This window comes from Methylobacterium indicum (assembly GCF_001043895.1).
Classification (GTDB): domain Bacteria; phylum Pseudomonadota; class Alphaproteobacteria; order Rhizobiales; family Beijerinckiaceae; genus Methylobacterium; species Methylobacterium indicum.
The window spans coordinates 1-54,712 of record NZ_JTHF01000052.1 but is presented as its reverse complement, the minus strand read 5'-3'; the positions used below and the strand labels follow the sequence as shown (position 1 = coordinate 54,712).

The window sequence follows — 54,712 nt, the reverse complement described above, 5'->3', positions numbered from 1 at the left end:
CGGTCAGCCTCATCAACCCGGTGGTCTACCTGATCAGCGGCTTTCGCTGGAGCTTCTACGGCCATTCCGACGTCAACCCGGCGGTGAGCCTCGGCATGGCGGTGGTCTTTCTCGTCGTCTGCCTCGCGGCCGTCGCCCGCATCTTCAAGACGGGATACAGGCTGAAAAGCTGAGAATTCGATCGGATGGTCACACGAGTGCTGAGCCCGGATGGCTTAGAGCTTGCTCAGGCAAGAACGCCTGCAAGAACGCCCGCAAGCAAGCCCGTCAGTGCCAACAGCCCTCATGATGACCCGCCCGCGACTCTCGTCCATCGCCCTCTCGGCCCTCCTCTCCGCCACGGCACCGGCCGCTGCCGAGCCGGTGCTCCGCATCGCCATGACGGCGGCCGACATCCCGACGACGACCGGCCTGCCGAATAACGGCTTCGAGGGAATGCGCTTCCTCGGCTACCCGGTCTTCGAGGGACTGGTGCTGTGGGACATCGCGCGCACCGACCGCGCCTCGGCCCTGCGGCCGGGTCTCGCCGAGCGGTGGGAGCAGGCGCCGGACGACGCGAAGACCTGGATCTTCCACCTGCGCCAGGGCGTGCGCTTCCACGACGGCACCGCCTTCGACGCCGACGCGGTGATCTGGAACCTCGACCGCTTCTTCAGGCCCGACAGCCCGCAATACGAGCCACCGGCCGCCGGAATCAGCCGGGCCCGGGCGCCGCTCCTCGCGAGTTACCGCAAGATCGACCCCCGCACCGTCGCCATCACCAGTCGCGAGCCGGTCGCCTACTTCCCCTACATGGTCGTCTACCTGCTGTTCACCTCGCCGGCGTCGTTCGAGGCGGCCGGGCGGGACTGGGCCCGGGTCGCGACGCTGCCGGCGGCCGGGACCGGGCCGTTCCGCATCGCCCGGGTGCAGCCGCGGGAGATGGTCGAGCTCGCCCGCAACGGGGAATACTGGGACGAGGCGCACCGGGCGCAGGTCGAGAAGGTGCGGCTGATGCCGATCCCGGAGGCCAATGCCCGCATCGCCGCCCTGCGGGCCGGCCAGGTCGACTGGATCGAGGCGCCCGCACCCGACGCGATCCCGTCGCTGCGCCAGGCCGGCTTCACCGTCACCACCGGCTCCTACCCGCATATCTGGCCGTGGCTCTACAACATCGGCGCCACCGGAAGCCCGCTCAAGGACGTGCGGGTGCGCCAGGCGCTGAACTACTGCATCGACCGCGACGCGCTGGTCACCCTGCTCAACGGCACCGCCGAGCCGGCCTTCGGCTGGCTCAAGCGGAGCGACCCGAATTTCGGCTCGCCGCAGAACCGCTACCGCCTCGATCCGGCCAAGGGGCGCGCGCTCCTCGCGGAGGCCGGGTTCGGCGCGGGCAAGCCGCTCACGCTCAGGCTGATGGTCTCGGCCTCGGGCTCGGGCCAGATGCAGCCGCTGCCGATGAACGAGTTCCTGCAAGAGAACCTGAAGCAGACATGCGACGTCGACGTCGCCATCGACGTGGTCGAATGGCAGGTCCTGCTCAACGCGATGCGGGCGACGCCGGACGCGCCGGCCCTGCGCGGCGCCACCGTGCTGAACATCTCCTCGACGACCTCCGACGTCGCCGTGATGGCGCGCTACTTCGGGTCGGCCAACATCGCCCCGAAGGGCTTCAACTTCGCCCAGTGGACGGATGCCGGCTTCGACACCGCGATGGCGGATGCCGCCCGCGCGCCCGATTCCGAGGCCATGGACGCGGCGATGCGGGCCGGCCACGAGCGGCTGGTCGATGACCCGCCATGGCTGTACGTTGTTCATGATCTCAACCCCAGGGCGATGTCGCCGCGGGTGAAGGGCTACGTCTCGCCCGAATCCTGGTTCGTCGACCTGACCCGGATCAGCGTTCCATGAGGCTTGCCGTGACCGATCCCGCCGCGCTGCCCGCCCACGCGCTCGCCCGGGCCATCGCCGCCCGCACGCTCTCGCCGGTCGCGGCGGTGGAGGCCCATCTCGACCGCATCGCGCGGCTCGAGCCGACGCTTCGGGCCTTCGTCGAGGTCTTCGCCGACGACGCGCGGCTCGCCGCCGAGGGCGCCGACCGGATGATCCGCGCCGGCCACGCCGTCGGCCCGCTGCACGGCGTGCCGGTGGTGCTCAAGGACCTGATCGACCTCGAGGGCCGGATCACCACCGGGGGCTCGGCGCATTTCGCCGCGCGGCGCGCGGCCGGGACCGCCACCATCGCCCGGCGGATGCTGGCGCAGGGCATGATCGTGCTCGGCAAGACCCATACGGTCGAGTTCGCCTTCGGCGGCTGGGGCACCAACCGGCGGATGGGCACGCCCCGCAACCCCTGGGATCTCGCGGTCGCCCGCACCCCCGGCGGATCGAGCAGCGGGACCGGCGTCGCCGTGGCGGCCCGGATGGCGCCCTGGGGCATCGGCACCGATACCGGCGGCTCGGTGCGGCTGCCGGCCTCGTATTGCGGGCTCACCGGCCTGAAGGCCACGATCGGGCGGATCAGCACCGCCGGGATCGTCCCGCTCAGCGCCACCCTCGACACGCCGGGGCCGATGGCGCGCTCGGTCGAAGACGTCGCGCTCCTCTACACCCTCCTCTCCGGGCCCGACCCGCTCGACCCGAACACCCGGGGCGTGGTGCCGGAAGACCCGATGCCGGGACTGCATCGCGGGGTGAGGGGCCTGCGGCTCGCCAGGATGCCGGCGGCGGAACGGGTGGGCGTTTCGTCCGAGATGCTCGACGCCTACGATGCCGCCCTCGACACCCTGGCCCGGGGCGGGGCCGAGATCGTCGAGGTGGCGCTGCCGTTCCGCTTCACCGACCTCTTGACGACCTCGGCGATCGTCGAGGCGGAGGCCTACGCGGTCAACGGCGCGGTCGCCGAGGACCGGGCCGCGCTCCTCGACGAGGACGTCCGCGGGCGCATCCTGGCGGGCGCGGGGATCACGGCGCAGGAATATCTGCGCACGCGGCGGATGCAGCGCGAGATGAATGCCGCCTTCGCCCGGGCGATGGACGGGATCGACGCGCTCCTCACCCCGACCACCGAGAGCGCGGCCATCCCCCTCGACGCGGTCGACCAGGCGGTGGCGCCCTCGCGCTTCACCCGCTTCGGCAACCTGCTCGAACTCTGCGCCCTGGCCCTGCCGAACGGCGCTACGGCGGCGGGCCTGCCGCTCTCGCTCCAGATCGTCTGCCGCGGCTACGAGGAAGCGATGGCGCTGCGAATCGGCCAGGCCTTCCAGGCGGCGACGGAGTGGCATAGGCGGGCGCCGGAATTGTAAAAGCCTGTTTGACGTGAGCAGGAGATTTTAACCCACTTTAGACCTCATCCTGAGGTGTCGGTCCATTGAAAATGGCCTGACCCCGAAGGAGGGCTTCAGAGATCACTGCGCCCGCTGGAGGTTTCCTTCGAGGTCAGTCGATTTTTCAATCGACTGACACCTCAGGATGAGGTTGCGTGATGGAGGCAAGATCGTCCGTTGACCTATTGCGTGCGTCGAACAGTCTCCAAGACCCCGAGCGTCGTGAGCGGGACGATGCTATCGATCTGAGCTGAAGAGGGCCGACTGGAACCGGCGAGAAGAAATTTCGGTTCGGCGACCAAACATTGGGTTTCCGACGCATCGATGAACGAGCGACCCGGGAGTCGCCTGTGCGCTCCGCAAGGCGAGGGTTGAAACACGGCCGGCTTGCCTTGCCCGAGCGAGCGACTGTTCGCGTCCCTTTCACCGCGGGCGGCGGACGTTCCGCTCCCCTTGGCAGCCTCTCGATCACGGCACGATGTCGCGCCAACCATGTTCCAGTGTCCAGGTCGCGCCTTCGAAAACGAAGAAGCAGCCGCCCCCTGCGACTGGCTGGCCATGGTTGCGCGAGATGCGATCGCCGAGGAGGTCGCACAGGAGCAGAGTGCCAACCCCTCCATGCGAAACGACGCAGAGGTCGCCGGGTTTATCGCCTTGGGCAGCGATGCAGTCTTGCACAGCGGCCTTGATGCGTGCCTGCGCATCGACCGCCCGCTCCCAACCCAGAACGCTCTTCTCCGGCTCGGCGAAGAAGCGCTCCACGATCTCCCAGAATCGAGGCGGCGCGACGTAGCCGGTAGCCGAGCGGTCATTCTCGCCCAGACGCGCTTCGATCGTGACGGGACACCCGTATCGCTCGTGCAGCATGTCGGCTCCGTCTCGCGCCTTACGCTCGTCGCTGACGAAGACATGGCCGATTCTGGTCGCTTCGGGTCGTGCGCAGAAAGCCGCCATGCGCTCGCGGCCTCGTGGCGATAGGCCCCAGTCAGGCACCGGGACGGCCGGATCGATGGTGACCTCGGGATGGGTGACGAAAAGCACTCTCATTCTGAGACGCCATGCTCCAGAATGGCCGGCTATGTCGGCACGCTCAAATCCCGCCTGAAAACCGAAGGCAGAAAGCAAGCCCGACGGCCTGTCTAAAAGTCACGCAGGCGGGGTTCGATACCCGCCGACCACCCGACAAACAAACTCCGAACGCCATCCATCCGGGAGCCGACCGTGAGATGCGAGGTCAGCCCCGCCGCAGCGACGCCGAATCCGGCAGCTTCTGGCGCTTGGCGCGCGCCACCGCCTGGAGCGGCTCGGGGCGCGGGGTCACCGCGTCGAGGATGTCGCGGCCGAGGGCCTGGGCGAGGCAGGCATAGCCCTGGTCGCCCATGTGGAACCGGTCCGACGACAGCATGCCGGCGAGGAGCGCCGGATCCTGGCGGTTCCAGTCCTTCATCAGGGCGTAGCGGGAGAAGACCGGTACCTCGGCCTCCTGGGCCACCGAGGCGACGAGGCCGACGAAGCGCTCGTAGCGGGCGTGGTCGGGGATCGCCGGATAGTATTGCTGGTCGAGGACGATCAGGTCGCTGCCGGCAGCGCGCACCAGGGCGACGCCCTGCTCGAGCCGGCGGCGGAACGCCGCCTCGTCGCCGCCGGTGATCGCGTCGTTGGTGCCGACCTGCCAGATCACCAGGTCGGGCTTCACCGGGCGGCCCAGGGCCTCGGCGAGGCGGGCGAGGGTCTGGTCGGCGGTCTCGCCGCCGATGCCGGCATTGGTCACCTCGACCGGCGTGCCGCGCCAGGCGCCCCGCAGGGACTGCTCCAGGAGGTGCGGGTAGGTCCGATCCGGGCCCGAGGCGCCGATCCCCTCCGTCGAGGAGGAGCCGATCGCCAGGACGCGCACCGGCTCGCGCCGGGTCACGTGCGCCTCGGTCAGCGCGAGGCTCATCCGCTCCGCCGCCGCCGGCAGGGGGGCCGGGCAAGCCGAGGCCGGACGGGCCGCGACGAGGTGACCGGCGAAGACGGCCGCCGACAGGCAGGCCAGCCGGCCGAAGCTGAACCGGAGGAGCATGGCAGATCCCGACAGGGGGGAGAGGGACCGAATCGGTCCGTATTGGTCGGGTACCACGCGGATTACGGTGGTTCCACTCGAAAATGAAGCTGAGCCAAGTCCAACCCCCAGGCTCTGCTCGGCTGGTCAGCGAAAACCGGGAGGATCACGGCGAAAGCGGCGAATCCGGCTCACTCCGGATTAAGCTTGAGCGTGTGTTGCAGCGCGAAACCTCACGCCGCCTCGGCGCCGAGCTTCTCCTTGCGGGAGGCGTTGGCCTTGTGCAGCGTGCGGACGGGATCGCCGAAATGGCGCTCCATCTCGGCGAGCGCCGGCTCGATGGCGCCGCGCTCGATCAGGTCGACGAGGAGCTGGTGCTCGTCGATCAGGGCGGCGTTCTCGCTGTAGCCGCCCATCAGCATCTGGAGGCAGAGCCGGGTCTCGGCCTGGAGCGTCGCGAAGCTGCGGGTCAGGCGCTCGCTGCCGGCCTCGTCGACGATGCGACGGTGGAACTGCATGTCGAGGTCGGCGACCTGGGCCCAGTCCTTGCGGCGCACCGCCGCCTTCATCTGGCGCACGATGCCCGCGAGGTCGCGCACCACGCCGCCGCGGTCGGGGGTCTCGAGGATGCGCCGCATGGCGACGAGTTCGAGGGAGCGGCGCACGAAGTAGATGTCGATGAGGTCGGAGGGCGCGAGTTCGGGCACGAACACGCCGCGATGCGGCTCGCTGCGCAAGAGGCCTTCCTGGATCAGGCGCTGCATCGCCTCGCGCACCGGGCCGCGGCTGACGCCGAAGGCCGAGGCCAGCTCCATCTCGTTGAGCTGGGCGCCGAGCGGGTAGCTGCCGTCGAGGATCGAGGCGCGGATCTGGCCGGCGATCTGGCCCGACAGGGTCGTGCGAGGCAGGCGCTTGGTGGCCGGCGTCCCGACCGCCGCCTTCTCCCTGTCACTCTGGCTCGCCATGCCGCTCCGCGCCCCGCTGGTCGGATCAGAAGACCGTCGTCCTAGTGCAGGACGTCCTGCAGACGATAATACGCGCCCACGAAGGGAAGGAACCAGGGCGGGCCGAAATGCCCGGGGATGGCCTTCCAGTCCCAGCCCGCGAAGGGGTTGCGCTCGGCGCGCCCCTCCAGCACCTCGGCCATGACCTGCCCCATATGGGTCGCCATCTGGGTGCCGTGGCCGCTATAGCCCATCGAGTAGTACAGCCCGTCGCGGACGCCCGCCCGGGGCAGGCGGTCGGCGGTCATGTCGACGACGCCGCCCCAGCAATAGTCGATCCGGGCGCGGGCGAGTTCCGGAAACACCTGATCGAGGGCGCGGCGCAGCACGCGGCCGCTCTTCTCGTCCGAGAGCGGGTTCGAGACCGCGAACCGGGCCCGGCCGCCGAACAGCAGCCGGTCGTCCGGGGTGACCCGGAAGTAGGTGCCGACGTTCTTGGTGTTGGTCGCCATGCGGCGGGTCGGCATCAGGCGGTCGAGCACGTCGCGCGGCAGCGGCTCGGTGACGATCACGAAGGAGCCGACCGGCACGATGCGACGGCGGAACCAGCCGAGCGGGCCGACCGTCGAGGCGCCGGTGGCCATCAGCACCTGGTTCGCCGTCAGGGTGCCGCGCGGGGTCGTGACCTCGTGGGCGGTGCCGGAGAGCCGGCGCAGGCGGGTGACGGGGGCGTTCTCGAACACCGCCGCGCCATGGCCCGCCGCCGCACGGGCGAGCCCGCGGGCGAACTTGCCGACATGCATGCCGCCGCTCTTGGCGTAGACGAGGCCGCCGTAGAAGGCGTCCGATCCGACCTCGCCGCGGATGGCGGAAGCCGGGACGAGGTGGGTGTCCGGGTCGGCCTTCGGCGACAGCGCCTCGTAGGTGCGCTGGAGCTTGTCGAAATGCTCGGGCTTGGCCGCCAGCTTGATCTTGCCGGTGCGGCGGAAATCGCAGTCGATCCCCTCTTCGCGGACCAGCCGCTCGACGCTGTCCACCGCCGCGTCGTAGGCGTGGTAGAGCGCCGCGGCCCGCTCCTCACCGAACCGGGCCGCGATGGCGCGGTAATCCGACGCGAAGCCGTTGTTGCACTGGCCGCCGTTGCGGCCGGACGCCGCGCCGCCGACGCCCTCGGCCTCCAGCACCGCCACCCGGGCGCCGCGCTTCGACAGCGCGAGCGCCGCCGAGAGCCCGGTGAAGCCCGCCCCCACCACCGCGACGTCGTAGCGTCCCTCCGACGGGCCGGGGCTGCCGGCCGTGAAGGGCGGCGCGGTCTCGAGCCAGTAGGATGCGAGCTTCATCGGTGACGACCCGGTACGGATGGACGACGCCAGGGCATCGGCCTCGGCTTAAGCCATCATCATTCTTATCGTAGGATTGTCAACAATTATGCGATGACCGAGCCGGAATGCGGCCGGCCATCGTCCCGGCCGGTCGTCACGCCTCGTCGGGAATCTCCATGTCGAGGAGCGCCGCGCTCAGGCCCTTGCCGTGGGCGTCGAGCGCCAGCGAGCGGGTGACGCCGCCGCCGAGCGCCTGCGCCATCACGAAGTTGAGGGCGCCGAGAGTCGGCAGGGCGTAGCGGACGACCTCGCCGTGGACGATGCCGGCGAAGTGGGCCCGCACCCGCTCGGGCGTGACGTGGCGCTCCAGGCGCGGGTAGTCGGCCGGGTCGATGGCGATCAGCGAGACGTTGGCGGTGTTGCCCTTGTCGCCGGTGCGAGAATGGGCGAGCGTGCGCAGCTTCATCGGGTGTCTCCTCACGCCTCGATCATCCGCACGCTCGGCCGGGCGAGCTCGGCCGGCACCAGCACCGAGACGACGCCGACGACCTCGCGGGCCGATTTCCAGGCCCCGCCGCCACCGGCCGGCCCGTTGGTGTAGAGGGTCTCGACCTCGTTGCCGATCCGCGCCGCCTCGCCGAGGCTGCCGCAGCGCCCGGCGACCCGGATGCGGACCTCGTAGGGCTCCGGCGCCCCGGCGGCGCGGCCCGGCCCGTGCAGGGAATCGACGCCGATCAGGTCGAAGCGCAGCTCGCTCGCCGTCACGCCGGTCAGGTCCAGGCGCTCGCGGACGATGTCGAGGGCGAGGCGGCCCCGCGCGGCGGCACCCGGCCCCGCATAGGAGATCTGGCCCTCGCCGATATAGGAGTCGATCAGCCCGACCGAGACCTTGAGCAATCCGGTCGCCGGCGTGCCGCGCCCGCCGGTCACCCGCACCCGATCGGGACCGACCGCCTCCATGGTCACGTGCGAAAAGTCCGCCACCACGTCGGGCTGGAGATAGCGGGCGGGGTCGTGGACCTCGTAGAGGAGCTGCTCCTTGCAGGTGGCGAGCGTCACCTGCCCGCCAGAGCCCGCGACCTTGGTGATCTCGATGTCGCCGTCCTGCGTCACGATGCCGATGGGGAAGCCGAGGCGGGAGAGGCCCGCCACGTCCTTCACCCCCGGATCGGCGAAGTAGCCGCCGGTGATCTGGCCGGCGCATTCGAGGAGATGGCCGGCGAGCGTGCCGCGGCCGAGGCGGTCCCAGTCGTCGTCTGCCCAGCCGAAGGCGTGGATGAGCGGCGCGAGGAAGAGCGCCGGATCGCCGACCCGGCCGGTGACGACGACGTCGGCGCCCCGGGCCAGCGCCTCGACGATGGGGCCGGCGCCGAGATAGGCGTTGGCCGAGATCACCCGGTTGCCGAGGTCGCGCACCCGGCCGCCGGTCTCGAGGACCTCGTAGTCGCCGGCGCCCACCGCCTCCAGCACGTCGTCGCCGATCACCGCCGCGATCTTCAGACCGACGAGGCCGAGGTCGCGGGCGATCGCCCGGGTCTTCTCGGCGGCGGCGAGCGGGTTGGCCGCCCCCATGTTGGTGACGATGCGGGTGCCGTTCCGGCGGCACGGCGCCAGCACCGCCCGCATGCGGGCCTCCAGCAGGGGATCGTAGCCGGCGGCGGGATCGCGCAGGCGGGCCTGCTGGGCGAGCGCGATGGTGCGCTCGGCCAGGCACTCGAAGACGAGGTAGTCGAGGGCGCCGTGCTCGGCGAGCTCGACCGCGGGCTCGATCCGGTCGCCGGCATAGCCGGCCCCGGCCCCCAGGCGGATGGACTTCATCGACTCTCTTCCTCGGTTGCCCCCGGCGAGGACGTCCGGCGCATCGGCGCCGACGCCCGTTCGGGCCTGCACGGCGCCCTGCGGGTGCCGCGGACTCATAATGGGAAGACCCCGAAGGCGACGGCCGCGAAGGTCATCACCACGGAGGCCGCGAGCAGGAACGGAAACGTGAACTTCTGGTGGTCGGCGAGGTCGATCCCGCACAACCCGCAGACCAGGAAGGTCGCGGGAGTCAGCGGGCTCACCGGGAATCCGGTGGTCATCTGGCCGAGCAGCGCGCCCTGCGCGACCTGGAGCGGCGGCACACCGAGCTGATGGGCGACCTCGGCCACCACCGGCAGCACGCCGAAATAGAACGAGTCGGGGTCGAACAGCATGCTGAGCGGCATCGAGACGAGGCCGAGCGCGAAGGGGATGTGCGGCGCGAGGCCGGGGGGCACGAAGGCTACCGCCCCCTGCGCCATCGCCTTCAGCATGCCGGTGCCCTGCATGATGCCGGTGAACACGCCGGCGGCCAGCAGGATCGACGCCATCAGGATCGCCGCCTTGGCGTGCGCGTCGATGCGCTGGCGCTGGGCGTCCACGCTCGGGTAGTTGATGATCAGCGCGAGCGCCGTGCCGAGCATGAACATCAGGGCCGGCGGGATCTTCTCCGCCATCAGCACCATCGTGCCGAGCACCGCGAGGGTGAGGACGAGGTTCAGCCAGAACCGGTCCGGGCGCCGCAGGGCCCGCTCGGCATCGCTCAAGACCCGCGTCCCGGCGGCCACGGCCTCGACGGCGCCGGCACGCGCCAGCGTGAGCCGGCGCTCCTCGCGCAGGCCGAGCCAGTACGAGACGGCGAAGATGAAGACGAGACCCACCGCCTGCACCGGCACCAGCGGCGTGAAGATGTCGGGAATCGGCAGCTTCAGCGCCGCCGAGGCGCGGATCATCGGCCCGGTCCAGGGCAGGAAGTTGACGCCCGCCGCGAGCGAGGCCGCGCAGGCGAGGATGCGCCGGTCGATCCCGACCCGGTCGTAGAGCGGCAGCATGGCGGGAATCGTGATGAGGAACGTCACCGCGCCCGAGCCGTCGAGATGGATCAGCAGCGCGAGCAGCGTCGTGCCCGGCACGATCCGGCTCGGCCGCGTACCGACGGTCGCGAGGATCCGGTCGATGATCGGGTCGAGCAGGCCGGCATCGCTGACGATCCCGAAGAACAGGATCGCGAACACGAACATGCCGACGACCGGCGCCAGGTTCTGGATGCCGGTGAGCACGAACTTGCCGGTCCCGAGCCCGAAGCCGCCGACGAGGGCGGCGGCGACCGGGATCACGATCAGCGCCACGAGGGGCGACAGGCGCTTGGTGAGAATGGCCGCGAGCAACAACGCGATGGTGCACAGGCCGAGCAGGGCCAGCATCGCTTCCTCCCAGGGTTCGGCGCTCGGGACGTGGCGCCGTTGAGAACCGCGGGATCACACCTCAAGGGTGACGATCTAACAATTGAAAAGATCGGATCGTCCGGATAGCGTTTCGTTATGGATCTCAACCTGCGCCACGTCCGGGCCTTCGTGTCGGTGGCGCATCTGCGCAGCTTCACCCGGGCGGCCGCGCTCCTGAACCTGTCGCAGCCGGCGCTCACGGTGCAGATCCGCCGCCTGGAGGAGGCGCTGGCGGTGCGCCTCCTCGACCGCACCAGCCGCAGCGTCGCGCCGACCCGGGCCGGACGCGAATTGCTGCCGGTCTTCCAGCGCGTGCTGCGCGAGCTCGACAGCGTGGTGGTCGATACCCGCGACCTTGCCGCGCGCCGCCACGGCATCGTCAGGATCGCGGCGCTGCCCTCGGTGGCGGCGGGCCTCCTGCCGGACGCGATCGCGGGGTTTCGCGCCGCGCATCCGCGAATGGGCTTCGTCGTCAAGGACGTGATCGCCGAGCGGGTGCTCGCCCTGGTGCGCCAGGAGGAGGTCGATCTCGGCGTCACCGGCGGCGAGGTCCGCGATTCCGACGTGACGGTGCTCGCCCGCGCGGCGGATCGGCTGCACGTCGTCTACCCGGCGGGCCACCCGATCGGGGAGGTCGCGGCCGTGACGCTGGAGGCCCTGGCCGAGCACCCGCTGGTGCTGATGGACGCCGCGACCAGCGTGCGCGGCGTGGTCGACGCCGCCTTCGTGGCCGCGGGCCGCCGGCCCGTCACCGCCTGCGAGGCGACCTACATGATGACGGCGGTCGGGATGGTGCGGGCCGGGCTCGGCCTCACCATCCTGCCGGGCTCGGCCCGCGAGATCCGGGCCGAGCCCGGCCTCCTCTCACGCCCGATCTCCGAGGCGAGCTTTTCCCGCCCAGTCTGCCTGATCGCCAAGGCCGGCCGCACGCTGCCGGCCGCCGCCGAGGATTTCTTGGAGGAGGTGATTCCCGCCCTGGAAGCGGAGTTCGCGGGGGGCGGGTGAGAGAGAGCCGCCTCAGGTCCAGTACAGCACCCGCGCCATCGGCAGCCGCTCCGCGAGCGCCCGGGTCAGTGCCCCGCGCATCTCCCGCATCAGCTCGGCGGGATACACGTATTTCACCGAGCCGAACTTGGTGAACTTGCGGCTGCGCTCGGCCTCGCGCATCGGCAGGTCGGAGCCCGGATACCAGCCCTCCAGCACCGTCTTCGAGCCGGGGGTGAAGCGGTGGGTGATCAGTTCCGCGGTGAGGTCGAGGTCGGGCACGCCTTCGAGCGCCCCGGCGGCCTGGGCGAACAGGTCGTCGTAGGCCGTGCGCCAATCCGGCAGGGGCAGGATCGGCGCGACCGTGAGGCCGACCGGGTAGCCCGCCCGGGCGACGGCGCCGAGGGCCGAGAGCCGTTCGCGCAGGGGGGCGGTGCCGCCCTCGAAGCGGCTGGCCGCCGCGGGGTTGACCGAGAAGCGCAGCCGCGTGCGGCGCCGGTGGTCGAGGCCGAGCAGCGGCTCGACCGCGGCGAACTTGGTGGTCGCGCGCAGGCTCACCGGGGCGTCCCAGGCGCCGAAATGCCGGATCGCCGCCGAGAGCGAGCCGGTCAGGTGCTCGATGCCGAGGGGATCGGTGTAGCACGAGGCCTCGAAGCTCGTGCCCTCCTGCGCCCGCTCCGCGCTCGCCGAGGTGACGCCGCCGTGCCCGACATAGGCCGCGAGGTTCGACAGGATCTCCGGCAGGTTGGCGTAGACCCGGGTCACCGGCGGGCCCGCGAGCGAGCCGGCGAGGTAGCAGTACTGGCAATGGGCCGGGCAGCCCTCGGCGAGATCGACCCGCCAGTCGGCGCTCGGCGGGATCGGTTGCAGCTTCAGCTTGGCGGGCGGGGCCACCACCACCGCCAGCGTATTCTTGGCCTCGATATAGGCCCGGCGCGGATCGGGATGGCGCAGGCCGGTGAGGCGGTTGCCGGGCAGGGCCTCGACGGGCAGGCCCAGCGCCTCGGCCCGGGCCAGGATCGCCCGGCCGTGGGCGTGCTCCCGCGCCGCCGCCGTGACGACGACCCGTCGCGGGCGCCAGAGGCGGGCCGCGCGGAGGGAGGCGGGATCGTGGACGCTCATGCTCCACGAACGCGCGGAGCCGGCCCGAAGGTCCCGCCCGTTCGCTGACGGGCGGGTCGCGGTCGTGAACGGCGGTTCCTAATGCCGGGCCTCGGGCCGCACCGTGTAGGTGCCGCCGCGGATGCGCTCGGGAAATCCTTCCGCGTAGCGAGCGGTGGCTTCCTCGCCGTAGGTCTGCACGAGTTCCTGGAAGGCCGCGAACAGGGCGGCCTGGGCCATGCAGTCGCCGTCGAGCCCGTCCAGGCAGCCTTCCGCGAAGGCTTCCGAGACGTAGCTCAGGGCGGCGCGCTTCGCGTCCTGATCGGAGTGGAGCTCGGGCTCGTAGGTTTCGAAATCGGTCATCGACAGCCTTGAGATCGGGTCTCTGGAGGAGAACGGCGGTCTCGAATCCGCAGCGGCCTCAGGTGATGACCCGATTCATAGGATCTCTGCCGGGCGCGAGCCAGCAAGGAATTGCGAAGAGGTTAACGGCGCCGCGAGAATGCCTCTCTCTTCGACACCGCCGCCACAGCTGTGGCGGCCTGGCAACAGGATCGGCGTCAGCCGCCGAACCGGCCGGCGAGGGCGACCGACAGCCGCTCGCCCTCGCCGATGAAGCGGGTCGCCGCCTCGACCGCCGAGGGAGTGCAGACCCGGTAGGTGACCGCGTAGCCGCCGTAGCCGCGGTTGTAGGCCCCGGCCAGGCGGTCGCGCCGGCCCTGGCTGGTCCCCTCGGAATCGAGCAGCGCCTTCATGCGGGCGGGCCATTCCGCGGCGTCGGGATGGCCACACAACTCGCGCAGGAAGCTCAGCGCGCCGATAATCTCCGACAAACGCAGCAGGTCGCGGTCGTAGGGAGCGGGCGCATCGGGTGGCGGAGCTGGGGCGGGAGCTTCCTTCTCGGGCGGCTTGGTCGCCTCCGGTGGCTTGGCGCCCGGTTTCGGCCGGGTCTGGGCGAGGGCGGGCGAGGCCGCGAGCAGGCAGGCGGCGAGCACCGCGGCGCGCGCACCGAGCGACGGGGACCGCCTCATGCGCCGTTCCCCACGGTGGCGAGGGCCAGGGCGATCACGCCGTGCAGCCCCTCGGTGGTCGGCAAGTCATGGGCTTCCTCGGGCGTCACCCAGCGCAGGGCCAGGGCCTCCGGCCCGGTCGTCGGCTCGCCGGAGCGCCAGCGGGCGGCGTGGGGATGGATCACGAAATGGTGCAGCACCGCGCCCTCGGCGTCGCGGCCGATCACCTCGAGGGGAGGCAGGCCGGCGACGATCTCGGCCACCACCCCGACCTCCTCGTGCAATTCGCGCAAGGCCGCCTCGGCCAGGGTCTCGCCGGCCTCCACCTGGCCGCCCGGCAGGGTGTAGACCCCGCGCATCGGCGCCTGGCCCCGGGCGGCGAGCAGCACGCGACCATCGCGCACCACGGCCACCGAGGCGGCGACGAAGGGGCGTAGAGGGTAGCGCCGGCGCCAGGCCGCGTCGTCGGACTCGGCATTCACGGCCGCGCATCCCCGTCCTGCACGCTCGCCAGACGCCCGTCGGCCAGCGCCACCACCACGGCGGCACCGCGCCCAGCGCCCAGCACCGCGAGGCCGGCCCCGACCGGCGCCGGCAGGGCCGCACGGGCCCGCTCGTCCAGCGTATCGGCCGACAGGTAGGCGAGCGCCTTGTGGTCGCCCGTCGTCAGCACCCACTCGCCCTCGCCGAGGGCGGCGCCGGGAGCGGAGAAGCCCGCGCCGCCGCGCGCCTGCCGCACGGGCGTACCGCCGGCCAAGGCCCAGCTCTCGGGCCGGCCGTCGCCGCGCACCAGCAGGGCGGCGGGCTTCGGGCCCGGGCGGGCGGCCGCGAGGGTCGCGGGACCCGGTTCGGGCGGGGTGGCGCCCCGCACCTGCCAGGCGCCGTCCCGGCGCCCGATCAGCGCGAGGCTCGCGCCCTCCGGCCGCTCGCTCACCGCGAGCAGGTTCGTCGCGCCGTCGATCTCGACCGGCCGCAGGGCGTCCGCGGAGAAGACCGCGCCGGGGCCCGGCGACACGGTGCTGGTCGCGACCGGCACCGGCTTCGGGTCGGCGCTCATCGCCACCGGCTGGCGCTCGCGCAGGGTGAGGCTCGCCGCGCCCTTGCGCCCGTCCGGCCCGGTTCCCGGGCCCGACAGGTAGGCGCTCAAGGGACCCGCCAGCACCCGACGCGAACCCGGCACCGCGCCCTTCGGCGTCTCGCCGGCGGTCAGGCCCTCGATCGCGTCGAGGGGCAGGGGGATCACCGTCACTCGGTCGCCCGTCAGGGTGACGACCGCCGCGCCGGTCTCGCCCCAGGCGACCGCCAGCGGCCCGGGCTTGCGGGGCAGCTGCGGCAGGCCGGCGGTGGATACGGCGAGCGCCGCCTCGCTGCCGGCGTCGCGCAGCTGCGTCACCCGGAACGGCAGGTCGAGGAGCGCGACCCGCGGCTCGGCGGCGGCGGGGGAGGCGAGAAGCAGGAGCGCGAGGGCGAACGCCGCCCGCTCAGACATGCTGGCCGCCGTTGATGTGCAGCTCGGCGCCGTTCACGTAGGACGAGGCCTCGGTGCACAGGAAGTAGATCGCCTTGGCGACCTCGTCGGGGGTGCCGAGGCGGCGCTGCGGGATCTGCGCCACCAGCTTGTCGGTGCCGGGCGACAGGATCGAGGTGTCGATCTCGCCCGGCGAGATCGCGTTCACCCGCACGCCGAGCGGGCCGAAATCGGCCGCCATCTCGCGGGTGAGGCCGGCGAGCGCCGCCTTGGAGGTGGCGTAGGCCGCCCCCGCGAAGGGATGGACGCGCGAGCCCGCGATCGACGTCACGTTGACGATCGAGCCGCGGGCCCGGGTCAGCTCGCCGCACAGGCCGCGGGCGAGCAGGATGGGGGCGAAGAAGTTGACCTGAAAAACCCGCTGCCAGTCGGAGAACGGGGTATCGATGGCGCCCAGCCGCGCGCCGCCCGCTCCCTTCGGCGAGATGCCGGCATTGTTGACGAGCGCGTGGAGCAGCCCGCCCTCGGCTTCGAGCCGCCCGGCCACCTCCTCGACGGCGCGCACGGTGTCCGAGGGATCGGCGAGGTCGACCTGCAGGTGATCCTCGGGTCCCATCTCCCAGGGGCAGTTCTCCGGGAAGGGGTGGCGCGAGCAGGTGATGACGCGCCAGCCCGCCGCCGAGAAGCGCTTGACGGTGGCATGGCCGATGCCCCGGCTCGCGCCGGTGAGCAGCATCACGCGGCGGCGTTCGTTCGACGGTTGGGCCACGGCCGTTCCTCGGGATGTCCGGTGCGAGCGCCGCCGGTCGTATGGGGCGCGAAGAGCCTCAGGGTAGGGCCCGGCGACCCGGAAATCCAGGGCTCGCCGCGCCGCAGCAAAGGTTGCGCGTCAGGGACGCGTCGGCCTCGGAGGTGCCGGGGCTCAGGGGTAGAGCCGATTGCCGGCCCAGCCCTCGCCCTCCCGGGTGAAGCGCACCCGGTCGTGCAGGCGGTAGGCGCCGTCCTGCCAGAACTCCATGGTCACCGGGGCGATGCGGTAGCCGGTCCAGTGCGGCGGGCGCGGCACCGCCTCGTCGGGAAAGCGGGCGCGCACCTCGTCCACCGCCCGGATCAGGGCGTCGCGGCTCTCCAGCGGCTGCGACTGGCGGCTCGCCCAGGCGCCGAGACGGCTGTCGCGGGGGCGCGAGGCGTAATAGGCGTCGGCTTCGGCGTCCGAGACCTTCGTCACCGGCCCGCGGGCCCGGACTTGGCGGCGCAGGCTCTTCCAGTGCAGCACCAGGGCGGCCTGCGGGTTGTCGGCGAGCTCCTGCCCCTTCATCGACAGGGTGTTGGTGTAGAACACGAATCCGCGCTCGTCGGCGTCCTTCAGGAGGACGATGCGCACGTCCGGCAGCCTGTCGGCGCCGCTGGTCGCGAGCGCCATGGCGTTGGGATCCTCCGGCTCGGAGGCCTGCGCGTCGGCAAACCATTGCCGGAACAGGCCCCACGGATCCGGGTTCTGCGTGAAATCACCCTTCGTTAACCCGTCCACGGCATCGTCCTTACCCAATTGGCACTCCGTTCGAGTGCCGCTGTGACAACCGAACCGGGGGCGGGTCGGCGTCGCAAGGTGATGCGTCGCGGCGGGCCGTCCGGTCTTGAGATTAGGTGTAATGCGTCGCGGTGCGTGTAAAGTCGGTTCGGTGACGCTCGGGCTCGCCTGCGCGGCGGGCGTGCTCGGCGGCGTCCTGGCGCTCGGCGGCTGCAGCCAGCCGCTCATCATGTTCACCCCGCAGGTGGACGCGGCCCCGCCGGAGCCCGAGAGCACCGGCAGCATCGAGCCGGCGGCGCCGAAGAGTTTCGGCTCCGACCTCTCGGGCGAGGATTGGCGCCGGGCCAAGGCGGCCCTCTCCGTCGCCCTCGACCCGCAGGGCAACGGCCAGCCGGTGAAGTGGGACAACCCGGATTCGGGCATGCGCGGCATGATCAACCCGACCGGGCTGCCCTTCGTGAAGAACGACGAGATCTGCCGCGGCTTCCTCGCCTCGGTGATCGGGCCGGGCAGCAACCGCTTCGTGCGCGGCACCGGTTGCCGTCCGTCCGGCGGCGCCTGGGAGCTCAAGAGCCTCAAGGCCTCGACGAAGCCGGGCTGAGCCGGATCGTTGGCGCTCGCGCGGGAAGTGACGTAACCTCGCGGCGTCCCGCTCCGCCTGCGTTGCAATCCGGCAACAGGGTCGCCAGATAGGGCTCATCTCTTTCAAGCCGCGGCCCCGCTCCCGCCCGTGACGCGCCGGATCGGAGCCGCTCGAATCGCCATCGGATCGCCATGCGCAACCCATACGACGTACTCGGCGTGAGCCGTTCGGCCGACGAGGCGGAGATCAAGAAGGCCTTCCGCAAGCTCGCCAAGGCCTACCACCCCGACCGCAACAAGAACGACGCCAAGGCGCAGGACCGCTTCTCGGAGGTCAACCAAGCCTACGAGATCCTGGGCGACGCCAAGAAGCGCGAGCAGTTCGACCGCGGCGCCATCGACGGCGACGGCAAGCCCCGCTTCACCGGCTTCGAGGGCTTCGGCGGCGGCGCCGGGCGCGGCGGCGGGGCCGGCGGGTTCGACTTCGAATCGATGGCGCGCGGCCGGGGCGGCGCGGGCGGCGGGGCCGCCGGCGGCTTCGGCGAAGAAATCTTCTCGCACCTGTTCGGCGAGGCGTTCCGCTCCGGCGGGGCCGGCCGCGGCGCGCCCCAGAAGGGCGAGGACGTGGCCGCCGAGCTGACGGTCGGCCTCGATCAGGTGGTGGGGGAGGCCAAGCTCCGCCTCAACCTGCCGAGCGGCCGCGAGGTCGACGTGGTGGTGCCCAAGGGCGTGGTCGACGGGCAGGTCATCCGCCTGCGCGGCCTCGGTTATCCGGGTGCCCACGGCGCCGAGCCGGGCGACGCGCTCCTCACCATCCGCTTCGCGCCCGATTCGCGCTTCCAGATCGAGGGCGCGGACCTGCGCACCTCCGCCGAGGTGCCGCTCGAGGATGCGGTGCTCGGCGGGCCGATCCGGATCCAGACCCTGACCGGCGCGGTCGAGATGAAGATCCCGCCCATGACCAGCTCCGGCCGGGTCTTCCGCCTGCGCGGCAAGGGCCTGCCGAAGAAGGACGGCACCCGCGGCGACCTTCTGGCCACCATCGCCGTCACCCTGCCGGCGACCGCCGACGAGGCCCTGACCGAGTTCGCCCGCAAGCGCCGGGCGGCGGCCGCGGCGAGCTGAACCGCGGGTTGCGCGCGGCATTACCGGAGCCGGCGCACTTCCGTCGCCCGCGGGCGTCGGTTAAGGAAGCCGCTGGGGAGCCATGCACGGCCGGGTCCGACCTGCCGCCGCGTGCTCCGCGTGGCGGCTGTTCTTTGGGTGACTCATGGCTGACTCCAACCGGGCACAGGTACAGGATGACGGGCAGCCCCGCACCGGGCTCCTCGCCGGCAAGCGCGGCCTCGTGCTCGGCGTCGCCAACAACCGCTCGATCGCCTGGGGCATCGCCAAGAGCGCCCACCAGCATGGCGCCGAGCTGGCCTTCACCTACCAGGGCGAGGCGCTGAAGAAGCGCGTCGAGCCGCTCGCCCGCGAGCTCGACGCGGCGGTGGTCGGCCATTGCGACGTGACCGATCCGGCCTCGATCGACGCGGCCTTCGAGGCCACCGGCCGGCACTTCCCCGAGGGGATCGACTTCGTCATCCACTGCATCGCCTTCTCGGACAAGGACGAGCTGACCGGCCGCTACATCGAGACCAGCGAGGCGAACTTCTCGAAGTCGCTGCTGATCTCCTGCTACTCGTTCACGGCCGTGGCCCAGCGGGCCGAGAAGCTGATGCGCAACGGCGGCTCGCTCCTCACGCTGACCTATTACGGCGCCGAGAAGTGGATGCCGCACTACAACGTGATGGGCGTCGCCAAGGCCGCGCTCGAGGCCTCGGTGCGCTACCTCGCGGCCGATCTCGGCCCGCAGAAGATCCGCGTCAACGCGATCTCGGCCGGCCCGATCAAGACGCTCGCCGCCTCCGGCATCGGCGATTTCCGCTACATCCTGAAGTGGAACGAGTACAACGCCCCCCTGCGGCGCACCGTGACGATCGACGAGGTCGGCGAGACCGCCGCCTACCTGATCTCCGACATGTCCCGCGGCATGACCGGCGAGATCCTGCACGTCGATGCCGGCTACCACGTCGTCGGCATGAAGAATCCCGAGGCGCCGGACCTCAGCCTCGACAAGGACTGAGCCCGGGGGCTGGACCGGAGGGCCATTCGGCCCACTATGGGCTTCGCGTCGGACATGCGGAGCCCATGATGCCTACCCTGAAGATCGCCATGCTCACCGCGGGCGGCCTCGCCCCGTGCCTGTCGGCGGCGGTCGGCGGGCTGATCGCCCGCTACACCGACCTGGCGCCGGAGGCCGAGATCATCGGCTATCGCAGCGGCTACAAGGGCCTGCTCCTCGGCGACCGCATCCCGGTCACCCCGGAGGTGCGGGCGAAGGCCCATCTCCTGCTGCGCCACGGCGGCTCGCCGCTCGGCAACAGCCGGATCAAGCTCACCAACGTCAAGGATTGCGTGAAGCGCGGTCTGGTCAAGGAGGGGCAGGATCCGCTCAAGGTGGCGGCCGACCAGCTCGCCCGCGACCGGGTGAGCGTGCTGCACACGATCGGCGGCGACGACACCAACACCACGGCGGCCGATCTCGCGGCCTATCTCGAGGCCAACGGCTACCACCTGACCGTCGTCGGTCTGCCCAAGACCATCGACAACGACGTGGTGCCGATCCGCCAGACGCTCGGGGCCTGGACGGCGGCCGAGCAGGGCGCGCTCTTCGCCGAGAACATCGTCAACGAGCAGAGCGCCAACCCGCGCATGCTGATCGTCCACGAGATCATGGGCCGCAAATGCGGCTGGCTCACCGCCGCGACGGCCCGAGCCTATCGCGACCGGCTCGACCGCACCGCGTTCGTGCCGGAATTCGGGCTCGACCGGGCGCACAAGGAGGTGGACGCGGTCTACCTGCCCGAGATGCCCCTCGACATCGCCCGGGAGGCGGCGCGGCTGAAGGCCCGGCTCGACGCCAAGGATTGCGTGACGATCTTCTTGAGCGAAGGGGCCGGCCTCGACGAGATCGTCGCCGAGATCGAGGGGCGCGGCGAGGTGCTGGGCCGCGATCCCTTCGGCCACGTCAAGATCGACACGGTCAATGTCGGCAAGTGGTTTGCCGACCGCTTCGCGCCGATGATCGGGGCGGAGAAGTCGCTCGTGCTGAAATCCGGCCATTTCGGCCGCTCGGCGGCGCCGAACGCGGACGACCTGCGGCTGATCCAGGGCATGGTCGACTACGCGGTGGAGTGCGGCCTCGCCGGCGTCTCCGGCGTGATCGGCCACGACGAGGAGCACGGGGGTCGCCTGCGGGCGATCGAGTTCCCGCGCATCCGCGGCGGCAAGGCGTTCGATCCGAGCGCGCCCTGGTTCACCGGGATGCTGGACGAGATCGGCCAGCCTCACGGTTGACGGGAACCGGCGCCGCCCCGGCGCCGGTTCCGATCGAACGTCAGATGTCGATCGACCGGTTTTTGTCGATCACGACCCCGTCGCGTCGAGCGGCGGGGCGGTCTCGCCCGGGCCGGAGACCGGCCGGCGGATGAAGGGAACCACGTTCCCGGACCACTCGGCCGATGCCGCCCCGGCCGCCCCCTCGCCGACGCCGCCGCGCCGCGACCCGGCACCGAACGCCATCCAGCGCACGATCCGGCCGTCGCCGTGGCGCATCATGTGCCGTTCGACCCGCCTCCGGGCCCATCGGGGCACGCCATCGCCGAACTTCATGGGACTCCTCCCTTGCTCGCCCGCCGCGCGACATTCTGTCGGCTCTCGAACGAAACAGGGGGGCAGCTTGCGTGTCATCACCCATTTGGGTGACACGGCATGAACCTCAGGTTTTCAGGACGATGCAGGCGCCGCCGACGCCGCGGATGCGGTTGCACAGGGTCTCGGCGCTGGCGCGGGTCTCGGAGGGCACGCGGATGCGATAGAACGCCCGGGTACCGCGGTGGCGCAGCCGGGTGCCGATGACCATCGGGCGCACGTCGCCGAGGATCGTCGCGTAGCGGTCGCGGGCCCGGCCGAAGCTTGCCAGCGCGATCGACTTCGAGAAATTGCCGGCGAGCTGGACGCCCCAGGGCGCCAGGGTGGCGGCAGCGCCCGCGAAGAAGGTCTCGGTGCGGCCGCGGATGCGCAGGGCCGCCGTCACCTGCAGGCAGCGGGTGCCCTCCGGCTCGGTCAGGTCGCCCTTCGGCGCCTCCTTGGCGGCGGCCGCCCAGTCCTCGGCGCTGCGCCCGGTGATCGCCGCGACATAGGCGCGGGTCTCCGCCGGCAGGCCGCCGGTCCCGGCGAGCCAGGCCGAGACGCGGCCGGGCCCGCCATTGTAGGCCGCCGCGGCGAGGCCGAGATTGCCGAAGCGGGCGCGCAGGTCGAGGAGGAAGCGGGCCGCGGCGGGAATCGCCTGTTCGGGGTCGAACGGGTCGGTGAGGCCGCGCTCCTGCGCCGTGCCGGGCATGAACTGCGCCACCCCTTGCGCGCCCGCGGGGCTCACCACGCCGGGCCGGAAGCTGCTCTCGCGCCAGATCAGCCGGGTCAGGAAGGCGACCGGCAGCCCCTTCGATTGCGCCGCGCCCTCGATCAGGCGGCACAGGGCCTGCTCGACCGTCTCCTCCTTGCCGCCCGATTCCCGGCCCCCCGATTCCTTGGTTCCTGATTCCTTGCTCTCCGACGCAGGCGCCGGCCGCGCCGGCGCGGCGGCCGCGACGACCGGAAGGGCGCAGGCCGCGAGGAGCCAGGCCGCGAGGAGGAGAGGGGGGCGGGTCACCAGGCCCTCATATCTCGATTCGGTGACCAATTCGGCAAGGGCAGGGGGTCGCAGATCCGTCCCGGACCGGCTTTCCGATCCCGCGGGCATGCCGGCCCTGGCGCAGCGCCCGGTCCCGCGCCATCTAGCGGGCGATGTCTTCGCCGCTCCTGTTCGACACCCCCCTGATCCGCAAGCGGCTCGCCCGCGCCCGCCGCGCCGGCTTCGCCGACTTCCTGGTCGCGCGGGCGGTCGACGACCTGACCGACCGCCTCGGCGCGGTGCTGCGGGAATTTCCCCGCGCCCTCGACCTCGCCACCCCGGTCCCGGCCGCCGCGTCCTGGCTCCGGGCAAGCGGGCGGGCGGGCTCCGTCACCCGCCTCGCTCCCGTGGCGGAGGCGGGCGACCCGGGCCTTGCGGTCGCGGTGGGCGACCCCGAAACCCTGCCGTTCGGCGACGGAAGCTTCGACCTCGCCGTGTCGCTGCTGGCGCTCCAGCACGCCAACGACCTGCCGGGCGCCCTGGTGCAGGTCCGCCGGGCCTTGCGGGCCGACGGGCTGTTCGTCGGCTGCCTTCTCGGCGGCCGCACGCTGACCGAGCTGCGCCAGGTGCTCACCCAGGCCGAGAGCGAGATCGAGGGCGGGGCCAGCCCCCGGGTGGCGCCCTTCGCGGAGGTGCGCGACATCGGCGGCCTGCTCCAGCGCGCCGGCTTCGCCCTGCCGGTCACCGATGTCGAGACCGTGACGGTGCGCTACGGCGATCCGTTCGGGCTGATGCGCGACCTGCGCGCCATGGGGCTCACCAACGCCCTGCGGGAGCGCCGCGGCGCCCTGCGCCGGGAGACCCTGATGCGGGCCGCCACCCTGTACGCCGAACGCTTCGCCGATCCGGACGGGCGCATCCGGGCGACGTTCGAGATGATCTGGCTCTCGGGCTGGGTGCCGCACGAGAGCCAGCAGAAGCCGTTGCGGCCGGGCAGCGCCCAGGCGCGGCTGGCCGACGCCCTCGGCACCGTCGAACGCAAGGAGCCGTCATGACGGACAGGTCCATCACGATCACGCCGAACCCGCACCGGATCCGCGTGATGCTCGGCGGCACGATCGTCGCCGAGACGACCCGGGCGCTGACCCTGCGCGAGGGCGCCATGCCGCCGGTGCTCTACATCCCGCGCGAGGATGCGGAACTGGATCTCTTCGCGCGCACCGCGCACCGCACGCATTGCCCGCACAAGGGCGATGCCAGCTACTTCTCCCTCACCGCCGGCGGGCTGGAGCGGGCGAACGCGGTCTGGAGCTACGAGGACCCGTTTCCGGCGGTGGCGGCGATCAAGGATCACCTCGCCTTCTACCCGGGCAAGGTGGATGCGATCGAGGAATTCGCGGACTGAACGGGCGGCGCTCGCCTCATCCCACCGGCCCACGATCCTAGCGCATCAAGTCGATCTCGGGCTTGCCCGAGATCGACGGGACCGACGAACCATCTCGAACTGTCGATGCCCGGTCAAAGGCTCGGCGACAATTCGAGAACGGAACCAAAGGTCGTATTCAACGACCGTCGGTATCACTCCCCGATCCCGAACAGCCGTTCGAGGAAGTTCTTGTCCTCCCGGGTCGGTCCGCCGCGCTGGGGTGCCGGCTGCGGGCGGGCGGCGGGCTGCTGGCCGCCGAGGAGGTCGTCGATCATGCCGCCGATCGTCGGCGGCTCGGCGGGATTGGCCGATGCGACGGCGTTGCTGGTGCGGCGCCAGCGGGCCGCGCCGGGAAGCGGCGCCGGCTTGTCGCCGCGCAGGCCCGCGACCATCACCCGGTTCCAGACCTCCACCGGCAGGTTGCCGCCCGAGACCCGCTTCGTCGGCTCGCCGTCGTCGTTGCCGAGCCAGACGCCGGTCACCAGCGTGGCGGAGAAGCCGACCACCCAGGCATCGCGAAAATCCTGGCTGGTGCCGGTCTTGCCGGCGAGCTCCCAGCCCGGGATGTCGCCCTTCTTGGCGGTGCCGCTGACGAAGACCTCGTGCATCATCGCGTTCATCATGCCGTCGGCCTGGGGCTCGATCACCCGGCCGAGGCCGCTCGGGGCGCGCTTGTAGACGGTGCGGCCGTCGACGGTCTTCACGCTGGCGATCACGTAGGGAATCACCCCCATGCCGCCATTGGCGAAGGTGGCATAGGCGCCGACGAGTTCGAGCGGCGTCACCTCGGAGGTGCCGAGCGCGATCGAGGCATTGGCCTGGAGCGGCGAGGTGATGCCGAGGCGCTGGGCCGTCTGCACCACCGCCTTGGGGCCGACCTCCATGCCGAGCCGCACCGCCACGGTGTTGAGCGAGTGGGCGAGCGCGTCCCGCAGGGTCACGGGGCCGCTGTAGTTGCGCGAGTAGTTCTCGGGGTTCCACCCCTTGATGTTGATCGGCGCGTCCTCCCGCACCGTGTCGGGGGTCAGGCCGCGCTCGATCGCCGCGAGGTAGACGAAGGGCTTGAAGGCCGAGCCGGGCTGGCGCTTGGCGGTGGTGGCGCGGTTGAACTGGCTCTGCGCATAGTCGCGCCCGCCGATCAGCGCCCGGATCGCCCCGTCGGGCCGCATCGACACGACCGCGCCCTGGCCGACATTGTAGCGCGCGCCCTTCTGGTTGAGCTCGTCGACCAGCGCCCGCTCGGCCACCGCCTGCAGGCCCGGATCGACGGTGGTCTGGACCGAGACGTCGGTCTCGATCTTGCCGACGTAGTCGTCGAGCACGTCCATCACGAGATCGGCGACGTAGTTGGCCGAGCCGCCGCCCTTGGCCCGGGCGGGCTTGGCCGGCTGGGCCAGCGCCACTTTCACGTCCGCGGGCTTGGCGAAGCCCAGCTCCTGCATCGCCGCCAGCACCTGCGCGGCCCGGGCCTGGGCGGCGGGCAGGTTGCGGTTGGGGGCGAGCCGCGAGGGCGCCTGGACGAGGCCGCCCAGCATCGCGGCTTCCGCCAGGGTCACGTCCTTGGCGGGCTTGGCGAAGTAGCGCTGGGCCGCGGCCTCGACGCCGTAGGCGCCGGCACCGAAATAGACCCGGTTGAGGTAGAGTTCGAGGATCTCGTCCTTGGTGTACTTGTGCTCGAGCCAGAGCGCGAGGATCGCCTCCTGGATCTTGCGCGAGGCGGTGCGCTCCTGGGTCAGGAAGAGGTTCTTGGCGAGCTGCTGGGTCAGGGTCGAGCCGCCCTGGGCGACGCCGCGGCGGGTCAGGTTCTGGCCGATGGCGCGGGCGATGCCGACCGGATCGATGCCGAGATGGGAGTAGAAGCGCCGGTCCTCGATCGCCACGAAGGCGCGGGGCAGGTAGGGCGGCAGCTCGCGGATGCTCACCGTGCGCCCGCCGGTCTCGCCGCGATTGGCGAGCAGCGAGCCGTCGGCGGCCAAAATCGCGATGTTGGGCGGGCGCTTCGGCACCGCCAGCTGGTCGATCGGCGGCAGCTGCGAGGCGTGGTAGGCGACGATGCCGGCGACCGCCACGAGGCCCCAGAGGCCGAGGATCACCGTGCCGTAGACGAGGGAGCCGAGGAACGAGCGCCGACGCCGCCGCGGGGCAGGAGCCGCCGCGCGGGCGGCCCGCTTCGGGGCGGCCTTGGTCGACCCCTTGGCCGATCCCTTGGATGTCCCCTTGGCCACGCCGCCTCCCGCCCGATCGCCCCGCGAGAGGCGCAGGTCGAGGGAGGCCGGATCCCCAGGCCCCTCCGCCTCGAAGCGGGGCTCGACCCGACCCGTCCGCTCGCGTCCCTTCGCCATCCTGTCGAGTTCCCCTTCGCCCCCGGACGAGCCGGCCCGCGTGGGGCACTCAAGAGACAATAATTGAGGCGGGTTTAAGGGCCGTTAACCGAAATTTTGTCGAACGATTCCCGCTGCTTAGCAAAGCACTGCAGAGGATGCGGCAAGCTGCGCCGGAACGGCGGATCGCGGGAGGCGTTGCGCAGGCTCGAACAAGGAGCCGACATGCTGCACCTGCTGGTGGCGGATGGGAACGACCGGGACGGCCGCGAGCGGCATGTCGCGGTGTGCGGCCGGACCTCGGCCGAGACCTATGCGGGAATCCTGGAAAAGCTCGCCCCGGACGCGACCTGCCACCTCGTCGCCCCGGCGGATGCGGGAGCGACGCTGCCGCGGGCGCTCGACGCGTGCAATGCCCTGGTGCTCACCGGCTCGACCCTGCATGTCGAGGAGGGCGGCCCCGCGGTGACGCGCCAATGCGACCTCGTGCGGGCGGCGCTGGAAGCGGGCGTGCCGGTCTTCGGCTCGTGCTGGGGCGTGCAGGTGGCGGCGACGATCGCCGGGGGACGGGCCGCCCGCAACCCGCGGGGCCCGGAATACGGGCTCGCCCGCGCCATCAGCCGGACCGAGGCTGGAGCGGACCATCCGCTGCTGGCCGGCCGGCCGCCCTCCTGGGACGCCCCGGCGATCCACGACGACGCGGTGATCGAGCCGCCCCCTCGCAGCACGGTGCTCGCCGGCAACGACCGCCTCGACGTGCAGGCGATCGAGATCCGCCTCGGCGGCGGCGTGTTCTGGGGCACGCAGTACCATCCCGAGCTCGACCTCGACGAGGTCGCGGCGATGCTGCGGCTGTCCGCCGAGGGCGTGGTGGAGGCGGGCCTGTGCCCGGACGAGGCCGCGCTCCACGCCTACGCGGATGCCCTGCGCGACCTGCACCGCGACCCGGAGGGCCGGGCCGACCTCGCCTGGCGCCTCGGCGTCACCGCCGAGGTGCTGGTGCCGGAGCGGCGCCGGCGCGAGATCGCGAACTTCCTCGACCGGCTGGTGCGGCCGCGGCAGAGGGCGTGAAGCCGGAGCCGCTCACGCCGCCCGGACGCCGCCGAGGAAGCGCTCGACCTCGGCACCGAGATGCTCGGCCTGGTGCGTGAGCGCGTCGGCGGAGGCCAGCACCCGGCTGGCGACGGTGCCGGTGGTGCCGGCGGCCTCGGCCACCGCACCGATCGTCGCGGTGAGCGAGCCCGTCCCGGCGGTGGCCCGCTCCATGGCGCGCAGGATCTCCCGGGTCGCCGCTTCCTGCTCCTCGACGGCCGCCGCCACCGCGGCCGCCACCCCGTCGATGCCGCGGATGCGCCCGCCGATCGCCTCAATCGCCCGGACGGCGTCGCCGGTGGCGTCCTGGATCCGGCCGATCTGGCCGCCGATCTCGCCGGTCGCCCGGGCGGTCTGGGCGGCGAGTTCCTTCACCTCCGCCGCCACCACCGCAAAGCCCCGCCCCGCCGCGCCCGCGCGGGCAGCCTCGATGGTGGCGTTCAACGCCAGGAGGTTGGTCTGGTCGGCGATCGCCGAGATCATCGTGACGACGTCGCCGATGCGCGCGGCCGCCTCGCTGAGAGCCCCCACCAGGGCGGCCGAACGGTCCGCCTCGGCGACGGCGGCGCGGGCGAGGCCGGCGGTCTCGCCGACCTGCTGGCCGACCTCGCGCACGGACGCCCCGAGCTCCCGCGTCGCCGCCGCGACGGCGCCGACATCCCCCGCCGCCCGACCGGCGGCGGCATCGGCCTCGGCCGAGCGGTCGGCGGCGGTGCCGGCGGTCCGCGACATCGCCCTCGCGGTCGCCTGCAGGTCGCCCGCCGAGGCCGCGACCTCGCCGACGATGCCGCCGACCGCCGCCTCGAAGGCCGCCGCCATCCGCAGCACGCCCTCGCGCCGCTCGTGCTCGGCAGCCCGACGGGCCGCCTCGCCGTCCTGCTCCAGGGCGCGCAGGCGCGCCATCTGGGCCTTGGCCTCCCGCTCGGAGGCGGCGAGCCCGGCCAGCGTTCGGGCGACGGTGTGGCAGATCCGGGCCAGCACCGCCGCCTCGATCGTCAGGATCACGGCGTGGAGGAGCACCCGGCCGAGATCGCCGCCCGCCGGGAAGACGGCGGCCGGCAGGACGAGGTTCAGCACGAGGTGGTGCACGGCCGTGGCGCCGGTGGCCGCCAGGATCACCCGCCAGTCGCACCAGCCGGCGAGCACCGCCAGGCAGGCGAAGAAATACATGTGCAGGTCGACCTGCCAGGGATGCCCGGCGCTGGCATAGAGCAGCACCGCCGCCATGCCGACGAGCGCGAACGCGGTGGCGAGCCGGGTCCGCAGCCCGATCGGGTCGCGCCACCACGACAGGGTGGCGATGCCCGCGAGCAGGGTTGCGGCCGTGCCCGGCACCAGGGCGGCTCCGTCACCGGCGATCAGCGGCAGGCCGGCGGCGACCGGCACATGGGCCCAGAGCAGCGGGATCAGGATGCGGGCGAAGGAACGGCGGAGGTCGTCGACGTCGGTCATCAGCGGGCGGTGCTCGGTGACGGTGGAGAATGACGGGAGGTCGCGGGCGGGGAGGGGCCGCAGCCGCCGGCGACGAGCGGATCGAGGACCAGCCAGGCGCCGGCGCCGTAGAGGCGCCGGACGAAGCCGGGCGCCTCCGAGCGCGCGACGACCAGGCCGGCCGGGCCTGCGCGAACGAGCCGGCCGCCAGCGGCGGCCACGATCGCGGCCGCCTCGCCGATCCCGGCGCCCGGACGGCCGAGCACCGCCACCGCGTCCGAGCGCGGCAGAGCGACGACCAGGAACGGGGCCAAGGTCAGGAGCAGCAGACCGGTGCCATCCTGGAGGCGGGATCGCGCGGCCATGAGGCTCGTCCCATGCGTGAATGGCGGGGACCTTGCGGGAGGAATGCCTTACGGTCGGTAAAGCGCAATGTCCGAATTTTGCGGGACTGATCCTCGACTTGAAGGGCAGGGTGTCCAGTGCGCCTTCAGCGTAACGGTTAGCTGGCGCGCAACTGCTCCCGTCCGCGACGATCGCGTGCACCAACGAAAACGGCGCCCCGCGGGGCGCCGTCCTGTCGTGTGGCGTGATTTCGCTTGGGAATGCTTGGCGGGCCTTGACGGGACTTGGAAGGGCCTGGCGAGCTCAGGCCGTCGGTGCGGCGGCGAGGCGCGGCGCCGGGCGGGCCTCGTCCTCGCCGACGAGGTGGAAGGCGGCCGGACGCCGGAACAGGAACCGGGCCGGGGTGTGGCGGATCACCCGCTCGATGGCGAGCGGCACCACCACGGCGGTCAGCGTCACGAGGAGCGCGACGAGGCCGATATCCTCGATCACCCCGCTGCGCACGAGGGCCGTGCGCAGGGCCGCCATCGGCAGGAAGAAGGCGAGGTAGATCACGATCGAGCGCTCGCCGCAGGCCCGCAGGGCGGCGGTCACCGGGCCGCCGGTCCGGGTGAGGAGGGCGGCGGTCGCCACGATGGCAAGCGCGCCGGCGGCGCCGAGCATCAGGCTCACCACCGGCAGGCTGGCGAGCGTCGGGTGGGAGGTCAGCCCGGTCGGCGTGAAGACGAGGAACGCCTCGATCGACGCCCAGGCGGCGAGGCCGAGGAGCGCGAGGCCGGCTCGCGCCCGCACCCAGTCGGCCAGGGCGAAGATCCGGGCGGCGAACAGGTAGCCGGCGACGAAGTAGACCAGCCGGTCGCAGAACTCGTCGATCAGCGTCGAGCCGGTATGGACCGGGGCGAGCTGGAGGAGGGCGGCGCCGATCAGCAGCAGCGGCCAGGGCAGCCGGCGCAGGAGCTTCACGACGACCGAGAAGACCGCCAGCAGGTAGATGAACCACAGGGTCGAGTAGGGCTCGATCAGGCCGTGGGCGAGATGGGCCGCGAAGGCGCCGGGCCCCGCGCCGTCGGTGATCTGGCCGTACTTCACCGCCGACTGGAGCACCATCCACAGCAGGTAGAAATACGCGAAGTGGACGATGCGCCGGTCGGCGAAGAGCCGCCAGTCGCGATCGACGACCCGGCCGACGAACAGGCCCGAGAGCAGGAAGAAATCCGGGATCCGGAACGGTTTGGCGAACTCCACGACGTGATGCATGAAGCCCTCGCCCCCCATCGCCTCGCCGACGCCGAGGGTCGAGTGCATCATCACCACGAGGATGATGCAGATGCCCTTGGCGACATCGACCCAGGCGAGGCGCCCCGGGGCGGTCCCCGCGCGCGGGCGAACGGGATCGTCCGGCCGGACCGAGAGGGCGGGTTCGGTGTTGGGACGGGCGGACATCGGGCGTCTCCGGAGGATCGCCCGCGAGGCTGACAGGGAGACGTAAAGATCGAATCGGGCCCGGTCCCGTAAATTGCAGCGAACCGGGCAAGAGGCGATTCACCTTACCGCCCGAGGGTTGCCGGCTACCGGACGCTCCGCTTCGTCTCGCGCCGCATCCGGGTCATCCGCGTCGCGGCGTGGAAATCGTCGGGCTTGGTCCGCACCCAGGTGAGGAAGCGGGCGATCTCGGGCTCGGCCCGCAGGCTCTCGACGTCGTTGAGGCGCCGCGCCAGCTCCGCCTCGCTGTGCCGGGCATGGATCGCCGAGTGGCAGATCTGGTGCAGCTGCACGGTCTCGCCGTGGGTGCCGCCCTTCAGCTTCGGCGTCAGGTGGTGCCGGCTCTGGCGGGCGCCGGGCGGGATCGGCCGCTCGCAGAGCGGGCAGATCACCGCCGGGCGGGTCCCCGAGCCATGGGTCGAGGGGTCGTCGTCGCGCCAGCGCCGCTCTCGGCGTCCCAAGGCCAGCTCCTGCAAGGGCGGGGAAAACTCCTGCGTATCTGGGTCGCCGGGCGGCCGGGGTTCAAGGCCGTGCGGGCGATGTCGCGGGGGCCCGGATGCCGCAGCGTGACTCGGGATCGCCCCCGGAGCCGCGATTGACAAACCTCCCCCGCCGCCGGACAGTGATGGGGTTACCGAGGGGAGCCCCGCCGGCAGGGGCTGAGATTGGACGAGCGCGCGTCCTGACCCTTGAACCTGATCCGGTTCGTACCGGCGGAGGGACGGGAACCTGCCATGACCGACGTGACCCGTGCGTCCTCGCGCCCCGAGGCCGGATCTCCTCGCCCGGAGAGATCCATGAACGCACCCATCCTCCCCCCGAAAGATCGTCCGAAGATCGTCACCACGGGGCCGGTCACCGGCTCGGTGAAGGCCTATGCCGCGCCCAAGGACCGGCCCGACCTGCGGGTGCCCTACCGCGAGATCGCCCTGACGGATCCGGGCGAGGCCCCGGTGCGGGTCTACGATCCCTCGGGCCCCTATACCGAGACGGACGCGCGCATCGACCTGTCCGCCGGGCTGCCAGAGATCCGCGCCGGCTGGCTCGCCGCCCGCGGCTACGGGGCCGTCGCCCCCCGGGCGGTAAAGCCGGAGGATAACGGCTTCGTGCCCGAGGATCGGCTGGTGGCGCCGTGCCCGGCTCCCCGCACGGTCCGGCGGGGAGAGGCCGGCCAGAGGGTGACGCAGCTCGAATTCGCCCGGGCCGGGATCGTCACCGAGGAGATGATCTACGTCGCCCATCGGGAGAACCTGTGCCGCGAGGCGATGCTGGCGCAGGCCGAGGGCAAACTCGCCGATGGCGAGAGTTTCGGGGCCGCGATCCCGCCCTTCATCACCCCCGACTTCGTGCGCGAGGAGGTGGCGCGGGGCCGGGCGATCATCCCGGCCAACATCAACCACACCGAACTCGAGCCGATGGCGATCGGCCGCAACTTCCTCGTCAAGATCAACGCCAATATCGGCAACTCGGCCGTGACCTCCTCGGCCGCCGAGGAGGTCGAGAAGATGGTGTGGGCGATCCGCTGGGGCGCCGACACGGTGATGGACCTCTCGACGGGGCGCAACATCCACAACATCCGCGGCTGGATCCTGCGCAACGCCCCGGTGCCGATCGGCACCGTGCCGATCTACCAGGCGCTGGAGAAGGTCGGCGGCGATCCGCTCAAGCTCGACTGGGAGGTGTTCAAGGACACCCTCATCGAGCAGGCCGAGCAGGGGGTGGACTACTTCACCATCCATGCCGGCGTGCGCCTCGCCCACGTCCCGCTGACGGCCCGGCGTGTCACCGGCATCGTCTCGCGCGGCGGCTCGATCATGGCGCGCTGGTGCCTCGCCGGGCACCGGGAATCGTTCCTCTACGAGCGCTTCGAGGAGATCTGCGACATCTGCCGCGAGTACGACGTGTCGTTCTCGCTGGGCGACGGGTTGCGGCCGGGATCGATCGCGGACGCCAACGACGCCGCGCAGTTCGCGGAACTCGAGACGCTCGGCGAACTCACCAAGATCGCACAGGCCAAGGGCTGCCAGGTGATGATCGAGGGTCCCGGCCACGTGCCGATGCACAAGATCAAGGTCAATATGGACAAGCAGCTCGCCGAGTGCGGCGAGGCGCCGTTCTACACGCTGGGCCCGCTCACCACCGACGTGGCGCCGGGCTACGACCACATCACCTCGGGCATCGGCGCGGCGATGATCGGCTGGTTCGGTACCGCGATGCTCTGCTACGTGACCCCGAAGGAGCATCTCGGCCTGCCGAACCGCGACGACGTGAAGACCGGCGTCATCACCTACAAGATCGCCGCGCACGCCGCCGATCTCGCCAAGGGCCACCCGGCGGCGCAGGTGCGGGACGACGCCCTGTCCCGGGCCCGGTTCGACTTCCGCTGGGAGGACCAGTTCAACCTCTCGCTCGATCCCGATACCGCCCGGGCCTACCACGACGAGACCCTGCCGAAGGACGCCCACAAGGTCGCGCATTTCTGCTCGATGTGCGGCCCGAAATTCTGCTCGATGAAGATCACCCAGGACCTGCGCGCCGACGTGCTGGCGATGGAGGCGGCGAGCGCCGTGGTCGGCGAGGCCACACCGCTCGACGAAACGGCCCGCGCGGCCGGCATGGCCCAAAAATCGGCGGAATTCCTGGGCGAGGGCGGGAGACTCTACGTCGACGCCGGATGAGCGCGTCCTCCGCGCGCCCGACCGGTCGGGCGCGCGGAACCGATCCGGTCGCCGGCGTGCCGCGCGAGGATGTCACGAATGCTGATGCAGGCCCCGAAGGCTCCGCCGGACCCGGCCCGGCCGGCTCGTGCGCGATCGCGCCCCGGCTCGATCGTGCGCCGCCTCGTCGTCTTCGCCCTCGGCCTGGCGGTGCCGATCCTGATCTTCGGCGGCGTGGTCCTGTGGCAATTCGCGGGCGCTGCCCGCGCCCGCCTCGAGGCGGAGGCGCTGGGGCGGGCCCGGATGGAGGCGGCGGCGGTCGACCGCGAGGTCGCGAGCCTGACCGCCACCCTGGAGGCCCTGACCCTGTCGAACGCGCTCCAGCGCGGCGACGTGACGGCCTTCCGCGAGCAGTTGCAGGAACTCTTCCGCCGCAGCGGCCTCTCGGCGACCCTGCGCGATCCCGATGGCCGGCGGCTGATCGACATCGGCGCCGAGCCGATGCCGGAGCGCCTCGATGCCGCCGATGCCGCGGCCCTGGCCGGACGGCCGGCGGTGTCGGGCGTGGTCGACGGGCGCTTCCGGGTGACGGTGCCGGTGATGCGCCGGGGCGGTGAGGCGGTTCTCTACCTCTTGTCCTTCTCCCTGCCGACGGACCGGATCCGCGACGTGCTCGCCTCCGGCGGGGTGCCGAAGGACTGGGTGATGAGCGTCGTCGACCGCGACGACCGGGTGCTCACCCGCACCCGCGCGCCGGAGCGCTTCACCGGCACCAAGGCCCCCGACGACCTGCGCCTCGCCACCGGCCCGGAAGGGACCTGGCGCGGCACCTCGCTGGAGGGCCAGCCGTTCTTCATCGCCTATGCGCGGGCGGGCGTGCCCGATTGGCGCATCGCCGTCGGGGTGCCCGAGGAGGCGCTGGCCGCACCCGTCCGGGCCTCGCTCGTGTGGTTCGCCGGGCTCGGGATCATGCTGGCCGCCATCGCGGCCGTCCTGGCGCTGGCCTTCGCCCGCGGCATCGCGGCGCCGCTCCAGGCCCTGCGCGACCAGGCGGTGGCGCTCGGCCGCGGCCGGCCGGCCCCGGTGCTCGCCGGGGTGCCGGCGGAAGTGGCGGCGGTGAGCGCCGAGATCGCCGAGGCGGCCCAGCGCCAGCGCGAGCGGGCGAGCGAGCGCGAGAGCGCCGCCGCGGCGCTCCGCTCCGAGACGCAGCGCCTCGAAGTGCTGAACCGGCTCGGCACGGCGCTGGCGAGCGAGCTCGACCGGCAGCGCCTCGGCGACGCGGTGGTGGAGGCCGCCACCCACCTGACCGGCGCGGCCTACGGCGCCCTGTTCGAGCGGGTGCCGGAGGGCCCGGACGGGCCGGAGCACTGGCAGCTCCTCAGCCTCACCGGCGGCCCCCGCGAGGCCTTCACCCGCTTCGGCCTGCCGCGGGTGACGACCCTGTTCAGCCAGACCTTCGCGGCCGGCGGCGTGGTCCTGAGCGAGGACGTGACCACCGATCCGCGCTACGGCAGCCACGGCGGCATGCCGAAGGGACACCTGCCGGTGCGCAGCTACCTGGCGGTGCCGGTGGTGTCGGGCACCGGCGCCACCCTGGGCGCGCTGCTGTTCGGCCACCCCGAGTCGCATCGCTTCGGCACCCGCGAGGCGGCCCTGGTCGAGGGCCTGGCCGGACAGGCCGCGGTGGCGATGGACAATGCCCGCCTGTTCGCCTCGGTGCGCCGCGGGCAGGACCGCTTCGAGGCCGCCGTCCAGGCGGTGCGGGGCGTCCTGTGGACCAACGGCCCCGACGGCCGGATGACCAACGACCAGCCGGCCTGGGCCGCGCTGACCGGCCAGACGCCGGACGAGTATGCCGGCTACGGCTGGGCCGAGGCGGTGCATCCCGACGACCGGGCCGCCAGCGTCGAGACCTGGAACCAGGCCGTCGCCGGGCGCCGGCGCTACACCCACGAGCACCGGGTGCGGCGCCATGACGGGGTGTTTCGCACCTACGCCATCCAGGCGGTGCCGGTGCTCGATCCCGACGGGACGATCCGCGAATGGGTCGGGGTGCATTCCGACATCACCGAGCAGCGCGCGGCGGAGGCGGCTTTGCGCGAATCGAACGAGGAGATCCAGCGCTACGCCTACATCGTCAGCCACGACCTCCGGGCGCCGCTCGTGAACATCATGGGCTTCACGAGCGAGATCGAGGCGAGCCAGGACGACATCCGGGCCGCCCTGGCCGGCCGGCCGGAGGCCTCGCGGATCGACGCCGACCTCGTCGAATCGGTGAGCTTCATCAAGGCGGCGATCACCAAGATGGACGGCCTGATCAACGCCATCCTGAAGCTGTCGCGGGAGGGACGGCGCAACTTCCAGCCCGAGCCGCTGGCGATGACCGCCCTGGTCCAGGGGCTCGCCGACGCGCAGCGCCACCAGGCCGAGACGGCGGGGGCCGCGATCACGATCGGCGACCTTCCCGGCCTCGTCGCCGACCGGGTCGCCGTGGAGCAGATCTTCGGCAACCTGATCGACAACGCGATCAAGTACCTCGACCGGAACCGGCCCGGGCGGATCGCCGTGACGGGTGCGGTGTCGGACGGGCTCGCGGTGTTCCAGGTCGCCGACAACGGCCGCGGCATCGACGCCCGCGACCACGGCCGGGTGTTCGAGCTCTTCCGCCGCTCCGGCGCCCAGGACCGGCCCGGGGAGGGGATCGGGCTCGCCCATGTCCGCACCCTGGTGCGGGCGCTCGGCGGACGGATCGACCTCGCCTCGCAGGTCGGGGTGGGCACAACCTTCACGGTCACGCTGCCGCTGCGGCAGAGCTGACCCTGGGTTGCGCGGCCGGGCGGCGTTAACGCGATCGCGATGTTTTCGGTGCCGGCCCCGTGCGCAAGCGCCGGAATGTAGTCTAGAGAGACTTGCGGGAGCCCGGCTCCCGCCCCGTCCGCGATCGGCGGGAACGGACGAGAGAATGCCGGCCTGGCCGGGACCATGCCGCGGGGAGACGTCAGGTGCCGGCCGTACACATCGTGATGATCGAGGACGACGAGGGCCATGCCCGGCTGATCGAGCGGAACATCCGCCGCGCCGGCGTGAACAACGTCATCGAGTCGTTCCGGGACGGCACCTCCGCGCTCGCCGCCCTGTTCGGGCCGGACGGCAGCGGCGAGATCAATGCCGGCCGGCCGCTCCTGATCCTGCTCGACCTCAACCTGCCGGACATGACCGGGATCGACATCCTGCAGAAGGTCAAGTCGAACCCGCATCTCAAGCGCTCGCCCGTGGTGATCCTGACCACCACCGACGACCAGCGCGAGATCCAGCGCTGCTACGACCTCGGCTGCAACGTCTACATCACCAAGCCGGTGAACTACGAGGGCTTCGCCAACGCGATCCGCCAGCTCGGGCTGTTCTTCTCGGTGATGCAGGTCCCGGAGAGCGCGTGACCGTGAGCGAACCGGTCCGCCTGCTCTACATCGACGACGATCCCGGACTGGCGCGGCTGGTGAGCCGCACGCTCGGCGCCCGGGGCTGCACGGTGGAGCACGCGGCCGACGGGGAGACGGGGCTCGCCCGCATCGCGGCGGAGCGCTTCGACGTCGTCGCCCTCGACCACCACATGCCGATGGAGACCGGCCTCGACATCCTGCCGCGCATCCGGGCGCTGGCCGACGCCCCGCCGGTCATCTACGTCACCGGGTCCGAGGACAGCCGCGTCGCCGTCGCCGCGCTCAAGGCCGGGGCCGTCGACTACGTCTGGAAGGACCTCCAGGGCCACTTCCGCGAATTGCTCGCCGAGGCCGTGGCGACCGCCGTGCTCCAGGACCGCACCCGGCGCGAGAAGGAGCGGGCCGAGGCCGAGGTGCGCGAGGCGCGCGACCGGGCCGAACTGCTCCTGCGCGAGGTCAACCACCGGGTCGCGAACAGCCTCGCCCTGGTGGCGGCGCTCGTGCGGATGCAGGCCAACGCGGTCACCGACGCCTCGGCGCGCGCCGCGCTCGAGGAGACCCAGACCCGCATCACGGCGATCGCCGGCATCCACCGGCGGCTCTACACCTCCGACGACGTGCGGGTGGTGGCGGTCGATGCCTATCTGGCGACCCTGGTCGAGGATCTCGACGGGGCGATGAACGCCACCGGCCAAAGCCACCGCATCCTGCTCGACGCCGCCCCGGTCGAGGTCGCGACCGACAAGGCGGTGTCGCTCGGGGTGATCGTCACCGAGCTCGTGACCAACGCCTACAAGTACGCCTATCCGGAGGGCGTCACCGGCGAGATCCGCATCACGGCGCGCCGCGACGGCGATACCCTGCGCCTCACGGTGGCGGATGACGGCGTCGGCTGGCAGGGAGCCGGCACGCCGCGGGGGACCGGTCTCGGCTCGCGCATCGTGCGCGCCATGGCGTCGAACCTGCGCGCCCACATCGAGTACGGCCAGGCCGAGCGCGGCACCGCGGCGAGCATCGACATCGCCCTCTGACACGGTTTCCGATCGGTCGCTTCGCGATGCGGGAACCGGCGTCGAGCGAGCGCCGTGCGGGCCGGAGATACGATGTCCGCAAGGGATTTTCCGGACATCGCAAGATCCATCGCGCCGTCGATCCGACGATTCCGCCGGTTCGCGCAGCGTCCGCGGCCGTCATCGCCGGACCGTCCGCCCGCCGGCGGGATTGCGCCGCAAATGAAGATGATATATTCCCCTGCGGCAAGAAAAATCTGTTCTTTGCCACATCCAAATCGATAAAATTGCTTAACGCGCGTCAATCGCTCCTTAAGATAGTCTTTCATTGTCCGTCCGGCGTTAACATCCAGGTAGGGGTCTCGGCCGTTTCCTCGACGGGAAAGGACGGCTGAAAGGATGGCGCCGTGATCGAGACCAGTACCCTCTCCGCGACGTTTCCGCTGGCCGCCGTCGAGCCGGCGATGCGGATCAATGCCGAGCGTCCCCGCCGGGACGCCGCCGATCCGCCCCTCGACCCGCCGGTGACCCTCGATCTGAGCCCGGGCGCGAAGACGTCGGCGGCCAAGACCTCGACGACCGCGACGACCGCGACGCCGGACGACGGCACGGCGGCGAAAGACAGCGTGGCAGCGAAGGACGCCCCGGCGTCCGCCGAACCCGAACCGACCGCGCTCACCGCCCGCTTCCGGCGCGATCTCGACACCCAGCAGATGGTCTTCCAGATCGTCGGCCGGGACGGCGCGGTCATCGAGCAGCTTCCGTCCGAGGCGTTCCTGCGGGCGCGGACCTACGCCCGGGAGGTGGAGGCCGCCGGCAAGGCCGAGATCGGCACCACCGTGGCGCGCACCGCCTGATCTCGCGCCTCGCCCGAGGCTTCCCCGAGGATGATGGGATCGGCCTGATGGCCGAGCATCGCGACCGCGCCATATCCTCTACGATCGTGCTCCGAGAGCCTTCGCGGCGTCCCCCGGGATGGGCGCGAAGCCGACCAGCACCGGAGCCGGACGCCATGACGACGACGCCCCCCTCCCTCGACGCCGCGACCTATGCCGATCTGCGCCAGGCGGTGGGCGACGACGCGCTGCCGGTGCTGCTCGGGCGCTTCCGGCAGCAACTCGGGGACTGGTCGGTGACGGGGGACCCAGTGGCCCTGGGCGCGGCCGCGCACGGCGTGATCGCCTCCTCGGGGCTGATCGGGTTCGTGCGGCTGTCGCGCCTCTGCGCCGCCCTCGAAGCGGCGTGTCATGCCGGCGACCTCGAAGAGATCCGGGATCTCGCGAGGCAAGTCGCCGCCGAGAAGGCCGTCGCCGAGGCCGAGACCGCCCGGCTGATCGCGGCGGGGTGAGGCGTTACGCGACGCGGCGCGTGTCGGTCCAGGTCGCGCCGCCGGCCAGGCGGTAATCCACGTTCTCGGACAGCCGCCCGGTCGGCACCACCCGCACCGCCTCGGGGCGGGCGAGCTCGTCGCAGCGGTCCAGCGCCTCGTCGATGTCGAGGGGCGGGGGCATCTCGCCGCCGAGGCGCCGCCACCACTGCACCGCCTTCTCGCGGGCGAAGCCCGTCGCCTCGAGATCGAGGCGCACGGTCATCGCGTCCTCGTCGCCCTCCAGCGCCACGGTCAGCACGTCGGGGCCGCGCATCCGCGCCTCGCGGCCGAACCGCCAGCCGGCGACCGGCCACCAGCGGGCATGGGCCTCGCGCACCACCGCGACGGTGCCGGCGGAGAGGACCGCGGTCTCGTCGTCGGCCACCGCCTCGTGCGGCAGATCGGCCTCGTCCTCCGCCTCGGGCTCGACCCAGCAGGCCTCGCAGGTGCTGGCGTTGAGCGCGATGAGGGCGCCGCAGCCGGGGCAGGGCTTGGCCCGGGGCGCGCCGGTCTCGCCGAGGAGGCGGGCCCGCGCCACGGCATTCGCCGTCAGCACGTCGATCGGCCCGTGCCGGCGCACGAGGCCGGCATAGTCGAGGACGAGGGCGTCGGTCTTGCCCGTCGCGCGGCGCAGGCCCCGGCCGACCTGCTGCACGTAGAGGCCGGTGCTCTGGGTCGGGCGCAGTAGCGCGATGAGGTCGACCTCCGGCACGTTGAAACCCGTCGCCAGCACGCCCACCGAGGTGAGGCAGCGGATGCGCCCGGCCCGGAACTCGCGCACGATGCGGTCGCGCTCGCGCTTGCCGGTCTCGCCCGAGATCGATTCGCAGGAAAAACCCTCCGCCCGTATCGCGTCGCGCACCGCGTCGGCGTGCTTCACCCCGGCGCAGAAGGCGAGCCAGGCCTTCCGGTCGGCGCCGTAGGTCGCCATCTCGGCCACCGCCGCCTTGGTGATGACGTCGCGGTTCACCGCGGCCTCCAGGGCACCCGGCACGTAGTCGCCGGCCCGCAGCGGCACGCCGCTGACGTCGAGGATCGTCGCGGTCGCCTTCGAGACGAGGAGCGCGAGGTAGCCCTCGCGGATCAGGTCGCCGACCTGGGCCTCGTAGACGATGCGGTCGAAGACCCGGCCCTGGCCCTCGTCGAGGCGGCCGCTGTCGAGGCGGTAGGGGGTGGCGGTGAGCCCGACGAGGCGCATGTCGGGCGAGCGCGCCCGCACCGCTTCGAGGAAGCGGCCGTAGCGGGTCTCGGCGTCGCGGGGGATCAGGTGGGCTTCGTCCACCACCACGAGGTCGAAGCCGCCCGTCGCCTCGACCCGGTTCCACACCGACTGGATGCCGCAGAAGAGGATCGGCTTCGTCTCCTCGCGCCGGCCGAGCCCGGCCGAGACGATGCCGGCCGGCGCCTCGGGCCACAACCCCAGGAGCTCGGCGTGGTTCTGGGCGATCAGCTCGCGCGTATGGGTGACGACGGCAATGCGGGCGGCGGGGTCGCGGGCCATCGTCTCCCGCACCAGGGTGGCGATGACGAGACTCTTCCCGGCCCCGGTCGGCAGCACGATGAGCCCGTTGCGGCCGCCGCGCGCCCAGTCGGCCTGGAGCGCGTCGAGGCTCGCGCGCTGGTAGGGACGAAGCAGCATCGCGCCGCCATAGCCGGAGACCGTGCGATCATCCAGGCTTGACAGCGCGGGTAAAGGGTAGGACGCGCGACGCCGCCTCGCGGACGAATCGCGAAACGGGCGATCGTCGCACGGGCCCCCCCTCCGGTGGAGAACGAGGGCCCGTACTTCGGCGCGTCGCTCGACGAGGCGGTGCCGCCTGTGTCCTGCGCTCTACTCGGCGGCCTGCAGCCACTCCGCCTGCGGCGTCGCCTCCATCACCTCGTCGGTATGGACCTCGAACTTGGCGAGGCGGGCCGGGCCGAAGCTCGTCGAGATCGCCACGTCGGTGGCGTCGCGGCCGCGGGCGATCACGATCCGGCCGATCCGCGGGCGGTTGTGGCGGGCGTCGAACGTGTACCAGCGGCCGCCGAGATAGACCTCGAACCATGCCGAGAAATCCATCGGATCGGGCACCGCCGGCACGCCGATATCGCCGAGATAGCCGGTGCAGTAGCGCGCCGGAATGTTCATGCAGCGGCAGAAGGTGACGGCGAGGTGCGCGAAGTCGCGGCACACGCCCTCGCGCTGGTTGTACCCGTCCAGCGCGGAGCGGGTCGAATCGGCACGCTGGTAGTCGAACCGGATGTGGTTGTGGACGTAGTCGACGATCGCTTGCACCCGGGCCCAGCCTTCCGGGGTCTGGCCAAAGAGCTGCCAGGCGGTGTTCGACAGCTTGTCGGTGTCGCAGTAGCGGCTGGCGAGCAGGAACGGCAGCACGTCGTCGGGCAGGTCCTGGACCGGGTGCTGCACGGCGTCGGGCGCGTAGTCGTCGACGAGGCCGCTATCCTGCACGAGGCAATCCGCCGAGACCGTGATGCGGCCGCCCGGCGCGGTGAGGCGGGTGCAGACGTTGCCGAACGAATCCACGAAGGTGTGGGCGGGGACCGGCGGGTCGATGGTCATGGTGTCGGGCGTGATCAGGTCGCCGGCCCGGTCGGGATGCACGGTGAGCATCAGGACCATCGGGGTCGGGCCGGGCGTGTCGAAGGCGATCGAGTAGCCGGTGCGGATCTTCATCGTGGCGTCCACGTCAGTCGAAAAACGTGGAGCTTAAAGTCGGTACGGGCCCGGTTGTTCCGAGTTTTGGCCCGACCCGAACCACCGGTTGCGCCCAAATGTTGTGCAGGCGCCACACCTCCGGCCCCTGCGTCTGCTTCCCGACATCCGCGTCAGGTGCCCAGGATCGTGTCGATCAGGAGCTTCAGATTGAGGCCGACGATCACCGCGGCGATGAGCCAGGACAGGATCGTCAGCCAAGACGGGATGACGAACACGCCCATCTTGGAGCGATCCGAGACGAAGCGGACCAGGGGGATCACCGCGAAGGGCAGCTGCATCGACAGCACGACCTGGCTCAGCACCAGGAGCCGGGCGGTGCCGGCCTCGCCGTAGAGGCCCGTCACCACCACGACCGGCACGATGGCGATGCCGCGGGTGACGAGGCGGCGCGCCCAGTCGGGCAGGCGCAGCCTTAAAAAACCCTCCATGACGATCTGGCCGGCCAGCGTGGCGGTGACCGTCGAGTTGAGGCCGGAGGCGAGGAGGGCCAGCGCGAACAGGGTCGAGGCGAGGCCGATGCCGAGAAGCGGCGAGAGCAGGGCGTGCGCCTCCTCGATCTCCTGCACGCCGGTCTGCCCGGCGCCGTGGAAGACCTTGGCCGCCATGATCAGGATCGCGGCGTTGACGAAGAGCGCCAGCGTGAGCGCGATGGTCGAGTCGATGGTCGCGAAGCGGATCGCGCTGCGCCGGCCGGCCTCGTCGCGCGGATAGGCCCGGGTCTGCACGATCGAGGAGTGGAGGTAGAGATTGTGGGGCATCACGGTGGCGCCGATGATGCCGATGGCGAGGTAGAGCGCCGCCGGATCGGTGACGATCGTCGCCGAGGGCACGAACCCGCCGAGTACGTCGCGGATCGGCGGCGCCGCCATGGCGATCTGCACCGCGAAGCAGGCGAAGATGATCGTCAGGAGCGCGATCACGAAGGCTTCGAGCGCCCGGAAGCCCCGGCGCATCAGGAGCAGGATCAGCAGCACGTCGAGGCCGGTCAGCAGCGCACCGGCGAGCAGCGGCAGGCCGAACAGGAGCTTGAGGGCGATGGCGGTGCCGATCACCTCGGCGAGGTCGCAGGCGATGATCGCCGCCTCGCAGGCGAGCCAGAGCGCGATGCCGACCGGGCGCGAATAGGCGTCGCGGCAAGCCTGCGCCAGGTCGCGCCCGGTGGCGATGCCGAGCCGGGCCGCCAGCGCCTGGAGCACCACCGCCATCAGGTTCGACAGCAGGATGACGGCGAGCAGGGTGTAGCCGAACTGCGAGCCTCCCGCGATGTCGGTGGCCCAGTTGCCCGGATCCATGTAGCCGACCGAGACCATGTAGCCGGGCCCCAGGAAGGCGAGGAGGCGCCGGAACCAGGAGCCGGTGGCGAGCACCGGCACGCTCGCGTTCATCGCCCCGAGGCTCGGCTCCGCCACCCCGTCACCGGCGCGCCACGCTCGTCCGTCCCGCATCCGCCCGTGCTCCTCGTCCCGGCCCCGCTCGGGCCCGGCTCATATAGCCATTGCTATATTGATTTGAGAAGGCTGAATTCGAGGGGTTCAGGACCGCCGGTCGCGAAAGAAGTCGCGCAGGAGCGCCGCGGCCTCGCTCTCGCGCAAGCCGCCATAGACCTCCGGCGCATGGTGGCAGGTCGGCTGGTTGAAGAAGCGCGGGCCGTTCTCGACGGCGCCGCCCTTCGGGTCGGCGGCGGCGAAGTAGAGCCGGCGAATGCGCGCGAAGCTGATGGCGCCGGCGCACATCGCGCAGGGTTCGAGGGTGACGTAGAGGTCGCAGCCGGTCAGGCGCTCGTCGCCGATCGCCGCGCAGGCGGCGCGGATCGCCAGGATCTCGGCATGCGCCGTCGGATCCCGGTCGGCCCGGGGGCGGTTGCCGGCGACCGCCAGCACGGCTCCGTCGCGCACCACGACGGCGCCGACCGGGACCTCGCCGCGCGCCGCCGCCGCCCGGGCGGCGTCGAAGGCGAGGCCGAGGGGGTCCCGATGCGGAGCCCCGCTTGCAATCAGGTCACCCCTTGCAAAATCGCGCATCGGTTCCACTCGCCTGAACAAACCCCGTCTGGTATCAGGCCCGCATGAGCGACATCAACGACGACGAGACCGGGGCGCCGCAGCGGCGTCGCGGACGGGACGAGGCATCCGCGGGCTCCACCGGCGAGCAAGCTTCGAGCAGGAAGGCGGCCCCGCAGGCGGAGCCCGAGCCGGAGCGCATCGCCAAGGCGATCGCCCGGGCGGGCATCGCCTCGCGCCGCGACGCCGAGGCGATGATCGCGGAAGGCCGCGTGACCCTGAACGGCCAGCGCCTCGACTCGCCGGCCGTGAACGTGACCCCGAGCGACCGCATCACCATCGACGGCGAGCCGCTGCCGACCCGCGAGCGCACCCGGCTGTGGCTGTTCCACAAGCCGCGGGGCGTCGTCACCACCGCCCGCGACCCCGAGGGGCGCCAGACGGTGTTCGACGTGCTGCCCGAGGACATGCCCCGGGTGGTGGCGGTCGGCCGCCTCGACATCAACACCGAGGGGCTCCTGCTCCTCACCAACGACGGCGGGCTCGCCAAGGTCATCGCCCATCCGGAGACCGGCTGGCTGCGCCGCTACCGCGTGCGCGCCTTCGGCGACGTCGACCAGGCGATGCTCGACGGGCTGCGCAAGGGCGTCACCATCGACGGGATGGAATACGGCCCGGTCGAGGCGACGATCGACCGGGCGCAGGGCGACAACGTCTGGCTGACGCTCGGCCTGCGCGAGGGCAAGAACCGCGAGGTCAAGCGCATCCTCGAGCATCTCGGCCTCTCGGTGAACCGGCTGATCCGGCTCTCCTTCGGGCCGTTCCAGCTCGGCGAGCTCGAGGTCGGCCTCGTCGACGAGATCCGCACCCGCGTTCTCAAGGACCAGCTCGGCAACTCGCTGGCCGAGCAGGCCGGGGTCGACTTCACCAGCCCGGTGCGCGAGCCGATCGCGCCGTTCGGCTCGCCCAAGGCCGCCGCCCGCAAGGCGGCGCAGGAGAGCGCCCCCCGCGGGCGCGACCCGGCCCGGCCGCAATTCGGCAAGCCGCCGGCGGCGCCTGCGGCGCGGCGCGCCCCGTTGCGCACGGTGTGGCGCGATTCCGAGGCCGAGGCCGCCGGCGACCTGCCGAACCGCGGCCGGGTGCACCGGCGCGGCGACAGCCCGCAGGAGATCCGGGCCGCCATGGCGGACGCCCCGCGCAAGCGCGTCGGTGCCATCGCGTCGGGCGACCGCCGCGTGCTGGTCGAGCGTCTGGTGGCCCAGCCGCAGGAGGAGGCGACCCCGCATCGCCGCACCCGTTTCCGCAGCGACGACCGCGACGGTGCGTCGAGCCGGGCTCCGGGCGGCGACGACCGTCCGATGCGCCGGGACCGGGACGGCGGCGCGCCGCGGGGCGGCGCCAAGGCCGGTCTCGGCGACGAGGGCGGGCGCGGCCGCGGCTTCGGCCGGTCCGGCGGACGCCCCGAGGGCGGCGAGGGCCGCGGCTTCGGGGGGAACAAGAGCTTCGGCGGCCGTGGCGGCGAAGGCCGCTCGTTCGAGGGCCGGTCCGGCGGCGAGGGTCGCTCCTTCGGCGGCGGGAATCGCGGCTTCGGCGGTAGAAGCGACGGGCGCTCGGGTGGCGAGGGTCGTTCCTTCGGCGGCGAGGGTCGCGGCCCCGGCGGCGGCCGCTCGTTCGAGGGGCGGTCCGGCGGTGAGAACCGCGGCTTCGGCGGCAGAGGAGAGGGCCGTTCGGGCGAAGGGCGATCGGGCGGCGGTGGTCGTTCGTTCGAGGGCCGTGCCGGTGGCGGGGAAGGCCGTTCGTTCGGTGGGAAGTCCTTCGGCGGCAAGTCCTTCGGCGACAAGCCGGGGGGCAAGTCGTTCGGCGGCAAGCCCTTCGCCGGCAAGCCCGGGGGCGGCAAGTCGTTCGGTACCAAGTCGTTCGGGGCGAAGTCGTTCGGCGGCAAGAGCGAGGGCGGTCCCGGCGGCGGCCGGCCGGGCGGGAAGTCCTTCGGCAAGCCGGGCGGCGGGTTCCGCTCGGGCGGCGCGGGCGGGGGCAAGCCCGGTGGGCGCGGCGGCCGTCCCGGTGGCGGCGGTGGCCGTCCGCCGCGCGGCGCCTGAGTCCGAGACGATGCGGATCGTCGGAGGATCCTTGCGGGGCCGGGCTCTCGCCGGGCCGCGCAGCGATGCGATCCGGCCGACCTCGGATCGGCTGCGCGAGGCGATGTTCAACGTCCTGGCGCACGCCTACGACGACCCGGTCGAGGGCGCCCGCGTCCTCGACCTGTTCGCGGGGACGGGCGCGCTGTCCTGCGAGGCGATCTCGCGCGGCGCCGCCTTCGCGCTTCTCGTCGACGACGGGGCGGAAGCCCGCGGCGTGATCCGGTCGAATCTCGACGCCCTCGGGCTCGGCGGCACGACGCGCCTGTTTCGCCGCGACGCCACGCGCCTCGGCGCGGCGCCCCCCGGTGCGCCGTTCGGGCTCGTCTTCTGCGACCCGCCCTACGGACGCGACCTCGCCCCCAAGGCGCTGAGCGCGGCCGCGGAGGGCGGCTGGCTCGTCCCCGGCGCACTGGCCGTGGTGGAGGAGGCGGCCTCCGCCGCGCTCGCCGCGCCGGACGGCTTCATCGAGATCGAGCGCCGAACCTACGGCGAGACGCAAGTGGCGTTCTGGCGCTTCAGCGCGGCTTGACCATTTCCTCAAGGGCGGGGGCGAAGCTCGACGCCGCGACGCCGACGCCCCTCGCCGCCCGGTAGGCCCGGCCGACCCGCTCGCCGTTCGTCACCGCGGTGTGGATGCCGACGAGCGCGGCAGTGCCGCTGGCCTCCAGCAGCAGGACCGGCGCCCCGGATTCCCCCGACATCGACTCGCAGGAATCGCTGAGCAGGCCGGCCGAGGGTGCGTCGATCCGGGCGCTGCAGCCGCGATCGATCACCGGCAGGTAGGGCCGGTCGGCGGCGTAGCCGGCCAGCACCACCACGGCGCCGGGCCGGCTGCCCGGCAATTCGGACCCCGGCAGCACCCGCCAGGGGACTGGCCGGCCGGGAAGAGGCTGGCGCAGGGTGAGGATCGCCCAGTCCCGTCCGACCATTCCGGGTGCGATGCCGCCGCCGGAGGGCCGTGCCGCCGCCCGCCAATCGATGCCCGGGGCGAGCCGGATCGCCTCGATCTCGGCGGTGCCGGCATTCGCGTCCCGGGCCTGGCCGGCGACGAAATGGACCTGGTGCGGCTTCACCCAGCCGTCGATCCGGGCATCGAACAGGCAATGGGCGGCGGTCAGGACGTGGCGCGGCCCGACGAGGGTCCCGGTGCAGTGGCTGCGATGGGCCGGCCCCTGCACCACGTTGACCCGGCCGATCGCCGTGAACGGCCAGGTGGTCGGCTCGAGCGGCACGCGCCGGTCGGGGGACGGGGCCTGCCCCTGGAGCGCGATCCCGATCGCGACGGCGGCCCACCGTCCCGATCCCATCGAATTCCGCAACGTCATCGATCGTTCCGTGTTCTGCGGCCCGGCCGGCCGTGATCGACAAGGTATCGCGAAGACGAGGGCAGAGGAGCCCGATCGCGAGCATGCCGCCCTGACCTCTGCCGGGCCGCCGCCGTCCGGCCCTGGTCGGATCGGGACGGCTCCGCGACCGCGTACTCATAAATCGTTCATCTTCGTTACGAAGCCCGGAACTGTCGGGGCGCCGTCGAGGTTAATCGGCCGCGTACCAGTACAGATCTTCCAAACCCCACCGACGTCCCCACTGGAGAGGCCCGATGCCGCTGCCCCAGACCATGCCGGCTGCCCGGTTGCGCGCCATTCTCCTCACCGTCACGTCGGGATGCCTCCTGATCGCTTCTCAGGCGGGAGCCCGGGCGGCCGATGGGGACGGCCTCGACTTCCTGCGCCAGATCTTCAACCCGCCGCCGGCCTACGCTCCGGCGCCCGTGGCCCAGCCCTCGGTGGTCCAGCCCTACGACGCGCCGATCCGCCAGCGTGTGAGCCGGCGCAATCGCCTTGCGGTCCAGGCCAAGGCCCTGCGCGGCCGCACCCGCTACGTCGCGCTGCCCAAGGCCGAGGTGAAGCCCGAGAAGGCCGATACCAAGCCCCTGGCCATCGCGGTGTCGCCGCTCAAGGATCTCGATGCCCGCACCGCGCTCATGCGCGACCCGACCCTGCGGTCCGGCGACATCGTCATCATGCCGGAAGGGCCGCGGGTGTTCCACGGCGATTCCGGCACCGACCGGCACAAGATGAGCGACTTCCAGGACGTGAACCGTCCCGGCGTGGTGGCGAGCAAGACCCGCAAGGAGCTGCTGGCGATGACCGCGCCGATCGGGGCATTGCCGGCCGACGCCGCCCGGCGGCTGATGGCACGCTACCAGAAGGCCGGCCCGGCGACGGAGGCGGTCACCCGCGCCGAGGCGACGCTGACCCGCGTGGTCTATCCGGCGCGCTGACCGGCGCGACCTCCCGGCCGTACACGCCCTGCGGCAACGAGGGTGTGGCTGGCTCTGCCGTAGGCCGGGCGAGGCGGTGCGGCGCTTGCTAGAATGCGGCGGGTCGCAGGCAGGCGGCCCGTCGTACCGAGTCGAGTTCCCATGTCGATCCTGAGCAGGTTTGCGTGCCGCGCGCGGTCCTCCAACGAGAACCTGCGACGCCGGGCGCGACTGCACCCGCCGATGACCCTCGCCCTGCTCGGGGCGCTCGCCGTGTTCGGACCTGTCATGGGGACCGCCCAGGCCGCCGAGGGCACCGTGCTGGTGGCCCAGTGCAAGGTCCTGCTGCGCAGCGCCAAGACCCGCGGCGATCAGGTCGAGTTCCGCCAGGATCCGGAGACCGTCGGCTGCTGGTCGTTCATGGGGGCCGTCCAGGATCTCGCCGGCGTGGCCGAGATCGCCAACCAGCCGCCGATCCTCGGTGCCTGCCTGCCGCCGGACGGCAATCGCCTTCAGCTCGTTCGCGCGGTCGTCGCCTACGGGACCGCCCATCCGCCGGTCCTGCGCGAGCCGGCCGGGGTCCTGGCGCTGCTCGCCCTGCGCGATGCGTTTCCGTGCCGCAAGGACTGACGGCCGACGGGATCATCACGACCGGCGCGGCTATCGCCTTGTCCCAAAAAAGGTTCCCGGGAATATTTGCAACGGCTGCGCTTGCTGCCGTCCGGTCTCTCCATACTCTTACCCGGTACGGAAGGCGCGGATGCATCCACGCCTCTCTCCCACCGACCGGAGGATGAGCATGGCCAAGGCGGACAGGCACAGCATGGGGCCCGGGGCGCAGGGCAAGGGCTCCGGCACCGGGGCGATGACCGAGCTGCCCGAGGGCATCCTCGAGGAGAACATGGTCCTCAGCAACCGCGACAAGTCCCAGCACGGCACGGCGCGCGGGCTCGACGGCAAGCACGTCCAGACCGAGCAGTACCACGACCACGCCGGCAATCGGCGCAACTTCGACCAGACCCTGCCCGATCGTGGAGAGCAGAACACCAGCGGCGCCGAGGCCCCGATGACGACCGTCTCGGGCGAGGACAGTGCGCTCGATCGGCAACGGACATAGAGGGTCACGAGTCTCATCCCCGTCCCGCCGGGACGGGGATTTTCCGCGCGGGCAGGACCTTCAGGCGTTGCCGCGCAGGCCGTTGGCGAGATTGCGGTTGATTTCGATCAGCGCCGTCAGCTTGTCGGCGCTCGGATCGACCAGCACGTCGAGCGTGCGGGTGAACACGAAGGCGCCGAGCTGGGCCATGGAGACCTTGAGTTCCTGCGGCAGGGGCGAATCCGCTTCGGTCGCGGATGTGGCGAGAAGCGTCCAGACCTTGCGGTTGTAGCCGAGCGCGTCGTCCAGTGTCATGAGGTGCGCACCCCAGTTGTCCTGGACGGCCTGCATGCCGACCGCGGCCTTGATCAGGATCGCGGCCTCCGCCTCGCGGGGTGTCAGCGCCACCTGGGACGTGCGCGCGTAGGCGTTCGCCGCGTAGCTCATCGTCTTGCGTCTCCGGCGGGCCAGCGATGGCCCGGCGGCAGGTCTGCCATCGATTTGTTAAGCTTGAGTTGTGAAAGAACCGACGTTGCGGCGTTCCCACCAGCCCGGACAGGCGGGACGGAGAGGCAGGATCGCCCTCAAACCGCTACGATGTCGGCGCAAGGACCGGCCACTATGCTGAACTTTCTCCTCGGCGCCGTCGCGGGCGCATTGATGGCCGCCGTCGCGACGGTCGCGGCCCTGCGTAACCCGGACGTCCAGGTGAGGATGGGGATGGTCCGGCCCGAGCCGGTCATGGTCCAGACGAAGCGCCCGGACCCCGTCTGCCCGCCGGCGCCGCCGGTGCAGGTGCAGGCGGCAAGCCCGCAGGTCGGTCAGCCGGACATGCTGTTTGCCCGGCGCCGCTTCTGGTCGGTGGCGCCTTGAGGCCCGGCGCACACCCGACGGAAAACCGATGATCAGACGCTGCTCAGCAGCAGCATCACGACGGTGGTGGCCGCCGTCGAGCCGAGGAAGCCGCAGAGCGCCGCCGTGAAGGAATGGGCGCCGGTGGTCGGGGTCGCGAGGCGGGACTCGGTCGAGGCGTGGCTGGCGCTGGTCATGGCGAAAGATCCGATCTGGCGCGCCGACTCACGGCACCGCCCGGCAAGAGGAATGGGTTAAGCTTCGATGAAACGGTGTGCGCTACGGCACACGGTCAGTCGCAGCGGAAGAAACGCTTCTCCTGCCGCACCGAGCGCAGGGCGCTCTTGAGGTCGACCGAGGCGACGTTCAGGCCGCAATCGTCGAGCTTGTCGCGGGCATCCTCGTAGCGGTCCTCGGCATCGCCGAGGTTGTCGCAGACCCGGTCGCGGTCGCCGATGCGGGCATCCTGGCGGGCCTGGAAGCGGAGGGCACCGGCTTCGTCGATCTTGCGCTGGGCACCGATGCAGACCGGCTGCGCCAGGGCAGGTCCGGCGGCGAGGAGCAGGACGGCGGCGACGGGCCAGCCGAGCGGGAGACGACGCGTGAAGGTCATCGTTGAACTCGCGTACTGATTCGGGGTCCGAAGCTGCGGCGATCCGCCTCAAGGATGAAGGCCGATGCCAAGCTTGCTTATTGTGACCGAGGAACGTCGGGGGCAGCCGCGAGGTTCCCCGCAAAACTGCCCGGATGCTCGGCAGTACGCTGCGCAGGGGCTCGCATGGCGGGCCGACTCAGGCGGTCTTGCGCCGCCGGCGGGTCGCGCGGATCGTCTCCAGGGTGACCGGGCGGAACTCCCGGGCGTCGACGCCGACATCGTATTGCCGGGTCGCCGGCGTGAGCTTGCCGTGGGAATGGCCGTGCAGGTTCACGACCCCACGGCCCATGCGGTTCCAGGTCCTGAACGCGTAGTGGCACAGGACGAGGTGCTGCCCGTCGACATCGATCTCGGCGTAGTGGGCCGTGCTGAGCCAGCCCGGCGCGGCGAGCGTCGCCGGCCCGTCGTTATTGCCGACGATCAGGTGCTTGTGCCCGTTCAGGGCGGCGAGCAGGGCGCATACCCGCTCCGGCGGCGGGCCGAGGGCGAAGTCGCCGAGGTGCCACACCGTGTCGCCCGGCTCCACCACGGCGTTCCAGTTCTCGATGAGGACGGCGTCGTGGGTCGCGAGGTCGGGGAAGGGCCGGCGATCGATGCGCAGCACCCGGGGGTCGCCGAAATGGGTGTCGCTAGTGAAGTAGGTCGTCATGCGCCGTCCGGTCGGGCGCCCGGCGGGAGCCGGGCCGCCGACCGGAATGCCCGGCTGGCGGCCCGGTTCCGGCCGCGCGCCGGGTTCCGGGTCGTCGGCCTCAGTTGAATCGCACCGGCAGGGTGAAGCTCTGCTGCGCGCCGGTGAACTCGGGCGGTGCCGGCGGCAGGCTGCCGGAGGCCGCCGCTACGGCCGCGGCGTCGATACTGCCGTTGCCGCTGCTGCCGGCGAGCGAGGCGCCGAGCACCCGGCCGGACCGGGACACGGTGAACCGGACCGTTGCGGTACCGCTCGCCCCGACGCTGCGGACGCGGCCCTGGATCGCCCCGCGCACCATCGCGCCCCACATCCGGGCGGCGTTGGCGCTCGCCGCCGCCGAGGAGCCGCCGTCGTTCATCCGCGAGGCGGAGGCCGCGGCCCGGCGCTGACGGGCGGCTTCCAGGCGGCGCTCGGCGGCCTGCTCGGCCTCGCGCTTGACGTCGCGCGTGGGCTTCGGCGGCGGCTTCCTCGCCTCGACGGGCTTGGGCCTCTCGACCGGCTTCGGCCGCTCGACGGGCTTGGGCTTGGCCACGGGCTTCGGGACCGGCTTGGGCTCGGGCTTGGGTTCGGTCACCGGGCGGGCCACGACGGTCGCGGGTGCGTCCTGGGCGGTCGAGGTGACGACCTGCTCCTCGGGCTCCTGCACCGCCTCGGTCACGGGTTCGGGCGGCTTCTCCATCGGCACCGTCTCGGCCGGAACCTGCTCGACCGGCGTCTCCTGCGGCGTCTCCTCGACCTTGGTCTCGGGCGGCGGCGGCGTCTCCACCGGCACGGTGTCGGAGGGCGGCTCGGCCGTCGGCGTCGTGGTCGGCGCGGTCACGTCGGTCGGCGTCGGCGTGGCCTCGCTGTCCTTCGACTCGTTCGGCACGTCGACCGCCGCGAGATCGGGCGCGAGATCGATGGTGATCTCGTTCTCGCCCGGCGGGGTCGGGGCGGCACGCCAGTAGGTGAGGGCGAACAGGCCGCCGGCATGGAGGGCGAGCGCCACCAGGAAGGCGAGGCCGAGCCCCGTTCCCGGCTCGCGCGGCTCGGGCGCGTCGGTCGTCACGGTCTGGCTCATCGAATCAGCGCGGGGCCGCCGGGGCAGGGGCAGACGCAGCGGGTGCACCCGAGGGCGCGTTGGCGATCAGGGAGACCTTGGCGAAGCCGGCCTGGCCGACGAGGCCCATGACCTCCATCACCTTGCCGTAGGGCACGTCCTTGTCGCCGCGCACCAGCACGGTCTGGCCCGGATCCTCGGCCGCCGCCTGCTTGAGGCGCGCGAGCGCCGTGTCGGCCGGCAGCGGCTCCTTGGCGAGGAAGGCCTGGCCGTCCTTGTCGACCGAGACGACGACGGGCTTCTTCGATTCGGCGCTCTTGGCGGCGGCGGTCTTCGGCAGCTGCACCGGCACGCCGACGGTCATGAGCGGTGCGGCGACCATGAAGATGATCAGGAGCACCAGCATCACGTCGACCATCGGGGTGACGTTGATCTCGGACATCGGCGCGGCGTCGAAGCCATCCTCGTCGCCGGCGCCGCCCTGCACAGGTCCCATACCCATCTGGCGGGCCTCTCCCGGAGCCTGCCGCTTGAGGACAGGCGAAGTCGTGAACTCGACGGGCGCGGGGCAGGACCCCGCGCGGATTTCGCGTGCTGCGCGCCTACTCGGCGGCGGCGCTGCGGGCGTGGTGGGTGCGGTCGCGGGCCAGCCGGTTGCCCAGGGTCTGGATCCCGGCCACGAACGACCCCTGCACCTTGGCGAGATCGGTCGAGAACTTGTTGTAGGCAAGCACCGCGGGGATCGCGACGACGAGGCCGATCGCGGTGGCGAACAGCGCCTCCGCGATGCCCGGTGCCACCACGGCGAGGCTGGTGTCCTGGCTCTTCGCGATCGACGAGAACGAGTTCATGATGCCCCAGACCGTGCCGAACAGGCCGATGAACGGCGCCGCCGAGCCGGCGCTGGCCAGGAACGGCAGGCCGATCTGGAGCCGCTTCAGGTCGAGGGTGAGGGCGGCCCGCATGGCGCGCTCGATGCGCTCGCGCCGCTCGGCCCGGGTCTCGCTCGCGTCCTGGTCGCGCCAGGCCTCCTGGGCGGCGGCCACCACCCGGGCGGAGATGCCCGAGCGCGCCTCCGGCATGCCGCCGCTGGCGACGAGGCGGCCGAAGGCCTTGGCCTGGCGGCGGGCCCCGGCGATGCGGACCACCTTCTCGATGATGATCGTCCAGGAGACCAGGGAGGCCAGGACCAGGAGGATCATCACCCCCTTCACGATCGGATCGGCCTGCAGGAAGAGGCCGAGGAAGGAGAAGTCGTGGCCGGCAGTCGCGGCGGGCGCGGTGGTCGGATCCATCTCGGCGGTCTCCGGGAGCAGGGATGTGGGGGAAGCGGCGGTCAGCGCACGAACGGCGCGGCGCCCTTGGCGGAGGACGGCTCGATGCGCTCGAGGCAGGATTCGCGGGTCAGGTCGTGCCCCTCGCAGGCCGCCACGTCGTTGAGCAGCACGCGGCCGACCTGGGCGCAGGGGGTGGGAGCGATCTCGAACTGGCGGAGCGCCGTCTTGCGAGCCGGCACCGGGCCGAGTTCGACCATGCTGCGCTTCTGCACCACGCCGTCGGTGTCGAAGGCGTAGAGGTCGAGGCGCAGCGACTTGATCGCGCCGCCCTTGCCGTTCTCGACGATCATCACCGCCTTGCAGGTGTCGCCCGCGGTCTCGAGCTTGTTCAGCTCGACGCGCAAAGGTGCGCCCGCGCCGGCCGGGGTCGCGGCCGCTTGCGTCACGGTCGCCTGGGCCCCGGTCGCCTGGGCCTCGGTCGCCTGGGTCCCGGTCGCGGCAGCGGGCTGAGCCGCGGCGGCGAGCAGCACCAGCGACGGGACGAGGCGGAAGGCCAGGCCGGGGATCCGACCCCGGCGCCGCGGCAACCCTTGCGTGAGCACGTCTCGAACTCCTCTGGACGGCGAACGCGAACGGGCCGTCCACGCGCGGACCGTCGTCCCTGGCGGGCGACGGCGCGACGCCGTTTGCGGCTCCCGCTCCTGTTCGTCGGACAAGGCCGGTTCCGGCCCGGGCAAGCCCCGGACCGCCGGCAGAGACGAACTAGCGAGGGGACCGGGCCGGATCAAGGCCGCCGGCGAAACTCAGAGGAATTCCAATCTGTTACACGGGCTAGGGAAGATTCGGCAATTTCGTTGCCGCCCGAACCTCTACTTCTTCGTGGTCTCCGGGGCGGCATCCGGCGACTTGGCCGGCGCCTTGCTCTCCGCCGGCTTGCCCTCGGAAGTCTTGCTGTCGGAACCCTTGCCCTCGAAATCCCTGCTCTCCTGGACCTTCGGCTTGCGGGCCTGCTCGACGGCCTCGGCCTTCTCCTCGTCGGTGTCGCCGCCCTGGTCGATCGCCCGCTCGGGATCGGCGATCAACCCGCGCAGGACCGCCAGGACCTGGGCGCAGACCTTCGGGTGCTTGTAGGTGTCGAGCACCACCGCGGCGTCGCGCAGGG

The 54,712-nt window shown here is 72.0% G+C and carries 56 protein-coding genes, 3 pseudogenes and 1 riboswitch (1 of these 60 cut by a window edge); of the genes and pseudogenes, 24 read left to right on the top strand and 35 right to left on the bottom strand.

Annotated elements, in window-relative coordinates; all coding sequences use genetic code 11:
- From QR78_RS06705 to QR78_RS06695, 3 genes are all read left to right on the top strand, one after another.
- Positions 1–173, top strand: partial view of an ABC transporter permease gene (locus tag QR78_RS06705; RefSeq protein WP_048426723.1) — the end only. The gene continues 589 nt to the left of window position 1, outside the view; the window shows 173 of its 762 coding nt (coding positions 590–762); the start codon falls outside the window, past its left edge; the stop codon is at positions 171–173.
- 115 nt (positions 174–288) lie between these two features.
- Entirely contained in the window at positions 289–1,890 is a 1,602-nt protein-coding gene (locus tag QR78_RS06700; RefSeq protein WP_048426747.1) for an ABC transporter substrate-binding protein, read from the top strand.
- Entirely contained in the window at positions 1,887–3,284 is a 1,398-nt protein-coding gene (locus tag QR78_RS06695; RefSeq protein ID WP_048426722.1) for an amidase, read from the top strand. Before QR78_RS06700 ends, QR78_RS06695 begins: the two co-directional genes overlap by 4 nt.
- Before the next feature lie 489 nt (positions 3,285–3,773).
- Here QR78_RS06695 and QR78_RS06690 read toward each other — a convergent pair whose 3' ends face one another.
- From QR78_RS06690 to QR78_RS06660, 7 genes are all read right to left on the bottom strand, one after another.
- Positions 3,774–4,352, bottom strand: a complete 579-nt coding sequence (locus QR78_RS06690; RefSeq protein WP_048426721.1) for a histidine phosphatase family protein — start codon at positions 4,350–4,352, stop codon at positions 3,774–3,776.
- 187 nt (positions 4,353–4,539) lie between these two features.
- Positions 4,540–5,367, bottom strand: a complete 828-nt coding sequence (locus QR78_RS06685; RefSeq protein WP_053220821.1) for an SGNH/GDSL hydrolase family protein — start codon at positions 5,365–5,367, stop codon at positions 4,540–4,542.
- 212 nt (positions 5,368–5,579) lie between these two features.
- Positions 5,580–6,311 (bottom strand): GntR family transcriptional regulator, encoded by a 732-nt coding sequence (locus tag QR78_RS06680; RefSeq protein ID WP_048426720.1) that lies wholly within the window; start codon positions 6,309–6,311, stop codon positions 5,580–5,582.
- 41 nt (positions 6,312–6,352) lie between these two features.
- The gene (locus QR78_RS06675) at positions 6,353–7,630 is read right to left on the bottom strand and encodes an NAD(P)/FAD-dependent oxidoreductase (RefSeq protein ID WP_048426719.1); all 1,278 of its coding nucleotides are present in this window, start codon (positions 7,628–7,630) and stop codon (positions 6,353–6,355) included.
- Positions 7,631–7,766: 136 nt separating this feature from the next.
- Entirely contained in the window at positions 7,767–8,078 is a 312-nt protein-coding gene (locus tag QR78_RS06670; RefSeq protein ID WP_048426718.1) for an AtuA-related protein, read from the bottom strand.
- A gap of 11 nt (positions 8,079–8,089) precedes the next feature.
- On the bottom strand, positions 8,090–9,430 hold the full coding sequence (locus QR78_RS06665; RefSeq protein ID WP_048426717.1) for an acyclic terpene utilization AtuA family protein: 1,341 nt from the start codon (positions 9,428–9,430) through the stop codon (positions 8,090–8,092).
- Positions 9,431–9,525: 95 nt separating this feature from the next.
- Positions 9,526–10,836, bottom strand: a complete 1,311-nt coding sequence (locus tag QR78_RS06660) for a CitMHS family transporter (RefSeq protein WP_048426716.1) — start codon at positions 10,834–10,836, stop codon at positions 9,526–9,528.
- A 117-nt stretch (positions 10,837–10,953) separates the two neighbouring features.
- Between QR78_RS06660 and QR78_RS06655 the strand changes: the two genes are divergently transcribed.
- The gene (locus QR78_RS06655) at positions 10,954–11,862 is read left to right on the top strand and encodes a LysR family transcriptional regulator (protein ID WP_048426715.1); all 909 of its coding nucleotides are present in this window, start codon (positions 10,954–10,956) and stop codon (positions 11,860–11,862) included.
- Positions 11,863–11,874: 12 nt separating this feature from the next.
- Here QR78_RS06655 and QR78_RS06650 read toward each other — a convergent pair whose 3' ends face one another.
- From QR78_RS06650 to pdxH, 7 genes are all read right to left on the bottom strand, one after another.
- Positions 11,875–12,963 (bottom strand): spore photoproduct lyase family protein, encoded by a 1,089-nt coding sequence (locus QR78_RS06650; RefSeq protein ID WP_048426714.1) that lies wholly within the window; start codon positions 12,961–12,963, stop codon positions 11,875–11,877.
- A gap of 78 nt (positions 12,964–13,041) precedes the next feature.
- Positions 13,042–13,305 (bottom strand): hypothetical protein, encoded by a 264-nt coding sequence (locus QR78_RS06645; protein WP_048426713.1) that lies wholly within the window; start codon positions 13,303–13,305, stop codon positions 13,042–13,044.
- Positions 13,306–13,502: 197 nt separating this feature from the next.
- Positions 13,503–13,973 (bottom strand): TIGR02301 family protein, encoded by a 471-nt coding sequence (locus tag QR78_RS06640; RefSeq protein WP_048426712.1) that lies wholly within the window; start codon positions 13,971–13,973, stop codon positions 13,503–13,505.
- On the bottom strand, positions 13,970–14,434 hold the full coding sequence (locus tag QR78_RS06635; RefSeq protein ID WP_048426711.1) for an NUDIX hydrolase: 465 nt from the start codon (positions 14,432–14,434) through the stop codon (positions 13,970–13,972). The genes QR78_RS06640 and QR78_RS06635 overlap by 4 nt, the downstream gene beginning before the upstream one ends.
- A complete protein-coding gene (locus tag QR78_RS06630) occupies positions 14,431–15,441 on the bottom strand; it encodes a hypothetical protein (RefSeq protein ID WP_048426710.1) in 1,011 nt (336 codons plus the stop codon). The genes QR78_RS06635 and QR78_RS06630 overlap by 4 nt, the downstream gene beginning before the upstream one ends.
- Positions 15,434–16,156, bottom strand: coding sequence for an SDR family NAD(P)-dependent oxidoreductase (locus QR78_RS06625; protein WP_048426745.1), 723 nt, complete (start codon positions 16,154–16,156; stop codon positions 15,434–15,436). Before QR78_RS06625 ends, QR78_RS06630 begins: the two co-directional genes overlap by 8 nt.
- Positions 16,157–16,342: 186 nt before the next feature.
- Positions 16,343–16,969: a pyridoxamine 5'-phosphate oxidase gene (gene pdxH / locus QR78_RS06620; RefSeq protein ID WP_244276355.1), complete on the bottom strand. Its 627-nt coding sequence runs from the start codon at positions 16,967–16,969 to the stop codon at positions 16,343–16,345.
- Between the two features lie 103 nt (positions 16,970–17,072).
- Between pdxH and QR78_RS06615 the strand changes: the two genes are divergently transcribed.
- From QR78_RS06615 to QR78_RS06600, 4 genes are all read left to right on the top strand, one after another.
- Positions 17,073–17,552: an RT0821/Lpp0805 family surface protein gene (locus QR78_RS06615; protein ID WP_048426708.1), complete on the top strand. Its 480-nt coding sequence runs from the start codon at positions 17,073–17,075 to the stop codon at positions 17,550–17,552.
- A gap of 173 nt (positions 17,553–17,725) precedes the next feature.
- Positions 17,726–18,658, top strand: coding sequence for a DnaJ C-terminal domain-containing protein (locus tag QR78_RS06610; protein WP_048426707.1), 933 nt, complete (start codon positions 17,726–17,728; stop codon positions 18,656–18,658).
- Between the two features lie 145 nt (positions 18,659–18,803).
- A complete protein-coding gene (gene fabI / locus QR78_RS06605) occupies positions 18,804–19,661 on the top strand; it encodes an enoyl-ACP reductase FabI (protein ID WP_048426706.1) in 858 nt (285 codons plus the stop codon).
- Between the two features lie 68 nt (positions 19,662–19,729).
- The gene (locus QR78_RS06600) at positions 19,730–20,935 is read left to right on the top strand and encodes a pyrophosphate--fructose-6-phosphate 1-phosphotransferase (protein ID WP_048426744.1); all 1,206 of its coding nucleotides are present in this window, start codon (positions 19,730–19,732) and stop codon (positions 20,933–20,935) included.
- Between the two features lie 69 nt (positions 20,936–21,004).
- Here the strand turns inward: QR78_RS06600 and QR78_RS06595 are convergent, their stop codons facing one another.
- Both QR78_RS06595 and QR78_RS06590 read right to left on the bottom strand, forming a co-directional pair.
- On the bottom strand, positions 21,005–21,250 hold the full coding sequence (locus tag QR78_RS06595; protein ID WP_048426705.1) for a hypothetical protein: 246 nt from the start codon (positions 21,248–21,250) through the stop codon (positions 21,005–21,007).
- Positions 21,251–21,356: 106 nt separating this feature from the next.
- The gene (locus QR78_RS06590; protein ID WP_048426743.1) at positions 21,357–22,289 is read right to left on the bottom strand and encodes a lytic transglycosylase domain-containing protein; all 933 of its coding nucleotides are present in this window, start codon (positions 22,287–22,289) and stop codon (positions 21,357–21,359) included.
- 134 nt (positions 22,290–22,423) lie between these two features.
- On the opposite strand from QR78_RS06590, the gene QR78_RS06585 reads away from it, so the two are divergent.
- Together QR78_RS06585 and QR78_RS06580 are read left to right on the top strand one after the other, a co-directional pair.
- Positions 22,424–23,305 carry a methyltransferase domain-containing protein gene (locus tag QR78_RS06585; RefSeq protein ID WP_048426704.1) on the top strand — a complete coding sequence of 294 codons (882 nt, stop codon included), beginning with the start codon at positions 22,424–22,426 and terminating at the stop codon, positions 23,303–23,305.
- Positions 23,302–23,655: a DUF427 domain-containing protein gene (locus QR78_RS06580; protein ID WP_048426703.1), complete on the top strand. Its 354-nt coding sequence runs from the start codon at positions 23,302–23,304 to the stop codon at positions 23,653–23,655. Before QR78_RS06585 ends, QR78_RS06580 begins: the two co-directional genes overlap by 4 nt.
- A gap of 173 nt (positions 23,656–23,828) precedes the next feature.
- Here QR78_RS06580 and QR78_RS06575 read toward each other — a convergent pair whose 3' ends face one another.
- Positions 23,829–26,018 (bottom strand): transglycosylase domain-containing protein, encoded by a 2,190-nt coding sequence (locus QR78_RS06575; protein WP_048426702.1) that lies wholly within the window; start codon positions 26,016–26,018, stop codon positions 23,829–23,831.
- A 204-nt stretch (positions 26,019–26,222) separates the two neighbouring features.
- Between QR78_RS06575 and QR78_RS06570 the strand changes: the two genes are divergently transcribed.
- On the top strand, positions 26,223–27,068 hold the full coding sequence (locus QR78_RS06570) for a type 1 glutamine amidotransferase (protein WP_048426701.1): 846 nt from the start codon (positions 26,223–26,225) through the stop codon (positions 27,066–27,068).
- Between the two features lie 12 nt (positions 27,069–27,080).
- Here QR78_RS06570 and QR78_RS36440 read toward each other — a convergent pair whose 3' ends face one another.
- From QR78_RS36440 to QR78_RS06550, 4 genes are all read right to left on the bottom strand, one after another.
- Positions 27,081–28,541: a methyl-accepting chemotaxis protein gene (locus QR78_RS36440; RefSeq protein WP_048426700.1), complete on the bottom strand. Its 1,461-nt coding sequence runs from the start codon at positions 28,539–28,541 to the stop codon at positions 27,081–27,083.
- Entirely contained in the window at positions 28,541–28,885 is a 345-nt protein-coding gene (locus QR78_RS31835; RefSeq protein ID WP_053220820.1) for a hypothetical protein, read from the bottom strand. Before QR78_RS31835 ends, QR78_RS36440 begins: the two co-directional genes overlap by 1 nt.
- 283 nt (positions 28,886–29,168) lie before the next feature.
- Positions 29,169–30,308, bottom strand: coding sequence for an acyltransferase family protein (locus QR78_RS06555; RefSeq protein ID WP_048426699.1), 1,140 nt, complete (start codon positions 30,306–30,308; stop codon positions 29,169–29,171).
- Positions 30,309–30,433: 125 nt separating this feature from the next.
- Positions 30,434–30,808, bottom strand: a complete 375-nt coding sequence (locus QR78_RS06550; RefSeq protein WP_048426698.1) for an HNH endonuclease family protein — start codon at positions 30,806–30,808, stop codon at positions 30,434–30,436.
- Between the two features lie 166 nt (positions 30,809–30,974).
- Positions 30,975–31,086: riboswitch (TPP riboswitch) on the top strand.
- Between the two features lie 58 nt (positions 31,087–31,144).
- Here QR78_RS06550 and thiC point away from each other — a divergent pair.
- The 7 genes and pseudogenes from thiC (at position 31,145) to QR78_RS06520 (ending at position 38,802) form a co-directional block, all read left to right on the top strand.
- Positions 31,145–33,025 carry a phosphomethylpyrimidine synthase ThiC gene (thiC, locus tag QR78_RS06545; protein ID WP_048426697.1) on the top strand — a complete coding sequence of 627 codons (1,881 nt, stop codon included), beginning with the start codon at positions 31,145–31,147 and terminating at the stop codon, positions 33,023–33,025.
- Positions 33,026–33,094: 69 nt separating this feature from the next.
- A pseudogene (locus QR78_RS36655) lies at positions 33,095–34,639 on the top strand (GAF domain-containing protein); the annotation flags it as partial.
- 45 nt (positions 34,640–34,684) lie between these two features.
- Positions 34,685–35,821: pseudogene (locus QR78_RS36650) on the top strand (sensor histidine kinase); the annotation flags it as partial.
- Positions 35,822–36,027: 206 nt separating this feature from the next.
- Complete coding sequence (locus tag QR78_RS06535; RefSeq protein ID WP_048426740.1) at positions 36,028–36,441, top strand: response regulator; 414 nt, start codon at positions 36,028–36,030, stop codon at positions 36,439–36,441.
- A gap of 2 nt (positions 36,442–36,443) precedes the next feature.
- A complete protein-coding gene (locus tag QR78_RS06530; RefSeq protein ID WP_244276354.1) occupies positions 36,444–37,475 on the top strand; it encodes a sensor histidine kinase in 1,032 nt (343 codons plus the stop codon).
- A 386-nt stretch (positions 37,476–37,861) separates the two neighbouring features.
- Positions 37,862–38,311, top strand: a complete 450-nt coding sequence (locus tag QR78_RS06525) for a hypothetical protein (RefSeq protein WP_053220818.1) — start codon at positions 37,862–37,864, stop codon at positions 38,309–38,311.
- Positions 38,312–38,466: 155 nt separating this feature from the next.
- A complete protein-coding gene (locus QR78_RS06520) occupies positions 38,467–38,802 on the top strand; it encodes an Hpt domain-containing protein (protein ID WP_048426695.1) in 336 nt (111 codons plus the stop codon).
- A 4-nt stretch (positions 38,803–38,806) separates the two neighbouring features.
- Here the strand turns inward: QR78_RS06520 and QR78_RS06515 are convergent, their stop codons facing one another.
- The 4 genes from QR78_RS06515 to QR78_RS06500 form a co-directional block, all read right to left on the bottom strand.
- Positions 38,807–40,462: a DEAD/DEAH box helicase gene (locus tag QR78_RS06515; protein ID WP_048426694.1), complete on the bottom strand. Its 1,656-nt coding sequence runs from the start codon at positions 40,460–40,462 to the stop codon at positions 38,807–38,809.
- A gap of 192 nt (positions 40,463–40,654) precedes the next feature.
- A complete protein-coding gene (locus QR78_RS06510; RefSeq protein WP_048426693.1) occupies positions 40,655–41,500 on the bottom strand; it encodes a transglutaminase-like domain-containing protein in 846 nt (281 codons plus the stop codon).
- Positions 41,501–41,652: 152 nt separating this feature from the next.
- On the bottom strand, positions 41,653–42,987 hold the full coding sequence (locus tag QR78_RS06505) for an Nramp family divalent metal transporter (protein WP_048426692.1): 1,335 nt from the start codon (positions 42,985–42,987) through the stop codon (positions 41,653–41,655).
- A gap of 87 nt (positions 42,988–43,074) precedes the next feature.
- Positions 43,075–43,563 carry a nucleoside deaminase gene (locus tag QR78_RS06500; RefSeq protein WP_048426691.1) on the bottom strand — a complete coding sequence of 163 codons (489 nt, stop codon included), beginning with the start codon at positions 43,561–43,563 and terminating at the stop codon, positions 43,075–43,077.
- Between the two features lie 44 nt (positions 43,564–43,607).
- On the opposite strand from QR78_RS06500, the gene QR78_RS06495 reads away from it, so the two are divergent.
- Both QR78_RS06495 and rsmD read left to right on the top strand, forming a co-directional pair.
- Positions 43,608–45,638 carry a pseudouridine synthase gene (locus QR78_RS06495; protein WP_125900994.1) on the top strand — a complete coding sequence of 677 codons (2,031 nt, stop codon included), beginning with the start codon at positions 43,608–43,610 and terminating at the stop codon, positions 45,636–45,638.
- 10 nt (positions 45,639–45,648) lie between these two features.
- Positions 45,649–46,209 (top strand): 16S rRNA (guanine(966)-N(2))-methyltransferase RsmD, encoded by a 561-nt coding sequence (gene rsmD / locus QR78_RS06490; protein WP_048426738.1) that lies wholly within the window; start codon positions 45,649–45,651, stop codon positions 46,207–46,209.
- Here the strand turns inward: rsmD and QR78_RS06485 are convergent.
- Positions 46,196–47,005 carry a trypsin-like serine peptidase gene (locus QR78_RS06485; RefSeq protein ID WP_048426690.1) on the bottom strand — a complete coding sequence of 270 codons (810 nt, stop codon included), beginning with the start codon at positions 47,003–47,005 and terminating at the stop codon, positions 46,196–46,198. The genes rsmD and QR78_RS06485 overlap by 14 nt on opposite strands.
- 275 nt (positions 47,006–47,280) lie before the next feature.
- On the opposite strand from QR78_RS06485, the gene QR78_RS06480 reads away from it, so the two are divergent.
- From QR78_RS06480 to QR78_RS06470, 3 genes are all read left to right on the top strand, one after another.
- Positions 47,281–47,964, top strand: coding sequence for a hypothetical protein (locus tag QR78_RS06480; protein ID WP_048426689.1), 684 nt, complete (start codon positions 47,281–47,283; stop codon positions 47,962–47,964).
- A 222-nt stretch (positions 47,965–48,186) separates the two neighbouring features.
- Positions 48,187–48,573, top strand: coding sequence for a Rap1a/Tai family immunity protein (locus QR78_RS06475; RefSeq protein WP_048426688.1), 387 nt, complete (start codon positions 48,187–48,189; stop codon positions 48,571–48,573).
- A gap of 169 nt (positions 48,574–48,742) precedes the next feature.
- On the top strand, positions 48,743–49,060 hold the full coding sequence (locus QR78_RS06470; protein WP_048426687.1) for a hypothetical protein: 318 nt from the start codon (positions 48,743–48,745) through the stop codon (positions 49,058–49,060).
- A gap of 60 nt (positions 49,061–49,120) precedes the next feature.
- Here QR78_RS06470 and flaF read toward each other — a convergent pair whose 3' ends face one another.
- Positions 49,121–49,486 carry a flagellar biosynthesis regulator FlaF gene (flaF, locus tag QR78_RS06465; protein ID WP_048426686.1) on the bottom strand — a complete coding sequence of 122 codons (366 nt, stop codon included), beginning with the start codon at positions 49,484–49,486 and terminating at the stop codon, positions 49,121–49,123.
- A 174-nt stretch (positions 49,487–49,660) separates the two neighbouring features.
- On the opposite strand from flaF, the gene QR78_RS06460 reads away from it, so the two are divergent.
- On the top strand, positions 49,661–49,912 hold the full coding sequence (locus QR78_RS06460; RefSeq protein ID WP_048426685.1) for a hypothetical protein: 252 nt from the start codon (positions 49,661–49,663) through the stop codon (positions 49,910–49,912).
- Positions 49,913–49,944: 32 nt separating this feature from the next.
- On the opposite strand, the gene QR78_RS35455 is transcribed toward QR78_RS06460, so the two are convergent.
- The 8 genes and pseudogenes from QR78_RS35455 to QR78_RS31825 all read right to left on the bottom strand — a co-directional run.
- A complete protein-coding gene (locus tag QR78_RS35455; RefSeq protein ID WP_167349667.1) occupies positions 49,945–50,088 on the bottom strand; it encodes a hypothetical protein in 144 nt (47 codons plus the stop codon).
- Between the two features lie 95 nt (positions 50,089–50,183).
- The gene (locus QR78_RS06455; RefSeq protein ID WP_048426684.1) at positions 50,184–50,504 is read right to left on the bottom strand and encodes a hypothetical protein; all 321 of its coding nucleotides are present in this window, start codon (positions 50,502–50,504) and stop codon (positions 50,184–50,186) included.
- Positions 50,505–50,682: 178 nt separating this feature from the next.
- Positions 50,683–51,195 carry a metallophosphoesterase family protein gene (locus QR78_RS06450; protein WP_048426683.1) on the bottom strand — a complete coding sequence of 171 codons (513 nt, stop codon included), beginning with the start codon at positions 51,193–51,195 and terminating at the stop codon, positions 50,683–50,685.
- A gap of 100 nt (positions 51,196–51,295) precedes the next feature.
- The gene (locus QR78_RS36435; protein WP_048426737.1) at positions 51,296–52,294 is read right to left on the bottom strand and encodes an energy transducer TonB; all 999 of its coding nucleotides are present in this window, start codon (positions 52,292–52,294) and stop codon (positions 51,296–51,298) included.
- A 4-nt stretch (positions 52,295–52,298) separates the two neighbouring features.
- Positions 52,299–52,775 (bottom strand): protein TolR, encoded by a 477-nt coding sequence (tolR, locus tag QR78_RS06440; RefSeq protein WP_048426682.1) that lies wholly within the window; start codon positions 52,773–52,775, stop codon positions 52,299–52,301.
- Positions 52,776–52,875: 100 nt separating this feature from the next.
- Positions 52,876–53,568, bottom strand: coding sequence for a MotA/TolQ/ExbB proton channel family protein (locus tag QR78_RS06435; RefSeq protein ID WP_048426681.1), 693 nt, complete (start codon positions 53,566–53,568; stop codon positions 52,876–52,878).
- Positions 53,569–53,609: 41 nt separating this feature from the next.
- Positions 53,610–54,152 carry a Tat pathway signal protein gene (locus QR78_RS06430; protein ID WP_244276353.1) on the bottom strand — a complete coding sequence of 181 codons (543 nt, stop codon included), beginning with the start codon at positions 54,150–54,152 and terminating at the stop codon, positions 53,610–53,612.
- 267 nt (positions 54,153–54,419) lie between these two features.
- Positions 54,420–54,712: pseudogene (locus QR78_RS31825) on the bottom strand (hypothetical protein); the annotation flags it as partial.

Coding starts and splice junctions, on each gene's coding strand:
- QR78_RS06700 (WP_048426747.1), top strand. CDS start 289: ATGACCCGCCCGCGACTCTCGTCCATCGCCCTCTCGGCCCTCCTCTCC.
- QR78_RS06695 (WP_048426722.1), top strand. CDS start 1,887: ATGAGGCTTGCCGTGACCGATCCCGCCGCGCTGCCCGCCCACGCGCTC.
- QR78_RS06690 (WP_048426721.1), bottom strand. CDS start 4,352: ATGAGAGTGCTTTTCGTCACCCATCCCGAGGTCACCATCGATCCGGCC.
- QR78_RS06685 (WP_053220821.1), bottom strand. CDS start 5,367: ATGCTCCTCCGGTTCAGCTTCGGCCGGCTGGCCTGCCTGTCGGCGGCC.
- QR78_RS06680 (WP_048426720.1), bottom strand. CDS start 6,311: ATGGCGAGCCAGAGTGACAGGGAGAAGGCGGCGGTCGGGACGCCGGCC.
- QR78_RS06675 (WP_048426719.1), bottom strand. CDS start 7,630: ATGAAGCTCGCATCCTACTGGCTCGAGACCGCGCCGCCCTTCACGGCC.
- QR78_RS06670 (WP_048426718.1), bottom strand. CDS start 8,078: ATGAAGCTGCGCACGCTCGCCCATTCTCGCACCGGCGACAAGGGCAAC.
- QR78_RS06665 (WP_048426717.1), bottom strand. CDS start 9,430: ATGAAGTCCATCCGCCTGGGGGCCGGGGCCGGCTATGCCGGCGACCGG.
- QR78_RS06660 (WP_048426716.1), bottom strand. CDS start 10,836: ATGCTGGCCCTGCTCGGCCTGTGCACCATCGCGTTGTTGCTCGCGGCC.
- QR78_RS06655 (WP_048426715.1), top strand. CDS start 10,954: ATGGATCTCAACCTGCGCCACGTCCGGGCCTTCGTGTCGGTGGCGCAT.
- QR78_RS06650 (WP_048426714.1), bottom strand. CDS start 12,963: ATGAGCGTCCACGATCCCGCCTCCCTCCGCGCGGCCCGCCTCTGGCGC.
- QR78_RS06645 (WP_048426713.1), bottom strand. CDS start 13,305: ATGACCGATTTCGAAACCTACGAGCCCGAGCTCCACTCCGATCAGGAC.
- QR78_RS06640 (WP_048426712.1), bottom strand. CDS start 13,973: ATGAGGCGGTCCCCGTCGCTCGGTGCGCGCGCCGCGGTGCTCGCCGCC.
- QR78_RS06630 (WP_048426710.1), bottom strand. CDS start 15,441: ATGTCTGAGCGGGCGGCGTTCGCCCTCGCGCTCCTGCTTCTCGCCTCC.
- QR78_RS06625 (WP_048426745.1), bottom strand. CDS start 16,156: ATGCTGCTCACCGGCGCGAGCCGGGGCATCGGCCATGCCACCGTCAAG.
- QR78_RS06615 (WP_048426708.1), top strand. CDS start 17,073: ATGCGTCGCGGTGCGTGTAAAGTCGGTTCGGTGACGCTCGGGCTCGCC.
- QR78_RS06610 (WP_048426707.1), top strand. CDS start 17,726: ATGCGCAACCCATACGACGTACTCGGCGTGAGCCGTTCGGCCGACGAG.
- fabI (WP_048426706.1), top strand. CDS start 18,804: ATGGCTGACTCCAACCGGGCACAGGTACAGGATGACGGGCAGCCCCGC.
- QR78_RS06600 (WP_048426744.1), top strand. CDS start 19,730: ATGCCTACCCTGAAGATCGCCATGCTCACCGCGGGCGGCCTCGCCCCG.
- QR78_RS06595 (WP_048426705.1), bottom strand. CDS start 21,250: ATGAAGTTCGGCGATGGCGTGCCCCGATGGGCCCGGAGGCGGGTCGAA.
- QR78_RS06585 (WP_048426704.1), top strand. CDS start 22,424: ATGTCTTCGCCGCTCCTGTTCGACACCCCCCTGATCCGCAAGCGGCTC.
- QR78_RS06580 (WP_048426703.1), top strand. CDS start 23,302: ATGACGGACAGGTCCATCACGATCACGCCGAACCCGCACCGGATCCGC.
- QR78_RS06575 (WP_048426702.1), bottom strand. CDS start 26,018: ATGGCGAAGGGACGCGAGCGGACGGGTCGGGTCGAGCCCCGCTTCGAG.
- QR78_RS06570 (WP_048426701.1), top strand. CDS start 26,223: ATGCTGCACCTGCTGGTGGCGGATGGGAACGACCGGGACGGCCGCGAG.
- QR78_RS36440 (WP_048426700.1), bottom strand. CDS start 28,541: ATGACCGACGTCGACGACCTCCGCCGTTCCTTCGCCCGCATCCTGATC.
- QR78_RS31835 (WP_053220820.1), bottom strand. CDS start 28,885: ATGGCCGCGCGATCCCGCCTCCAGGATGGCACCGGTCTGCTGCTCCTG.
- QR78_RS06555 (WP_048426699.1), bottom strand. CDS start 30,308: ATGTCCGCCCGTCCCAACACCGAACCCGCCCTCTCGGTCCGGCCGGAC.
- thiC (WP_048426697.1), top strand. CDS start 31,145: ATGAACGCACCCATCCTCCCCCCGAAAGATCGTCCGAAGATCGTCACC.
- QR78_RS06535 (WP_048426740.1), top strand. CDS start 36,028: ATGATCGAGGACGACGAGGGCCATGCCCGGCTGATCGAGCGGAACATC.
- QR78_RS06520 (WP_048426695.1), top strand. CDS start 38,467: ATGACGACGACGCCCCCCTCCCTCGACGCCGCGACCTATGCCGATCTG.
- QR78_RS06515 (WP_048426694.1), bottom strand. CDS start 40,462: ATGCTGCTTCGTCCCTACCAGCGCGCGAGCCTCGACGCGCTCCAGGCC.
- QR78_RS06510 (WP_048426693.1), bottom strand. CDS start 41,500: ATGAAGATCCGCACCGGCTACTCGATCGCCTTCGACACGCCCGGCCCG.
- QR78_RS06505 (WP_048426692.1), bottom strand. CDS start 42,987: ATGCGGGACGGACGAGCGTGGCGCGCCGGTGACGGGGTGGCGGAGCCG.
- QR78_RS06500 (WP_048426691.1), bottom strand. CDS start 43,563: ATGCGCGATTTTGCAAGGGGTGACCTGATTGCAAGCGGGGCTCCGCAT.
- QR78_RS06495 (WP_125900994.1), top strand. CDS start 43,608: ATGAGCGACATCAACGACGACGAGACCGGGGCGCCGCAGCGGCGTCGC.
- rsmD (WP_048426738.1), top strand. CDS start 45,649: ATGCGGATCGTCGGAGGATCCTTGCGGGGCCGGGCTCTCGCCGGGCCG.
- QR78_RS06485 (WP_048426690.1), bottom strand. CDS start 47,005: ATGACGTTGCGGAATTCGATGGGATCGGGACGGTGGGCCGCCGTCGCG.
- QR78_RS06480 (WP_048426689.1), top strand. CDS start 47,281: ATGCCGCTGCCCCAGACCATGCCGGCTGCCCGGTTGCGCGCCATTCTC.
- QR78_RS06475 (WP_048426688.1), top strand. CDS start 48,187: ATGACCCTCGCCCTGCTCGGGGCGCTCGCCGTGTTCGGACCTGTCATG.
- QR78_RS06470 (WP_048426687.1), top strand. CDS start 48,743: ATGGCCAAGGCGGACAGGCACAGCATGGGGCCCGGGGCGCAGGGCAAG.
- flaF (WP_048426686.1), bottom strand. CDS start 49,486: ATGAGCTACGCGGCGAACGCCTACGCGCGCACGTCCCAGGTGGCGCTG.
- QR78_RS06460 (WP_048426685.1), top strand. CDS start 49,661: ATGCTGAACTTTCTCCTCGGCGCCGTCGCGGGCGCATTGATGGCCGCC.
- QR78_RS35455 (WP_167349667.1), bottom strand. CDS start 50,088: ATGACCAGCGCCAGCCACGCCTCGACCGAGTCCCGCCTCGCGACCCCG.
- QR78_RS06455 (WP_048426684.1), bottom strand. CDS start 50,504: ATGACCTTCACGCGTCGTCTCCCGCTCGGCTGGCCCGTCGCCGCCGTC.
- QR78_RS06450 (WP_048426683.1), bottom strand. CDS start 51,195: ATGACGACCTACTTCACTAGCGACACCCATTTCGGCGACCCCCGGGTG.
- QR78_RS36435 (WP_048426737.1), bottom strand. CDS start 52,294: ATGAGCCAGACCGTGACGACCGACGCGCCCGAGCCGCGCGAGCCGGGA.
- tolR (WP_048426682.1), bottom strand. CDS start 52,775: ATGGGTATGGGACCTGTGCAGGGCGGCGCCGGCGACGAGGATGGCTTC.
- QR78_RS06435 (WP_048426681.1), bottom strand. CDS start 53,568: ATGGATCCGACCACCGCGCCCGCCGCGACTGCCGGCCACGACTTCTCC.